Source organism: uncultured Aquimarina sp., assembly GCF_947495315.1.
In the GTDB taxonomy this organism is placed as follows: domain Bacteria; phylum Bacteroidota; class Bacteroidia; order Flavobacteriales; family Flavobacteriaceae; genus Aquimarina.
In genome coordinates this window covers 57,672-115,342 of the sequence record NZ_CANLYD010000019.1, presented here as the reverse complement: position 1 = coordinate 115,342, position 57,671 = coordinate 57,672, and the positions used below count along the sequence as shown (strand labels likewise).

At 33.9% G+C, this 57,671-nt stretch carries 53 protein-coding genes (1 of these 53 only partly in view); 36 read left to right on the top strand and 17 right to left on the bottom strand.

Annotated features, from left to right (window positions below; genetic code table 11):
* Positions 1-138 precede the first annotated feature (138 nt).
* The gene (locus Q0910_RS25075) at positions 139-582 is read left to right on the top strand and encodes a hypothetical protein (protein WP_299222797.1); all 444 of its coding nucleotides are present in this window, start codon (positions 139-141) and stop codon (positions 580-582) included.
* Positions 583-662: 80 nt separating this feature from the next.
* Here Q0910_RS25075 and Q0910_RS25070 read toward each other — a convergent pair whose 3' ends face one another.
* On the bottom strand, positions 663-1,856 hold the full coding sequence (locus tag Q0910_RS25070; RefSeq protein WP_299222795.1) for an MFS transporter: 1,194 nt from the start codon (positions 1,854-1,856) through the stop codon (positions 663-665).
* 677 nt (positions 1,857-2,533) lie between these two features.
* Here Q0910_RS25070 and Q0910_RS25065 point away from each other — a divergent pair.
* The 13 genes from Q0910_RS25065 (at position 2,534) to Q0910_RS25005 (ending at position 15,455) form a co-directional block, all read left to right on the top strand.
* Entirely contained in the window at positions 2,534-3,265 is a 732-nt protein-coding gene (locus Q0910_RS25065) for a Crp/Fnr family transcriptional regulator (protein ID WP_299222792.1), read from the top strand.
* 533 nt (positions 3,266-3,798) lie between these two features.
* Complete coding sequence (locus Q0910_RS25060) at positions 3,799-5,613, top strand: acyl-CoA dehydrogenase (RefSeq protein ID WP_299222789.1); 1,815 nt, start codon at positions 3,799-3,801, stop codon at positions 5,611-5,613.
* Positions 5,614-5,725: 112 nt separating this feature from the next.
* A complete protein-coding gene (locus tag Q0910_RS25055; protein ID WP_299222786.1) occupies positions 5,726-6,502 on the top strand; it encodes a glucose 1-dehydrogenase in 777 nt (258 codons plus the stop codon).
* 179 nt (positions 6,503-6,681) lie between these two features.
* Positions 6,682-7,896, top strand: a complete 1,215-nt coding sequence (locus Q0910_RS25050; RefSeq protein ID WP_299222784.1) for an acyl-CoA dehydrogenase family protein — start codon at positions 6,682-6,684, stop codon at positions 7,894-7,896.
* A 135-nt stretch (positions 7,897-8,031) separates the two neighbouring features.
* Positions 8,032-9,084, top strand: a complete 1,053-nt coding sequence (locus tag Q0910_RS25045; protein ID WP_299222781.1) for a phosphotransferase family protein — start codon at positions 8,032-8,034, stop codon at positions 9,082-9,084.
* Between the two features lie 12 nt (positions 9,085-9,096).
* Positions 9,097-9,732, top strand: a complete 636-nt coding sequence (locus tag Q0910_RS25040; RefSeq protein ID WP_299222778.1) for a transglutaminase-like domain-containing protein — start codon at positions 9,097-9,099, stop codon at positions 9,730-9,732.
* A 10-nt stretch (positions 9,733-9,742) separates the two neighbouring features.
* Positions 9,743-10,129, top strand: coding sequence for a hypothetical protein (locus Q0910_RS25035; protein ID WP_299222775.1), 387 nt, complete (start codon positions 9,743-9,745; stop codon positions 10,127-10,129).
* 165 nt (positions 10,130-10,294) lie between these two features.
* Positions 10,295-11,050, top strand: a complete 756-nt coding sequence (locus Q0910_RS25030; RefSeq protein WP_299222773.1) for an SDR family NAD(P)-dependent oxidoreductase — start codon at positions 10,295-10,297, stop codon at positions 11,048-11,050.
* Positions 11,051-11,088: 38 nt separating this feature from the next.
* Entirely contained in the window at positions 11,089-11,853 is a 765-nt protein-coding gene (locus Q0910_RS25025; RefSeq protein ID WP_299222770.1) for an enoyl-CoA hydratase/isomerase family protein, read from the top strand.
* 31 nt (positions 11,854-11,884) lie between these two features.
* Positions 11,885-12,889 carry an NADP-dependent oxidoreductase gene (locus Q0910_RS25020; protein ID WP_299222767.1) on the top strand — a complete coding sequence of 335 codons (1,005 nt, stop codon included), beginning with the start codon at positions 11,885-11,887 and terminating at the stop codon, positions 12,887-12,889.
* 94 nt (positions 12,890-12,983) lie between these two features.
* A complete protein-coding gene (locus tag Q0910_RS25015; protein ID WP_299222765.1) occupies positions 12,984-13,961 on the top strand; it encodes an NADPH:quinone oxidoreductase family protein in 978 nt (325 codons plus the stop codon).
* Positions 13,962-14,106: 145 nt separating this feature from the next.
* A complete protein-coding gene (gene fabG / locus Q0910_RS25010) occupies positions 14,107-14,844 on the top strand; it encodes a 3-oxoacyl-ACP reductase FabG (protein WP_299222762.1) in 738 nt (245 codons plus the stop codon).
* Between the two features lie 143 nt (positions 14,845-14,987).
* A complete protein-coding gene (locus Q0910_RS25005; RefSeq protein WP_299222760.1) occupies positions 14,988-15,455 on the top strand; it encodes a MaoC family dehydratase in 468 nt (155 codons plus the stop codon).
* 42 nt (positions 15,456-15,497) lie between these two features.
* Here Q0910_RS25005 and Q0910_RS25000 read toward each other — a convergent pair whose 3' ends face one another.
* Together Q0910_RS25000 and Q0910_RS24995 are read right to left on the bottom strand one after the other, a co-directional pair.
* Positions 15,498-16,493, bottom strand: coding sequence for a T9SS type A sorting domain-containing protein (locus Q0910_RS25000; RefSeq protein WP_299222757.1), 996 nt, complete (start codon positions 16,491-16,493; stop codon positions 15,498-15,500).
* A gap of 370 nt (positions 16,494-16,863) precedes the next feature.
* On the bottom strand, positions 16,864-18,387 hold the full coding sequence (locus tag Q0910_RS24995) for an FAD-binding oxidoreductase (protein WP_299222754.1): 1,524 nt from the start codon (positions 18,385-18,387) through the stop codon (positions 16,864-16,866).
* Positions 18,388-18,762: 375 nt separating this feature from the next.
* Between Q0910_RS24995 and Q0910_RS24990 the strand changes: the two genes are divergently transcribed.
* Positions 18,763-19,587 carry an alpha/beta hydrolase gene (locus tag Q0910_RS24990; RefSeq protein WP_299222751.1) on the top strand — a complete coding sequence of 275 codons (825 nt, stop codon included), beginning with the start codon at positions 18,763-18,765 and terminating at the stop codon, positions 19,585-19,587.
* Positions 19,588-19,741: 154 nt separating this feature from the next.
* On the top strand, positions 19,742-20,230 hold the full coding sequence (locus Q0910_RS24985) for a papain-like cysteine protease family protein (protein WP_299222748.1): 489 nt from the start codon (positions 19,742-19,744) through the stop codon (positions 20,228-20,230).
* Between the two features lie 48 nt (positions 20,231-20,278).
* Here Q0910_RS24985 and Q0910_RS24980 read toward each other — a convergent pair whose 3' ends face one another.
* The 6 genes from Q0910_RS24980 to hutH form a co-directional block, all read right to left on the bottom strand.
* The gene (locus Q0910_RS24980) at positions 20,279-22,159 is read right to left on the bottom strand and encodes a PAS domain-containing sensor histidine kinase (RefSeq protein WP_299222745.1); all 1,881 of its coding nucleotides are present in this window, start codon (positions 22,157-22,159) and stop codon (positions 20,279-20,281) included.
* Positions 22,160-22,375: 216 nt separating this feature from the next.
* Positions 22,376-23,011 carry a hypothetical protein gene (locus Q0910_RS24975; protein ID WP_299222742.1) on the bottom strand — a complete coding sequence of 212 codons (636 nt, stop codon included), beginning with the start codon at positions 23,009-23,011 and terminating at the stop codon, positions 22,376-22,378.
* A 60-nt stretch (positions 23,012-23,071) separates the two neighbouring features.
* Entirely contained in the window at positions 23,072-24,022 is a 951-nt protein-coding gene (gene hutG, locus Q0910_RS24970; RefSeq protein ID WP_299222740.1) for a formimidoylglutamase, read from the bottom strand.
* A gap of 49 nt (positions 24,023-24,071) precedes the next feature.
* Positions 24,072-26,072 carry a urocanate hydratase gene (locus Q0910_RS24965; protein WP_299222830.1) on the bottom strand — a complete coding sequence of 667 codons (2,001 nt, stop codon included), beginning with the start codon at positions 26,070-26,072 and terminating at the stop codon, positions 24,072-24,074.
* Between the two features lie 241 nt (positions 26,073-26,313).
* Positions 26,314-27,561, bottom strand: coding sequence for an imidazolonepropionase (hutI, locus tag Q0910_RS24960; protein ID WP_299222737.1), 1,248 nt, complete (start codon positions 27,559-27,561; stop codon positions 26,314-26,316).
* A 2-nt stretch (positions 27,562-27,563) separates the two neighbouring features.
* On the bottom strand, positions 27,564-29,144 hold the full coding sequence (gene hutH, locus Q0910_RS24955; protein WP_299222735.1) for a histidine ammonia-lyase: 1,581 nt from the start codon (positions 29,142-29,144) through the stop codon (positions 27,564-27,566).
* A gap of 84 nt (positions 29,145-29,228) precedes the next feature.
* On the opposite strand from hutH, the gene Q0910_RS24950 reads away from it, so the two are divergent.
* The gene (locus tag Q0910_RS24950) at positions 29,229-30,107 is read left to right on the top strand and encodes a LysR family transcriptional regulator (protein ID WP_299222733.1); all 879 of its coding nucleotides are present in this window, start codon (positions 29,229-29,231) and stop codon (positions 30,105-30,107) included.
* Between the two features lie 145 nt (positions 30,108-30,252).
* Positions 30,253-32,667 carry a T9SS type A sorting domain-containing protein gene (locus Q0910_RS24945; RefSeq protein WP_299222731.1) on the top strand — a complete coding sequence of 805 codons (2,415 nt, stop codon included), beginning with the start codon at positions 30,253-30,255 and terminating at the stop codon, positions 32,665-32,667.
* Between the two features lie 69 nt (positions 32,668-32,736).
* On the opposite strand, the gene Q0910_RS24940 is transcribed toward Q0910_RS24945, so the two are convergent.
* From Q0910_RS24940 to Q0910_RS24920, 5 genes are all read right to left on the bottom strand, one after another.
* On the bottom strand, positions 32,737-33,102 hold the full coding sequence (locus Q0910_RS24940) for a nuclear transport factor 2 family protein (protein WP_299222729.1): 366 nt from the start codon (positions 33,100-33,102) through the stop codon (positions 32,737-32,739).
* A gap of 93 nt (positions 33,103-33,195) precedes the next feature.
* The gene (locus Q0910_RS24935; RefSeq protein WP_299222728.1) at positions 33,196-34,506 is read right to left on the bottom strand and encodes a deoxyribodipyrimidine photo-lyase; all 1,311 of its coding nucleotides are present in this window, start codon (positions 34,504-34,506) and stop codon (positions 33,196-33,198) included.
* A 1-nt stretch (position 34,507) separates the two neighbouring features.
* On the bottom strand, positions 34,508-35,206 hold the full coding sequence (locus Q0910_RS24930) for an SDR family oxidoreductase (protein ID WP_299222726.1): 699 nt from the start codon (positions 35,204-35,206) through the stop codon (positions 34,508-34,510).
* A gap of 20 nt (positions 35,207-35,226) precedes the next feature.
* Positions 35,227-35,721, bottom strand: coding sequence for an SRPBCC family protein (locus Q0910_RS24925; protein ID WP_299222725.1), 495 nt, complete (start codon positions 35,719-35,721; stop codon positions 35,227-35,229).
* A 144-nt stretch (positions 35,722-35,865) separates the two neighbouring features.
* Positions 35,866-36,528, bottom strand: coding sequence for an MIP family channel protein (locus Q0910_RS24920; RefSeq protein ID WP_299222723.1), 663 nt, complete (start codon positions 36,526-36,528; stop codon positions 35,866-35,868).
* Positions 36,529-36,648: 120 nt separating this feature from the next.
* On the opposite strand from Q0910_RS24920, the gene Q0910_RS24915 reads away from it, so the two are divergent.
* Positions 36,649-37,488, top strand: coding sequence for a DUF2911 domain-containing protein (locus Q0910_RS24915; RefSeq protein WP_299222721.1), 840 nt, complete (start codon positions 36,649-36,651; stop codon positions 37,486-37,488).
* A 115-nt stretch (positions 37,489-37,603) separates the two neighbouring features.
* Here the strand turns inward: Q0910_RS24915 and Q0910_RS24910 are convergent, their stop codons facing one another.
* Complete coding sequence (locus Q0910_RS24910; RefSeq protein WP_299222720.1) at positions 37,604-38,584, bottom strand: Gfo/Idh/MocA family oxidoreductase; 981 nt, start codon at positions 38,582-38,584, stop codon at positions 37,604-37,606.
* A 236-nt stretch (positions 38,585-38,820) separates the two neighbouring features.
* On the opposite strand from Q0910_RS24910, the gene Q0910_RS24905 reads away from it, so the two are divergent.
* From Q0910_RS24905 to Q0910_RS24885, 5 genes are all read left to right on the top strand, one after another.
* A complete protein-coding gene (locus tag Q0910_RS24905) occupies positions 38,821-39,153 on the top strand; it encodes a hypothetical protein (protein ID WP_299222718.1) in 333 nt (110 codons plus the stop codon).
* A gap of 312 nt (positions 39,154-39,465) precedes the next feature.
* Entirely contained in the window at positions 39,466-40,212 is a 747-nt protein-coding gene (gene fabG, locus Q0910_RS24900) for a 3-oxoacyl-[acyl-carrier-protein] reductase (protein ID WP_299222716.1), read from the top strand.
* A 162-nt stretch (positions 40,213-40,374) separates the two neighbouring features.
* On the top strand, positions 40,375-42,405 hold the full coding sequence (locus Q0910_RS24895) for a VWA domain-containing protein (protein ID WP_299222714.1): 2,031 nt from the start codon (positions 40,375-40,377) through the stop codon (positions 42,403-42,405).
* A 23-nt stretch (positions 42,406-42,428) separates the two neighbouring features.
* Positions 42,429-43,244, top strand: coding sequence for a prohibitin family protein (locus tag Q0910_RS24890; RefSeq protein WP_299222713.1), 816 nt, complete (start codon positions 42,429-42,431; stop codon positions 43,242-43,244).
* A 132-nt stretch (positions 43,245-43,376) separates the two neighbouring features.
* Entirely contained in the window at positions 43,377-44,003 is a 627-nt protein-coding gene (locus Q0910_RS24885; protein WP_299222711.1) for a hypothetical protein, read from the top strand.
* Between the two features lie 34 nt (positions 44,004-44,037).
* On the opposite strand, the gene Q0910_RS24880 is transcribed toward Q0910_RS24885, so the two are convergent.
* Together Q0910_RS24880 and Q0910_RS24875 are read right to left on the bottom strand one after the other, a co-directional pair.
* Positions 44,038-44,556 carry a hypothetical protein gene (locus Q0910_RS24880; protein WP_299222709.1) on the bottom strand — a complete coding sequence of 173 codons (519 nt, stop codon included), beginning with the start codon at positions 44,554-44,556 and terminating at the stop codon, positions 44,038-44,040.
* Between the two features lie 12 nt (positions 44,557-44,568).
* Positions 44,569-45,483, bottom strand: coding sequence for an OmpA family protein (locus tag Q0910_RS24875; RefSeq protein WP_299222708.1), 915 nt, complete (start codon positions 45,481-45,483; stop codon positions 44,569-44,571).
* Positions 45,484-45,818: 335 nt separating this feature from the next.
* Here Q0910_RS24875 and hisG point away from each other — a divergent pair, with 335 nt between their 5' ends.
* The 12 genes from hisG to Q0910_RS24815 form a co-directional block, all read left to right on the top strand.
* Entirely contained in the window at positions 45,819-46,676 is an 858-nt protein-coding gene (hisG, locus tag Q0910_RS24870) for an ATP phosphoribosyltransferase (protein WP_299222707.1), read from the top strand.
* 88 nt (positions 46,677-46,764) lie between these two features.
* The gene (gene hisD, locus Q0910_RS24865; RefSeq protein ID WP_299222705.1) at positions 46,765-48,054 is read left to right on the top strand and encodes a histidinol dehydrogenase; all 1,290 of its coding nucleotides are present in this window, start codon (positions 46,765-46,767) and stop codon (positions 48,052-48,054) included.
* Between the two features lie 30 nt (positions 48,055-48,084).
* A complete protein-coding gene (locus Q0910_RS24860) occupies positions 48,085-48,942 on the top strand; it encodes a DUF3667 domain-containing protein (protein WP_299222703.1) in 858 nt (285 codons plus the stop codon).
* A 62-nt stretch (positions 48,943-49,004) separates the two neighbouring features.
* A complete protein-coding gene (gene hisC, locus Q0910_RS24855) occupies positions 49,005-50,054 on the top strand; it encodes a histidinol-phosphate transaminase (RefSeq protein WP_299222702.1) in 1,050 nt (349 codons plus the stop codon).
* A 49-nt stretch (positions 50,055-50,103) separates the two neighbouring features.
* Complete coding sequence (hisB, locus tag Q0910_RS24850) at positions 50,104-51,246, top strand: bifunctional histidinol-phosphatase/imidazoleglycerol-phosphate dehydratase HisB (RefSeq protein WP_299222700.1); 1,143 nt, start codon at positions 50,104-50,106, stop codon at positions 51,244-51,246.
* Positions 51,247-51,430: 184 nt separating this feature from the next.
* On the top strand, positions 51,431-52,012 hold the full coding sequence (gene hisH, locus Q0910_RS24845) for an imidazole glycerol phosphate synthase subunit HisH (RefSeq protein ID WP_299222697.1): 582 nt from the start codon (positions 51,431-51,433) through the stop codon (positions 52,010-52,012).
* A 49-nt stretch (positions 52,013-52,061) separates the two neighbouring features.
* A complete protein-coding gene (locus Q0910_RS24840; RefSeq protein WP_299222695.1) occupies positions 52,062-52,349 on the top strand; it encodes a GIY-YIG nuclease family protein in 288 nt (95 codons plus the stop codon).
* Between the two features lie 32 nt (positions 52,350-52,381).
* A complete protein-coding gene (gene hisA / locus Q0910_RS24835; RefSeq protein WP_299222693.1) occupies positions 52,382-53,113 on the top strand; it encodes a 1-(5-phosphoribosyl)-5-[(5-phosphoribosylamino)methylideneamino]imidazole-4-carboxamide isomerase in 732 nt (243 codons plus the stop codon).
* A gap of 74 nt (positions 53,114-53,187) precedes the next feature.
* The gene (locus tag Q0910_RS24830) at positions 53,188-53,697 is read left to right on the top strand and encodes a DinB family protein (protein WP_299222691.1); all 510 of its coding nucleotides are present in this window, start codon (positions 53,188-53,190) and stop codon (positions 53,695-53,697) included.
* Between the two features lie 94 nt (positions 53,698-53,791).
* Positions 53,792-54,547 carry an imidazole glycerol phosphate synthase subunit HisF gene (gene hisF, locus Q0910_RS24825; RefSeq protein WP_299222690.1) on the top strand — a complete coding sequence of 252 codons (756 nt, stop codon included), beginning with the start codon at positions 53,792-53,794 and terminating at the stop codon, positions 54,545-54,547.
* A 92-nt stretch (positions 54,548-54,639) separates the two neighbouring features.
* The gene (hisIE, locus tag Q0910_RS24820) at positions 54,640-55,236 is read left to right on the top strand and encodes a bifunctional phosphoribosyl-AMP cyclohydrolase/phosphoribosyl-ATP diphosphatase HisIE (protein ID WP_299222828.1); all 597 of its coding nucleotides are present in this window, start codon (positions 54,640-54,642) and stop codon (positions 55,234-55,236) included.
* 169 nt (positions 55,237-55,405) lie between these two features.
* A protein-coding gene (locus Q0910_RS24815; RefSeq protein WP_299222688.1) for a gliding motility-associated C-terminal domain-containing protein crosses the window boundary here: on the top strand, positions 55,406-57,671 show its 5' portion. The gene runs 515 nt beyond the window's last position; 2,266 of the gene's 2,781 nt are visible here — the first part of the coding sequence; the start codon lies at positions 55,406-55,408; its stop codon lies beyond the right edge, outside the window.

Genomic DNA, 57,671 nt, shown 5'->3' with positions numbered 1-57,671 from the left:
TACATGAGAAAATGTTTTCTGATTAAATTCAGTTCTAATTACATATATTTTTTAAACTCTCTTGTTGTAATAGATTAATCAGATTCTCTTAAGCACCTTAAATAGGTAACAAATAGCAATATACTTCGTCTTAGGTATATGAGATTATTTTTATGCTGTTTAATATTTCTAAATTGGGGACTTGCCCATTCTCAGATAACTAATTCTGAATTAATTGGAAAGTGGATTATTAAAGATGTTCAATACAGCGCTAAAATAATTTCGTGCGGACCTAATTCTGAATCCCCATCTGAAATTAAAATTAGACTAAAGCAAAATTATATCGGGGCTTCAATAGAATTTCTAAACACAAAAGAGTTAAAATATAGAGATAAAAACAATTATCTAGAATGTGAAAAGGGTTCAAAACCGTTTATTGGTTTATATGATTATAATTGGAGGGTCTTACATCAAAATAAAATTGAGTTTTTTGAATTATCTAGCAATGAAGACCCACTAAGATTGACTATTAACTATAACAGCGGAAAAATTCACATTTACCTTGATTTTATTGGAATATTATTCATAATGGAAAAAAAATAACTTACTAGAACACTTAGCTGTAGTTTTATTTATATATTCTAATTATCAAAACAGAAACCTACTATGCTTTTTCGTTTTAATCAATTTTCCTTTTTCATCATAGTATATATAACCAATCCAATACTAATCAGTATCATAAGAATCATTCCTAGCTTAAGTGAAAAAATTGAATTTTTGTATAAATAATCATTAAATAATCCGATAGCAAGAGAAAATAGCCTAGTAGGAATAAATGCTAGACTAATTATGATTGCTAAATATTTAGGGTTTGTATATCTTGTTAATATAGAATGAATTATTGGAGCAATATGAACTTCTGAAATACCTAAAAAAAGTAAGGAAATAAAATATAGTAAAAGATGCTGTTCTGTTGGTATTTCAGGAATTAAAAGGAGTAGCCCAAAAGAAATAGTTCCAAATATAAATCCAATAGTGACTTTAGTGGATTGTCTGTAATAGAAAAAGGTCCAAAGAAGAATTAGAATTATACTAATCACAATAATAAAGATAGAGTTCAATGATGACCATATACTTTTTAGGACTATGTTATCTGCTAGGATTGATTGTATTTCATAAGCTCTAATACTTGTCATTTCGTAAGTCGTCCAAAACAATCCAACAAGTAGAAAGGCTGCTAATATTTTGACAACCCTTTGATTTATACTTGGCATAGTTACTCGTTCTGATTCCAGAATATTGGAATCCTTTGAGAGCAATGGAAAAGCAATAGCAATTAACATAAGGATACCCGCTATTATAAACCCAATATTAAAACCATATGTTTCACCCATATATCCTATTATTACGACACCAATGGCAGCTCCCAGATTAACCATTAAATAAAATATTGTGAATGCTGAGTCTAAAAGCTTTGTTTTACCAAGGTACATTTTTCCAAAATGAGCAGTTATGTTAGGTGTAAATAGTCCTCCGCCAAGTAAAACCAATCCTAGACCAATATATAATCCAATTGAAGAAGGAATGCAAAAGACAAATGCACCTACTGCTTGAATAATTCCTCCAGCGATCATTGCTTTTTTATTACCAATCAATAGATCACCAATTAATGCTCCTGGTATTTGTGAAAAAACAAGATATAAAGTAAACATGCCATAAATACCCAAAGCTTCATCTCTGGGCATTTGTAAACTCTCTCCGATCATATAGAGAACCATTATTGCACGTAATCCATAATAAGAGGCTCTTTCTAATAACCTAGAAAACGCATAGATAAAAGTATATTTATTATGTTTTTGATGTAGAATTCTTTCCATTTAGCAGATCGGTTGTATGTTGTATTATACTAAGTAAGTGTCATTGATTGGTAAAATGTTACTATTCATAGACTAAATTGTTGCTTTTTTATTGTTGTTGTAAATATAGAGTCTTAGCTGGTTGTAGTTAGTTATCAACAATACAACTGTATATTAATGGGATTTTTCCCTCAAAGTTGTTGATAACCGTCAATATTCACAGGTTTTTGTTGATAAGACCGATGTTTTTAACAGTTTCATCTAAGTTATTAACAAATTCTGTAGGAAAATAACACTTATAAACAATTTTATAAACATTTTTTGTGTTTTTAATCGATTAAAATGAGTTTTATATATAATTATTAACAATAACTTGCTGATAATGTTGATTATATGTTAATAACTTCGTATATTTACTTCAGTTAAACCTTAAATCACACAGTTATGAATCATCTTTATTCTTCTATTGACCTTATTTTAAAGAATGTTTTAGATTTCTTAAGAGACCTTCCCGGCGCATCTAGTTATGCGATCCGTAAATAATAATAAATTGTTTAGTGTAGTTTATAAATAGTAGAAGAGGTTGTTTCCCATAAACAACCTCTTTTTGTTTTTATAAATCAGAACTGCAATTGTCAGTCTGAGCCTGTCGAAGACAAATAGAGCGATGTTTTAAATTGCACTTCGACAGGCTAAGTGTGACAGTAAAATTTCATAGTGAATCTATTAGTTATTCTGAATTTTACTACGTTTTATTTCACGAGTCGCTAGCATTTTCTTATAAATGGTGTGATTACTCTTTCCATACTTGCCCAATACCCAAATATTTTGTTCTTTCGCCATTACAGCCAGACACCTTGAAAGATTTAGAACAAAAAATACGCTCCTTTACTCCGGTTAGTGACTCTGATATGGAGTTTGGACTACAGTTTTATAAAAAGGAAACCTTTAAAAAAGGGGAGTTTCTGGTACAGCCTGGTCAGTATATTCAGGATTTTTATTTTATGAAGCAGGGATGCGTTACTTTTTATTCCATAGAAGAAGGAATTACCAGAGTTATGGAGTTTTACACAGATGGTTCTTTCTTTACAGATCTTTATCCTTATATAGAAGAAATCCCGTCAGAATCTTACTTAGAGGTTACAGAGGATACTGTAGTGTATACCATTACTAAATCAGACGCATTAAAAGTTTTTGATCATTCGCACGCTTTAGAGCGTTTTGGACGATTGTCTATGCAAAAAGCTTTTATCAATAATTTCCAGCGTATCAATCGGATGAAAAATTTATCCAACCAAGAACGTTATTTACAATTATTAGAAAAGCGACCATCACTTTTTCAGCGTGTTCCACAATACCTGATCGCTTCGTATCTGGGATTAACACCCGTAGGACTCTCTAAAATCCGCAAGCGATTAAGTAAGCAATAACTGCATTGATTTAATTACTGTTTCTAGTCTGTCACCTCGAGACATCCAATAAAAATTTTATCCATTGAAATTGACGTTCCAAAGCAGCGCTTTGTAAACCTTTTTTCACCAGTATAAGATTTGTTTTGCGTTAAAAAATCTTGAAGCCTTGGAAAGGTTTTAGTAAAACAAATCTGGTTTTATCTGCTTAGGCAGATAAAAATACCTTGAAAAAAGCGTCTTTTCTTTTGTTTCGTTTTCTTTGGACGAGCAAAGAAAATGAAAAAGGCTAAATCAAAGAAATAAAGTTAAAAACCAAAGCTAAGTTAAATTATTGAAAATCAATACATTGCAAAACATGTCAATGGTAGCTGAGTCGAGAGAGGTTATGTATACTTAAGGTTTTTTTAGAACCTATATTTGAGATGTTTTTTATATCTAAAACCAAAGAATATCTTAAAATTCATATTTATTAAACCAGTTTAATTAGAATCTACTAAATATTCACGAAATTTATTGTGTTGTCAATAATCAATTTCTTAAAACTTCACACAATGGCTAAAGAATATGTAGATGTAGATACGCTGAAATACCTTTTATATGATGTTCATCAATTAGAAGAGGTGTTACAGCAAGATCGTTTTGCAGATCACGATAAAGAATCCCTAAACTTATTTTTAAATTCGGTGAAAGAATTCTCAGATCGAGAATTATTCCCATATTTTAAAGAAATGGACGAAAAACCCGCTTATCACAAAGATGGAGGCGTGGTAGTTCATAAACAGGTAGAGGTAATGATGAAAAAAGGAGGTGAGATGGGACTCATTTCTGGTACTTTTGATTATGAGGCTGGAGGATTGCAATTGCCGATGATGATCTATACAGCATCCGCTTTTATTCAGGATGCGGCTAATAACCATTTGCCGGGATATGTAGGACTAACGCTCGGTGCTGCTGAACTAATTATCCATTTTGCAAATAAAGAATTAAACGACACCTATGTTCCAAATATGCTCTCGGGAAATTGGGGTGGAACTATGTGTTTAACGGAACCACAAGCCGGTAGTTCGTTATCAGATGTGGTAACCAAAGCAACACCTCAGGAAGATGGTTCTTATAAAATTTTAGGACAGAAAATTTTTATCTCTGGTGGTGATCATCAATATGCCGATAATTTTGTACACTTGGTTTTAGCTCGTATCGAAGGAGCACCGGCAGGAACCAAAGGGATCTCTTTATTTATTGTTCCTAAAAAACGTCCCGATGGAAATGGTGGTTTGGTAGCTAATGATGTAACGACAGTTGCTGATTTTCAAAAAATGGGACAGCGAGGATATTGTACTACGCATTTAGGTTTTGGAGATGCAGATGATTGTAAAGGTTGGTTAGTTGGAGAAGCACATCAAGGGCTGAAATATATGTTCTTAATGATGAATGGTGCTCGTATTGCTGTGGGACGAGGTGCTGCCGCGATTGCTACCGCTGCGTATCAAGCGTCATTACAATATGCAAAGGAACGTCCGCAAGGTAGAAAACTGGCCAGTACAGGTAAAAAAGATCCTGAGCAAGGACAAACATTGATCATTAATCATCCAGATGTGCGCAGAATGTTATTATTACAGAAAGTAATTGCAGAAGGCTCCTTAAGTCTGGTACTATTAGCCTCAAAATATTATGATCTGAAAGAAACATTAAAAGATGAAGCCGAAAAAGAGAAGTATAGCTTGTTATTGGAACTGATCATACCAATGGTAAAAACCTATCCATCAGATATGGGTGCCCATGCAGTTTCTAATGGATTGCAGGTACTGGGAGGTTATGGTTTCTGTTCGGATTTTATACTGCAACAATATCATAGAGATATTCGTATTTTCCCTATCTATGAAGGGACGACAGGTATACAATCTCAGGATTTATTAGGAAGAAAACTCCTAATGGAAAACGGAAAAGCGCTAGAATTACTAAATAACGAAATAATGCAAACGATCCGACAAGCATCAGAATATGATGATCTAAGAGGATACGCTAATTCATTAGGAGAAAAACTATTATTAACTCAAAAGGTAATAGGTTTCTTGGTTGGTTTTGCTAAAAATGGCGATTATGAACGTTTTCTGTCTGATGCAACACCGTTTATGGAATTCTTTAGTAATATAATGATGGCCTGGATCTGGTTAGATATGGCGGTAAACGCTAAAAATGCTATTATAACCGGAAAAAATACCTACTCTGAAGAGTTTTACGAAAGCAAGATTCACGCAATGAAATTCTATTTTAAATATGAATTACCTAAAACCAGTGGTCTGGCAGAGATTCTGATGGATGAAGAAGCATTAACAATTGCAGGAGAGAAAGAGGTTTTTAATTAGAAAAGAAAAAGAAAATAGACGTAAGAAAAGAGACTTCTTTTTTCTTTACTCTATTTTCTTTTTATATAAACAAACCATTTTATCATTAAAACATTAATTCATTAACTACCTAATGAACAGCATAAAACAATCATTTAATTTAGAAGGAAAAGTAGCCATAATAACGGGCTCAAGTAAAGGAATCGGAAAATCCATAGCACAAGGATTAGCAGAACATGGTGCAAAAGTAGTTATCAGTAGCCGAAATCAAGAAGCAGTAGATGAAGTGGCAGCCGAGTTTAAAGCAGCTGGATTAGAAGCTGTTGGTATTGCATGTCATATAGGGAAAGCTGATCAACGAGCACATCTTGTTAAAAAGACAATCGAGCATTATGGTGGAATTGATATTTTAGTAAATAATGCAGCAATTAATCCCATTTACGGCCCCATTGAAGATGCTGAGGAAGAAGTGTTTGATAAGATAATGGACGTTAATGTAAAAGCACCCTGGATGTTATCTAATCTAACCTTGTCTTCTATGAAAGAACGTGGAGGTGGGAGTATTATTAATATTGCCTCTGTAGAAGCTTTACATCCTGGAGCAGGATTAGGATTATATAGCACGAGCAAAGCGGCTTTATTAATGCTTACTAAAAACCAGGCGAAAGAATGGGGACAATACGGAATTCGTGCCAATGTATTATGTCCGGGATTGATCAAAACTAAATTTAGTGCGGCACTTTGGCAAAACGAAAAATTACTGAATAAAATAGAAAAGACACTACCAACAGCACGTATGGGAATGCCGGATGAAATGGCTGGCATGGTTTGTCTATTAGCTTCAGAAGCAGGAGCTTATATGACCGGAAGCGTGTACAATGCAGATGGAGGTTATATGATTGCAGGTTGATACATGTTTTTGGGCGTTCGAGCGGGCTATACATTGCAATTCCTCTCCGCCTGAGGCGGATGTGGGATTTCCATTACTATCCCTAACGCAAAAGAAGAATTAGATAAAAATAATTGCCTTTAACTTCAGTTTTTTTACTGTATTCATGTTGAAGGTCAGTGGCATTAAGATATTATAATATGAATTTTGAGTATTCAGAAAAAAATATAGAACTCCAACAAAGGCTTATCGCTTTTTTTGAAGAGCACATACTACCTGTAGAAGAAGAGGTAAATACCTTTCTCTACAATCCTGATAACCGATGGAAACCATGGCCAGGAATGGAGGACTTAAAGGCAAAAGCAAAAGCAGCTGGATTGTGGAACTTGTTTTTACCCAAAAGTTATGGAAATCTAAGTCCAGGGTTAACAAATCTAGAATATGCACCTTTAGCAGAAATTATGGGACGCATATTATGGTCTTCAGAAATATTTAATTGCAGTGCTCCCGATACTGGGAATATGGAGGTTTTGGCTAAGTATGGCTCTCCAGAGCATCAGAAACAATGGTTAGCCCCATTAATGAATGGAGAAATTCGTTCTGCTTTTTTAATGACAGAACCACAAGTGGCTTCTTCTGATGCTACTAATATTGAAACCTCTATTGTTAAGGATGGTGATGAGTATGTAATTAATGGCACAAAATGGTGGTCATCCGGTGGAATGAATCCAGATTGTAAGATTGCTATTGTGATGGGAAAAACAGATCCCGACGCTTCAAGACATCAACAGCAAAGTATGGTATTGGTGCCTATGGATACACCAGGATTAAAAATTATCAGACCTTTATCCGTATTCGGATTCTATGATTCTCCAGAAGGTCATGCTGAGATTGTTTTAGACAATGTAAGAGTGCCAAAAGAGAATTTGATATTAGGAGAAGGTAAAGGTTTCGAGATTGCACAAGGTAGATTAGGACCAGGACGTATTCATCATTGTATGCGTTTGATTGGAATGGCACAACGATCTTTAGAATTAATGTCCAAACGTGCAGCAGAACGCATTGCTTTTGGAAAAACGTTTAAAGATTACAGTAGTATTCGACAAGAGATAGCCCAATCACAATGCGAAATCGAACAAGCCAGATTACTAACACTTTCTGCAGCTGATAGAATGGATAAATTAGGCAATAAAGCATCCAAAGATTTAATCGCAATGATAAAGATAGTAGCGCCGAATATGGCATTAAAGGTAATCGATAGAGCTATGCAGATACACGGTGGAAAAGGAGTAGGCCCTGATACGCCATTGGCACACTTTTTTGTTGCTGCAAGGATGTTACGTCTAGCCGACGGACCAGATGAAGTACATATGTACCAGTTAGGGAAAAGTGTAATTAAAAAATACTCAGAATAAATAAAGATTTTAGTTTAAATGTTTAAAATAGTACTTGTAACTATTACACTGAGCTGTCACACTGAGCTGTCACACTGAGCTTGTCGAAGTGTTGTAGAAGTTTAATGCTAGGATATTCAAGATAAAAGATCAACAATGCAAAACGTACGCAAAGGCGAAGAACTAAACGAAAAAACTTTAAAGTCGTTCCTTCATAAGCAAGGACTGATAGATAATGACCAAAGCAGCTGGCATGTAGAACAATATACACATGGGTATTCTAATCTCACTTATTTATTGAAAATAGAAGATAAAGAATATGTATTGCGCCGTCCACCTTTTGGAGCCATTAAACGAGGTCACGATATGGGACGAGAATTCAAAGTGCAATCAGGTGTATATAAAGCATTTCCGAAAGTTCCTAAAATGTATGCTTTTACTGATGACGAAAGTATTCTAGGCTGTCCTTTTTATATCATGGAAAAGGTAGACGGTATTATTCTAAGTGCTCGAGAAGCTAAAAAAAGGAATGTTCCGGCTAGTGATTTTACAACCATTGCAGATTCCTGGTTGAATACGTTTGTAGAACTTCATAAGTTAGATTACAAAGCAGTGGGACTAGAAGATTTAGGGAGACCTGAAGGATATGTAGAAAGGCAAGTCTTAAATTGGGGAAAACAATACCTTAATGCAGCAACAGATGATGTTCCGGCTGCAGAGAAGGTAATGAAATGGATGGAAGAACATCAACCCAAAGACTATAGATATAGTTTGGTTCATAATGATTTTAAATATGACAATGTAGTTTTTAAAGATGATAGCTGGAAAGAAGTAATAGCAGTACTGGACTGGGAAATGGCAACATTGGGAGATCCTTTAATGGATTTGGGAACATCTCTCGGATATTGGACCATGAGCAGTGATCACGCATTCGTTCAACAAGGAATTCCATCACCAACAATAATGAAGGGAAATCCAAGCCGAAGCGAGATTGTAGAACTATATGCGCAGAAAAGTGGAAGAGATGTTGATCACCTTGTATTCTATTATGCATTCGGACTTTTTAAAATAGCTGTAATTGCTCAACAGATTTATTATCGATATGATAAAGGACTAACTACAGATCCTCGTTTTGCACAATTAAACAAAGCAGCAGAATTGCTTTGTAACTTAGCTTGGCAGGCTATTCAGACCAAGAAAATAGATTAAATTTAGAATATAATGGATTATTTAGAGGCAACATACTATTTTGATTATGAATCGGATGAGATCCAGAACATTATTAGAGAATTTAATACGGATACATTAACTCCTAAGGAAAAAGCTACACGGTTATATCTTAAAGTAAGAGATCACTGGTGGTATGATCCTTATCATATTAGTTTTTCTAAAGAAGGTTATAAAGCAAGTAGGACTGCAAAAAAGAATAGTGGTCATTGCCTGGATAAAGCAATTTTATTAATCGCTTGTTTAAGAGCTTTGGGAATACCGGCAAGAATTCACCTTGCTAAAGTAAAGAATCATATCGGAGTAGAAAGATTAATAGAAAAATTCGGAACCAATGAATTAACACCTCACGGAATGGTGAATGTCTATCTAGATGGAAAATGGTTAAAAGCATCTCCTGCTTTTAATAAGGCACTATGCGAAAAATGTAACGTGGCTCCTTTAGAATTTGATGGTGAACAAGATTCGATGTTTCAGGAATATGATAATAAAGGAGGAGTTTTTATGGAATACCTAGAGGATTATGGACATTTTGATGATGTGCCGTTTGATTTTATATTAAATAATATGAAGGAACATTATTCTGAAATCACCAAAATATACGAAGGACAAACCGAAATTAGATTATAAAACCACTTATATGCACAATACACATACAGGAATCACCAAAAAGCAGTTTCATGATTTTATGGAATTACCGGTTGATGGACCTTTTCAGATGATTAATCTGTTGAAATTTAAGGATAAAGTAGAAGAAACAGGAACGACGGGAGCAGAGGCTTATGCACAATATATGAATGCGATCCTTCCTTTTTTCCAGGACACCAGAGCCAAAGTGATATATCAAGGCAAACCTTTGTTTGGTCTAATTGGTCCGGAAGATACTATAGAATGGGATAAAGTACTTATTGTAGAATACGAGAGTAAGCAAGAATTTATAGGAATGATCACTAAAGAAGAGTATCCGGCAGATATGCGTAGTCGTGCTTTATCAGATTCCCGATTGATTTTGTGTACCTCAAAATAAATATGTAAAACAAGATATATTCGATTTTTTTTTGATCAGCATTCGTCAGTAGTGCTTCGACTTTAGGAGAAGTGTACTTCGACAGGCTCAGCAGAGCTATCGAGAACAAGATTGTTAGAGATAAGATTTATAAATTAAAATAAAACAACCAACTTAAATAAGTATATGCAAGTAAAAGATAAAATAGTCATAGTTACTGGAGCGGGCTCTGGAATAGGAGCAGCTACGGCAAGACATTTTGCAAAACATCAAGCTACAGTAGTGGTTTCGGATATTAAAGAAGAAAAAGCCAAAAGTATTGCTGATGAAATAAATGGTGACGGAGGAAAAGCATTAGTGATTGCTGCTAATGTTGCTCAGTTTGAAGAAGTAGAACAATTGATCAATAATACAGTAGAACAATTTGGACAGCTAGATGTTATTGTAAATAATGCTGGGATTGGTCCAAGAAATATGGCAAAAACAGGAGAATATACTCTGGAAGATTGGGATAGCGTCATTGCAGTAAATCAAACAGGAGTGTTCTATTGTATGAAACTGGCACTGCAACAAATGATGAAACAGGGACATGGTAATATTGTAAACTTAGCTTCATTAGCAGGTTTAAAAGCATCACTAAACAATCTTTCCTATAGCGCAAGTAAATTTGCTGTGGTCGGAATGACTAAATCCGCAGCTCTGGAATATGCTACTAAAAATATCCGTATTAATGCAGTATGTCCTGGATATACAGAATCTGCTTTATTGAGTAAACTGTTATCAGTACGACCAGATATGGATCAAATGCTAAAAAGTGTGATTCCCATGAAACGATATGGACTCGCAGAAGAAATAGCTGAAGCTGTTGTGTGGCTAGCCTCTGATAACACCAAGTTCATTACAGGACAAACGATTACTTTAGACGGTGGAACCTCTTTGTAGAATAAATAATTTAATATCAAATTAAGTCAAACTTGGGAATGCAGACAATTAAAATAGAAAAGAAACACAATTACGCTATTGTTCAGTTAAATAGAGGCAAAGTAAATGCGATTAACCATCAAATGACCAAAGAAATAAGACAGGTTTTTGCAGATTTAGAATCCGATGATGCCGTAAAGGGAGTCATTATTACTGGAACTCCTCATTTCTTTTCAGCAGGTTTGGATGTGATTGAATTGTATAGTTACGATAAGCCAAAGATGAATGAGTTTTTCAACGATTTTGGCGGAATGTATATTCAGTTGGCGAAGTTTACAAAACCGTTTGTCTGCGCGATTACAGGATATGCTCCAGCAGGAGGTTGTGTAATTGCGATTACCGCTGATCACAGAATTATGGCTGCAGGAGAGAAATACACGATTGGATTAAACGAAGTCGCAGTCAATATTCAGATTTCTAATAACCTGATTAGAGGATACTCATATTGGTTAGGAGAAGGAAAGGCGAACGAATGTATCTTAGGAGGGAAGTTATTGAATGTTGATGAAGCCTTGACCTCTGGATTGGTCAATGAAGTATGTGATTTAGAAGAAGTACTGCCCAAGGCGGAAGCCAAAATGAAACAATATTTGCAGGCTGATGAAGATATCTTCAAGAATACAAAATATAAACTCCGTAAAGACTGGTTAGAAGGCATGGAGGAAAATCCTAAAATTGATTTAGAGCAAGCAATTTCACTTTGGTGGAAACCAGAAATAAGAGCAAAAATGAGAGCTTTTGTAGAGAGTCTTCAGAAAAAATAATAAACCTATTTAATAAATAAAGTATTACACAATGAATAAACAAATTATCTTAAAAAACCGCCCTGAAGGATTGCCAGATGACAATACTTGGGAATTGCAAGACAATCCAATTCCTGAACCTGCAGAAGGAGAAGTACTGGTACAACATCATTATATATCATTAGATCCAGCTATGAGAGGTTGGATGCGAGAAGGTAAATCATACATAGAACCTGTAGAATTAGATGATGTTATGCGTGCCGGTTCTATAGGGAAAGTGATAAAATCGAATAACCACCCGAAATTTAAAGAAGGCGATTATGTAACAGGTTGGGGCGGTGTACAACAATATACTGTTACCAATGGTGATAATTGGTACGCTGTAGATCCGAATTTGGCACCCTTGCCAATGTATATAGGTACATTAGGGATGCCGGGAATGACGGCGTATTTCGGAATTTTAGAAGTAGGAAAGATTAAAGAAGGAGATACGGTCTTAGTTTCTGGAGCTGCCGGAGCCGTAGGAAGTGTTGTTGGACAAATTGCAAAAATCAAAGGTTGTCGTGTTGTTGGAATTGCAGGAGGAAAAGATAAATGTGATTATGTAGTAAATGAATTAGGTTTTGATGCTGCCATTGATTATAAATCCGAAGATATTTATGATGCGATCAAGCGAGAATGTCCAAAAGGAATTGATGTGTATTTTGATAATGTAGGAGGAGAAATTTTGGATGCTGCATTATCAAGATTACGCATGCACGCACGAATTGTTATTTGCGGAGCTATTTCTCAATATAACAATATGGAAGATATGAGAGGACCTAAAAATTATCTATCGTTGCTAGTAAGTCGTGCTACGATGCAAGGTATGGTGGTTATGGATTATGCAAAAGATTATGGCAAAGCAGCCAGAGAAATGGGTGGTTGGTTAGCTCAAGGAAAGCTAAAAAGCAGAGAAGATGTTTATGAAGGAATCGAAAACTTTCATGAAACATTCTTGCGTTTGTTCTCTGGTGATAAAAAAGGTAAATTAGTACTGAAGGTGATAGAAGAATAACACTTGGAGACCTGTCAGGTTTTAAAAACCTGACAGGTCTCTGTTAGGAATAATTAACTCAAATACTCAATCACTCAAAAACTAACCAACTATTATGAAAGCAATAGTCTGTAAACAATATGGATTACCATCTAACCTGGTATTAGAAGATATTGAAAGCCCAAAACCGAAAGAGAATGAAGTCTTAGTTGCTGTCAGGGCTTGTGGAGTCAATTTTCCAGATACCTTAATAATTCAGGGTTTATATCAGTTTAAACCAGAATTACCATTTATTCCAGGAAGTGACGTAGCAGGAGTAGTAAAAGCAATAGGATCCGAAGTAAAACATCTAAAAGAAGGTGATGAAGTTTTTGGATTTGTAATGCAGGGCGGATATGCCGAAGAAGTTGCTGTACCAGCTAATGTGTGTTTCAAAAAACCACCAAAAATGGACTTTCCTATCGCTGCATCTTTTATGATTGCCTATGGAACATCATATCACGCATTAAAAGATCGGGCAAAGCTTAGAGAAGGAGAAACCTTATTAGTGCTTGGTGCATCAGGAGGTGTAGGGCTGGCTGCTGTAGAATTAGGAAAGTTGATGGGAGCCAAAGTAATTGCTGCTGCATCCTCTGATGAAAAACTCAAGCTATGTAAAGAATATGGAGCCGATGAAGTCATTAATTATACTGGAGAAGATTTACGATCCAGAATTAAAGAGCTAACTAATGGTAAAGGAGCTGATGTGGTATATGATCCTGTAGGAGGTGATTATTCAGAATTTGCTTTGCGAGGAACTGCCTGGGAAGGCAGATATCTGGTGATAGGTTTTGCCGCTGGAAGTATCCCAAAGATTCCCTTGAACCTAACACTGTTAAAAGGCTGTTCGATAGTAGGAGTGTTTTGGGGTAATTTTGCAATGAAAACTCCTAAGAAAAATATGGATAACACCTTGCAATTAATGCAATGGTTAGGAGAAGGAAAACTAAAACCACATATTCATAAGATATATCCATTAGAAGAAACTCCTAGTGCTCTAGAAGAAATGATGGACCGAAAGGTAAGAGGCAAAGTTGTAATCCAGTGTTCTTGAAATATTATGTCAGATCGAGTAACTTGACGATAGGAGAGTTGTATCGAGATGTATAGCATAGTGAGCACTTTTTTAATACCTACCTGACAATGAGGTAGACTCTTACTCAAGAGAACGGAAATCGTAAAACAATAATAAAATATACATGAGATTAAAAGATAAAGTAGCTGTTATTACAGGTGGTGCCAGAGGAATTGGTAAGGCGATTTCAGAATTGTTCGCTCAAGAAGGCGCAACAGTGATTATATGGGATTTATTAACTGAGGGCGAAACTGTTGCCGAAGGGATTGTGGCAAAAGGTCAAGTGTCAGAATTCACGAATATTTCTGTAACGGATAAAACAGCTATCGAATCTGAAGCTGAAAGAATCCATAAAAAATATGGTAAAATAGATATCTTGATTAATAATGCCGGTATTACTAAGGATCGCACCCTCCATAAAATGAGTGAAGCTGAGTGGGATGTCGTAATTGATGTAAACCTGAAAGGTGTTTTTTTATGTACGCAAGTAGTTTCTCAATATATGAAAGAAGCCGGATATGGTCGTATCGTTTCTGCAGCATCTAATGTAGGGTTACGAGGTAATTTTGGGCAAACAAACTATGCAGCAACAAAAGCAGGAGTAATTGCTATGTCTAAAACCTGGACGATGGAATTAGGTAAATACGGTATTACGGCAAATGCATTAGCACCAGGCTTTACACTTACTGAAATGACTGAACAAATTCCGAAAGAGCATTTGGATGGAATAAAATCTCAAATTCCACTTAGAAAAGCGGCTACACCCGTAGATATAGCTTATGGATACTTATATCTGGCATCAGATGAAGCTTCTTATGTTTCGGGTATATGTCTTACGATTGATGGTGGAATCTCAAGGTAGAAGTGATAAGTTTTGAATTTTAGGTGTTGAGATTTAAGTTGTTAATTATAGGATTAGAATGCTATTGTCACACTGAGCCTCCTCCATAGGCGGACAGGTATCGAAGTGTAATGGTAAATGAAGAGTTTACTAAAGAAAAAACTATGAATAAATTAATTTGTAAAAACTTTGCGGAATTTAAAACGTATGAAGGTAAATCATTACCAGTAGGTGAGTGGCTTACTGTTACACAAGAGATGATCAATGCTTTTGCAGAAGCTACACAAGATTTTCAATGGGTTCATGTAGATCTGGAACGTATCAAAAAAGAATCTCCTTTTAAAAAACCAATCGCACATGGATTTCTATCGGTTTCTTTATTATCGAAGATGCTGATGGATCTTATTCAGATAGAAAGTTTTGCGATGGGAGTCAATTATGGATTGAATAAAGTGCGTTTTCCACATCCGGTTTTGGTGGACAGCAGATTAAGATTGCATAGCAGTGTCCAGGTGATCGAAGCCTATGCTGAAAACGGGCTAAAAATCACCTGGGATTGCTCTGTAGAAATAGAAGGTCTTGATAAACCCGCTTGTGTTGCAGAATTTGTGTCTCTGATGTTTGAGAAATAAAGTGTACATCAAACATTCATTCTTTCTTTTGCCTTCTGTATACTAACTTTTAATAAATTTAAGCGTTTGATTATTATCAAATTTAATTAGATATACTCCTTTTGAATAATTTTGAATATTAATTCTTTCATTCTTATTAATGATGCCTTCTTCTATTTTATTTCCCAGCAGATTATAAATTTCATACTTTTCGTCAGTTGTTATACCAGAAAGAGATATTGCATCTTTGGAAGGATTAGGGAATAGTTCTAATTTCGTCGTAGCGGATTGAAATTCTTCCGTACTAAGTGTAGATCTTGTAAACTTATAAATAGTTCCATTTGGAATTACGCCATTCAAAAAAGTATTGTCATCTACTGTTGAAAGAACAATCGTTGGGTTAGAAGGATTACCAGATAAAAAAGTGGCATTCTCTTCAAGAACGTCTGTTCCAAAGTTATAAGCTGGAATTAAAGCAATTAAAGAACCAGTTTCTCCATCAAAGGCCTCATCTGGATCGGATATAGAATTAGGACCAAAATGAATTTCTATATCATTGGATCCTTCAAATAACCACAACTGAAAATTTGTAAAATCAGTAGAGATACCATCTGCTATTATATCCGAGAGGAAGCCTACATTGTTCCACTCAATTTTTAATATTCTATTTCCTGCAGCGCCTTCAACCAAATAGGAGATATTTGATAAAGCACCAGTAGTTGCATTCTGGTTGTTATCGTCATAGGCTCTATCAGCAATATCTGCTCCGTATGCAATCAATGCAGGTAGAGTCCCTGTCTCATTAGGGTTAGATGTTAATCCAGCTCCGAAGCCCCAGTCATCGATGTAAATTTGATTTATTGTAATGTCAAAATATTCAAAATCAAATCCCATAGGAATTGCGAACTCAGGATCATCCCAAGGTGCTGTGTTGTTTAAAGAAGTGCTATTAATTAAGTTAATATATGCACCTGTAGATGTGCTTAATTCATAAGATTGAGAATTTGCATAGAATGATAACCCGCAAAGAATTAATGTAAGTAGTTTTTGTGTGCTCATAATCGAATAATTAATGATTTGTATTCAAAAATAAGATCACTATTTTACTAAACCATTCAGTTGTGCTTGAATGGCAGGATATTGTGGATGAATACTAGCTAATTTAGGGAATTAGGTACATCGATATAATTCTTGTATAAACAAAAAATGTTAATTATACTGCCCTATTCTTCTTGTATATGACAGTGGAATATATATGGATATCCTTCTTTGGTTTTTACTTTATGAATTAAGTTCTGTAATATTTGCGTTATTATTAATTACTTATAACAATTGTATATATTCATTAAAGGTAACTCTATATTCTTTTATAAGTTTTAGGTTTTATTCATTATTGACATATATGCTATAGTAGCAAGAATACGATATTTTAGATTTCTGTAGGGATGCTCATTCCAAAAGAAAATAGATTCTCTGGATCGACTTGTTTTTTAATCTCAATCAATTTAGGTAAGTTGTCGCCATAATAATATTGTAATAGCTCAATTCTACCTTTTGTAGTATCTGATTGATTTACAAGACTTGCATCAGGAAAATTAATAAATGCTCCTTCTACATGTGGTTGTAAGGCTGTTCTGAAATCCTCAATCCATTTTATGTATTTTTCAGTATTAGAATCCTTAGGATCAGACCACCACGCCTGGAATTGCAGTAAGAAATCTTTTGCTCTATATGGGAAAGGACCTTCAGTAAAATCCTGGATAGCTCCACCCATCCCGTGCAGACTTAGGTATAGATTAACCACTTCAGAGGCTTTTGTATCGTCAAGATAGGTAACAATTTTGTCTACTAACGCATCATCATATATCGGAAATGCTGAAGAGATTTTATGTGGATGTGGTCCATCACAAGTCTGCGTTGGCGCTTCTTCATCTTTTACTACGGACGCTATTGGCTGTAAAAGACTACCTAGGCGAGTTTGTCGTTTAGCTAAAAGACTTGGCAATGGTTCACTTTGCTTTTTAGAATGAAGTAGTGCGTTAACTATCTCTATATAGGTTTGTGATTCATATAATTCATATGTTGGCTTAGAAATATCATAAAACGGCTTCAAAATCTTTTGTAAATCCGAGATCTCTCCATAGAATTGCCCTACTAATAATACAGCTGTTCTAGAAGGAGTGTTTTGATCAGTAACAGAAAGACGACAAGCAGTAGTTAGATTATAGGTATGTGTGGGGAGTTCTTGCATCCATTTTTTAGCAATCTTTAGCATTTTGTCTTTAGGCCAATGTAGCTCAAACGTAGTGATATTACCTCTAAGTGGACTTAACTTAAATAAAAAGTTCGTGATTACTCCAAAATTACCACCACCGCCACCTCTGATTGCCCAAAACAGTTCTGAGTGATTATCTTTATTGGCTTTTACGATCTTTCCGTTTGCCAACACAATTTCTGCTTCAATGATATTGTCAGCGGTCAGCCCAAATTTTCTGGCTGATAATCCCCATCCACCACCTTGTGTCAATCCTCCGACATTAACAGAACCACAACCACCTCCAGGAATTATTCGATTTTTAGATTCTAGCTCTTTATATACCTCTCGTAACTTTTTTCCCGGTGGAATCCAAGCGTAATCATTGGTTTTATCTGTATATCGAATGGTGTGTATTTTAGATAAATCGATAATAAAAACATCATTATCAGAACACATTCCTTCATGTTGGTGACCTCCTGATCGTATACGAAGATGCAATCCAGCTTCTTTGCAAATTTTGATAGTAGAAGATACATCCTTTGCGTTTTCGCAATATCCAATAGCCAGTGGATAATAATTGAACCTAGAATTGGCAATGATACGACTCTTAGCATAATTAGGATCAGTAGGACATACGATTGTAAAAGTACAGCCTTGCTCTTTGAATTTATTCCTTAATTCTTTACAGTTGATCATAATGATTTACTTCTATTAATTAATATTTGGATTATTGTATTCCTTTGAGACGAACAATTGTCGTCATAAACATGATTGACATAGACGTTAAAGCTACGAACAATCGTTGGAATTTATAACCCGTAAAAACCCTTAATCTTTTTTATGATTGATATACTTAGAGATGTTTTTGGAAACAAGTTTTAGATGTGTCGGATTACTTTATTTAGGGTTCTTATCTATTCTAAATGATATGTCTGTGAGCCTTTTCTTGTTATTCCATCACTACGGCGATATACATTGTACATTTTGGCTGTAATCGAATTAATAATAAAAATCTAAATTCAATAAGGATTATAATTCTAATTAATAAAATAGTAATGGTATATTTAAACCATGCAGCATCAAGAATTCTTTTTTGACTATAAAAAATATAAACTCTTTGGGCAATATTGGTTGCCTAAAGATTGTAAAGCCATAATTTTGTTGGTACACGGTATGGGAGAGCATTCTTCACGATACGCTGATTATGTAATACCCGAGTTCTTGGCAAAACATATAGGTGTGATTACCTATGATAATTTTGGACACGGTAAGAGTAGTGGTAAAAGGGGGCATTGTCCAAGCTATAATGACTTAATGGAGGTTATAGATATTGTGTATATTAAAGCTAATGGGATTGTAAGCGATCTTCCTGTTTTTCTGTATGGACATAGTATGGGGGGAAACCTGGTAATTAATTATGTATTGAGAAGCAATCATAAGATTGCGGGAGCAATTTTAACTAGTCCGTTTTTACGTTTAGCATTTCAGCCGCCTTCTTGGAAAATGATAATGGGTAAATTATTCCAAAAAATAGCACCTTCGATAACACTGCCTTCGGGGCTAGATGTACAAGCAATCTCTCGAGTAACAGAAGAAGTAGAGAAATACAGAAATGACCCTTTGGTTCATGATAGAGTAAGTCCTAATTTTTCTTTACCTATAATAGAAGCGGGCAAGTGGGCGATAGGTATGGCTTCTAAATTAGAAACTCCCGTTTTGTTAATGCACGGAACTGGGGATCAAATAACTGATTATACTGCGAGTCATGAGTTTGCGGAAAAAACAGACCATATTGATTTTGTCTCTTTTGATGGTGGATATCATGAGCTCCATATTGATCTGGAAAAAGAAAAACTTGTTTCTATTATTACTAGCTGGATCCAAGAAAGGTATTAATATATTGATTTTGTGTTGTTTATATTTGAGTATTGTAGGTGCTTTCATACCATACTATTATTGTTATGATGTTAATATTGTTTACTTTTAGCACCGACAGGAATATGTTTTGCCAAATACTACCAACTTTTAGATAAACAAAAAAAACAGCATTATGAGCGAAGTAACAGACACTAAAAGAAAAAAGACATCAGTACTTAATATTATACCAGAGGAACAAAAAGGGATGAATAATTGCTGGGCAGCAGCTTTATCTATGGCATTACAGAGTTATGGAGTGTATATGTCTGAAAAAAAGCTGGATGAAATGTTCGAAGCTAATAGCCAGGGCTTGGATTTATTTACCTTACAACCGCAAATATCTTCGCATTTTTTACATATTCATACAGAATATAGGAGCCTGATTTTTGGAAATGATCCTAAATTAACTTTTGCAGAGCTACAAGGTCAAATCGATGGTAATCAACCTATTCTTATTGGGACACAAAATTATAGTGGTTTTGCTGCACATGCCTTATTGATTATTGGGTATACTAGTGATGACACGGTTTTAATAATAGATCCTTGGGTAGGGGCAATGAAAGAAATGAAATATGAAGAATTAGGAAACTATTGGGTAGAGACCATTGTTTTTGATAAGTAGTCGATCATTTTTATTAAGTAAACTTATTATTTGACGAACCTATTTTATCTAAGCTTTAGTGTATGGAATGGTGAAGTAGAAAATCGTACCTAAATCTTTTTTGCTTTCTAACCAAATTTTACCGCCTAACATTTCACTATAGGCTTTGGCAATGGATAACCCTATACCAGCTCCTTCTATAGCGTAGTTATTTTCAATATCGGCTTGTACAAAACGTTCGAAAATAGCTTTTTGTCGATCTTTGGCAATACCCATACCTGTATCTTTTACATAAAATTGTAAAAACTCATCTTTTACTTCATAACCAAACGAAATAGAGCCTTCAGGAGTGTATTTAAGAGCATTCTTTACCAGATTAGTAAGTATAGCATTAAATTTCTCTTTATCGGTTTTAATAAGCGCACTATCATCTGGTAGGCTATTGCTGAAAGATAACTGTAGCTCTTTTCGATCTGCTTCCGGTTTAAAGAATTGATATAGATAGGTTACTTGTTCGTTAATATCTACTTCGGACAGAAAGACTTTTACCTGTCCAGACTCAATTTTGGAAATATCAATAATATCTCTGATGATATTTAACATACGTGCACCGCTTTCTTCGATCAAACTGATATATAGTTGTTGTTCGTCTCCTGTGAGTACAGGCTCTTTAAGAAGCTCCGCAAAACCCAATATACCATTCATAGGAGTGCGGATTTCATGACTCATGTTTGCTAAAAAGGCAGACTTAAGCCGATCGCTTTCTTCGGCTTTATCTTTCATTTTATTTAACTCTATTTCGTAGAGCTTTAATTCGGTAATATCTGTAGTAGTGCCTACATAACCAATCACTTCTTTTTTCTCATTATATTCCGGAATCGCCTGTCCTAATACCCATTTTATTGTGCCGTCAGGACGGAGAAATCTATATTCTGCATGAGAGGAGTCTCTTCTTCCAGCATCGTCATACCAACCCGATTTTAACTTCTTTTTATCTTCAGGATGTACTGCTTTAAGCCAGCCGTCGTCCATTGCTTCTTGCTGTGATAAACCAGCAATTTTACACCACTTGTCATTTACAAAAGTAGTTTTGCCATTAGCTTTGGTCATAAATATACCAACTGGTGATATATCCGTAAGTGTTTGATATCGACTTTCACTAAGCTGTATAACCTTTTCTGCCTCTTCAAATTTTTGTCGGTAGGTGAGGGAGTGATACACGTCTTTAAATGTTGAATAGCTGTTTTCAGATACTTCTTTTTGAAAATATTTTATATAAATAGTAAATAATATTCCGTAGTAGAAACTCATTACTATTTTGGATGATAATCCAGAAATTAAAACACTGGATATGTTACCTGTATTCCAAAATCCTATCACACTAAACAATATAGCATCAAAGGAAAGAATGATAAGCATTGTTATAAATATCCTTAAAAATAAAGACTGGATGTGTTTTGAAATGTATTCAAAGATAAAAATGATGAAAATCGAATCAATGAATAGGAGCGTAGTACCATATACTAAAAGAATGACATTTGTATTAAAAAAGTCTGATAACATCGTAAATGATACTTGATGCATATTAGAGTCTTCTAAATTAATCCCAAAAAGTAGTAAAAGAATTACAATCATTAGATTGGCAATTACTAACGCGTAAATAAGCCTTCGTGTTAATAAAGCATCTTCTTTAATATAAAATATTAGTACTGAGAAAAGCGTTACGGAGAACAGAACAGATGAGCCAGGAGATACCGTAATACCATCATATACTTCAAAGTACATTGTAGTAGCTGTAAATACCTGAATAAACTGAAACATACCCAATGTAGTAAATAACAGCCCGTTACCAGTAACTTTTCGAAAATGAAATAGAATTAAGACTAAAAAGGAAACAACGAATCCTTGTAAAAGAAAAATTGATATTTGATAAAAATTAATTGCCTCCATAAAACATAATTAATCACCTTTATTTTTCAATAGATAAGGAAATAGTCTTTTTTAATAATAAAAGCCCGAAAGATGATCAATGTGAATAATTCCCTAAGGGAAAATTGATTGTATACGTATTTTTCGAAGATACAAAAGTAATTAGATTTTAGTTACTGAAAAAGTGTATGTTTTTTAGCGGTAAAATTGTTCTATTGTTAGAGTACTTATTTGGTTCTATGTTTTTGCAATTTTTCGTCTCCAAAAAATAACAAATAACAAAGTAATAACAGAAGGAGCAAGCCAAATCCATAGTGTGCTGGAATCCAATGCCGCTAACAAGAAGGCTGTTACAGCGGCTCCATAAGCACCAGACATTTTGCCAATATGATTAGATAAATAGGCAGTAGGATTTATTTTAAAGGTTTTATAGAGTTTTATATCTCTTACTGTAGCCATAATGCCAAATCCTCCAAAAAAGAAGAATAGAGTGCTTTTTGGGATTTCCTGTATACGATGGTGGATGCCTACACCAATCATTCCTAAGAAGACTAAACCCATAATACTAGTAATAGCTATATCTAATGCGCCTAAACTATAGTCTTTTTTAAACCGAAGTACTCGGTTTCCTGAAATTACAAGATATATTGTGAAAATCGAAAGTAGATGTAGTAACAAATTTTCGTGATTAGGAAGTAGTGTTATGGGGATAGCTATAAGAGCACTAATAAACATTGCGATAGAAAACACTATTCCAGCTTTGCGATGATAAAACCTTCCTTTTTTTCCGAAAATACTGACTAAACCAGACAATAATCCAATACCGCCAAAGAAAGCATGGATGTAAATAAGTGTTAAAGCAATTTGTTCCATTATAGCTATAGAGAATTAGCTTATCAAAGATAGATAAATACTGTCATAGCAATGAAATCATTAAGAAGAAATAAATTTCATGATGTAATAAGCTAGTCTAGCGGCTAATCTAGAAGTGCAATTATCTATGTCATATTTTGGATTTAGTTCTACGATATCTGTACTAATTAATTTACCTGATTTACAGATTTGCTCAATAACAGTCATGGCAATATCTAAAGAGAAGCCAAATGGAGAAGGGGCGCTAACTCCAGGAGCATATGCAGAGGAGAAACCGTCCAAGTCAATAGTTAGATACACATGATCTACAGAAGAAATGAAGTTATTAATAACGGTAATGACATGGTCTTTATTTTCGAATGTGAAATCTGTATTCTTGATATATTGTACTTCAAGTTCGTTGGCAATTTCGAATAATTCTCTGTTGTTGGATTCTTCTTGAATTCCCAGGCAAATATATTTGAAACGATCGTTCTCTTTTGCTATTTGGTAAAATGGAGTACCCGAATTCCCTTCGTTTTTTGCTTTTCTTAAATCAAAATGTGCATCCAGATTGATAATTCCGATAGTGGTATTTGGCTTATGCTTTTTTATTCCATTGTAATGTGCATATGCTAGATCGTGACCTCCTCCAAATAAAATTGTAAAGTATTTTTTATCAAGTAATTGTGATATTTTACCTGAAGTATAACTTTGAGTGTATTCTAAATCATTTTTATTACAGATAATGTTTCCAGTGTCTATAATCTGAACTTCATTATCAAAATGATTCGATAGTGATCCCATCATTTTCCTAATGGTATCCGGAGCTAATGCTGCACCAATTCTTCCTGAGTTTCTTCGAACTCCTTCATCACAGACATATCCTAAAATAGCAAAATCTGTATTCTGATTTTCAGGTAGTTCATCATTTTCTAAATCAATACAAGTTACTTTTTCATGAAGATATAATTGATCATCAGAGGTCCGTCCTGTCCAAATATTTGTGTCTGTTTTTTTATAAATGTTCATATGCTAAAATAATACTTATGTATAAAATATTGTACAGGTATGTTTGTTGTTAAAATAAAGATTCTAAAATATTATAATCTAAGATGTTAGGTATGGTTACTTTAAGTTCTGGTGTACGTTCCATTTCTCTCTTAATAGCGAATAAAGCCTCTTCATTTCTTGCCCAACTTCTTCGAGATATACCGTTATTTACATCATAAAATAACATGTTTTTTAAACGTCTAGAAGCTTCATCAGATCCATCGAGTAACAATCCAAATCCGCCATTTATTACTTCACCCCATCCAACACCTCCTCCGTTATGGATGGATACCCATGTTGCTCCTCTGAAACTATCACCAATCACATTATGGATCGCCATATCTGCTGTAAATTTACTGCCATCATAAATATTGCTTGTTTCACGATAAGGAGAATCTGTTCCGCTTACATCGTGATGATCTCTACCTAAGACAACAGGAGCTGATATATCACTTGATTTAATAGCTTTATTAAACGCTTCAGCAATCTTTGCTCTTCCTTCGGCATCAGCGTATAGAATTCTTGCTTGAGAGCCTACAACAAGCTTATTTTGCTTCGCTTCGTTAATCCATGTGATATTATCCTGCATTTGCTGCTGAATTTCTTCTGGAGCGGTTGCTTTGATTTCTTGCATCACCTTTACTGCGATTTGGTCAGTTTTATCTAAGTCTTCGGGACTACCAGAAGTGCATACCCATCTAAACGGTCCAAAACCATAATCAAAGCACATAGGTCCCAGAATATCTTGTACGTATGATGGATATCTAAAATCAATTCCGTTTTCTGCCATAACATCTGCTCCTGCTCGCGATGCTTCTAAAAGAAACGCATTTCCGTAGTCAAAGAAGTATGTGCCTTTTGCTGTATGTTTATTGATGGCGGCAGCGTGTCTTCTTAGAGATTCCTGAACCTTTGTTTTAAAAGTGTCAGGATCGTGGGCTATCATTTTGTTTGATTCCTCATAGTTCATGCCTGCCGGATAATATCCACCGGACCAGGGATTGTGCAAAGATGTTTGATCAGATCCGAGATGTATATAAATATTTTCATTATAAAAACGTTCCCAAACGTCTACAATATTTCCTTTAAAAGCTATGGAAACGACTTCCGTATTCTGAATTGCTTCTTGAACTCTATTAACTAAGCTGTCTAAGTTGTCAATAATTTCGTCTACCCATCCTTGTTCATAACGCTTTTGTGCGGCATCTGGGTTTACTTCTGCACATACAGTGATGCATTTAGCGATATTGCCTGCTTTGGGCTGTGCGCCACTCATTCCTCCTAAACCAGCGGTTAGAAATATTTTACCAGCACTGTCTTCTCCCGGTTTTAATGTTTTTCTAAAAGCATTCATTACGGTGATAGTGGTTCCGTGCACAATACCTTGTGGACCAATATACATATAACTTCCTGCTGTCATTTGCCCGTATTGAGTAACGCCCAATGCGTTATATTTTTCCCAATCGTCAGGTTTTGAGTAATTTGGAATCATCATTCCATTTGTCACAACTACTCTAGGAGCTTCTTTTGATGAAGGAAACAATCCCATAGGATGACCAGAATACATATGTAGTGTTTGTTCCTCTGTCATAGTAGCGAGGTAATGCATCGTAAGGAGATATTGGGCCCAGTTCTGAAACACTGCTCCATTTCCGCCATAGGTGATTAACTCGTATGGATGTTGTGCAACAGCTGGATCTAAGTTGTTTTGTATCATCAACATAATACCTGCTGCTTGTGATGTGTTAGCTGGATACTCATGAATGGATCTAGCATGTATTTCGTAATCAGGTATAAACCGATACATGTAAATCCGACCATATTCATTAAGTTCTTCAAGAAATTCTTTCGCTAGTTCTTCATGCCAATCTGTTGGAAAATATCTTAAAGCGTTTCTAAGCGCCAGTTTCTTTTCATCAATAGATAATATTTGTTTACGTTTTGGGGCTCTGCTTATCTTTGAACTAAGATCTTTTTTAGCAGGAAGTGTTTTGGGAATACCTGTTATGATTTGTTCTTTGAAAGTCATCTTTGTTTTTGGGTTTCTGGTTTTGGGTTTCTGGTTTTGGGTTTCTGGTTTTGGGTTTCTGGTTTTGGGTTTCAAAGTTTCTACAGCGTCTTGTTTTGTATCCTTACTCTTTACTTTGTACTCAATACTTTGTACTTTTTTAACTTTTCATTGTTCGTTTTTGACTTTTTATTTCAGATTTTTAACTTTTAACTTTTAACTATTAACTATTAACTATTAACTATTAACTATTAACTATTAACTATTCCGTGTACACTGCATCTCCACGTTTCCATACTTGTGCAGGATTTAGTTTTCCTTGATGATACAGTATTTCGTTAAAATGATCCGTAGAAAAAAGGCAAAAATCTGCAAGCATTCTTGGAGCCAGTTTACCACGGTCCTCTAATTTCAAGGCAGCTGCGGCTCTTGATGTAATTCCGGTTAATACTTCTGCATTACTGAGTTTCTGAAAAGTTCCTAAAATACAAGCTTGAGTCAATAAATCTCCCATTGGAGCAGATCCTGGATTCCAGTCACTAGCTATTGCCAGAGCACCTCCTGCATCTAGAATCTTTCTTGCTGGAGTAAAATCACATCCTAAACCTATAGAGGCTCCTGGTAGTGCAACAGATATGACATCACTTTCTGCAAGCATCTTAATTTCTGTATCTGTGCTGGCTTCCAGATGGTCCGCACTTACTGCATTTACTTTTACCGCTATCTCACTACCACCTGCAGTAAACTGATCTGCGTGTACGGTAATATCAAATCCCATTTCTATGGCTTTCTTGAAATAAGGTGCTATGTCTTCTTTAGAAAATGCGCTTTGTTCGACAAAAGCATCAATTCTATTTGTTAGATTTTCTATTTTAAGTGTTGGAAAAAGTTTTGAAGCAATTTCATCTAAGTATTCCTGACGACTCCCATCATAATCTTTTGGTAACATATGAGCTGCTAAACAAGTAGAGACCAGATCAGATTCTAAATGTAAGTTAGCTTCTTTTATGGCTCGCAACATTTTAAGTTCTTCCTCAATAGACAGTCCGTAACCGCTTTTGATTTCAATTGTGGTGATTCCGTTTTTAAGAAGATAATTGGCTCTTTTAATCACTCCATGACATAGTTCTTCCTGACTTGCTGCTCTGGTGTTGGTTACTGTATCCCAAATTCCACCACCTGCCTTTGCGATTTCCAGATATGTTTTTCCTGAATTGCGCATTGCATAATCATTAGCTCTGGAGCCAGAGAAACAGATGTGAGTATGTGCGTCAATAAATCCAGGTAGACATACGTACTCCGATTGTAGTTCTATAATTTCAGCTTCAAGACTATTGGCAACTTCTTTTAAATCTGTATAATTTCCAATAGAGTGAATATGTTCGCCTTCGGTTAGAATTCCTGCATTAAGAAGTATAGTAAGTTGTTCATCTTTTAAAGCACCTTTTAGTGGTAATCCATCCATGGATATGAGTTGTGTGATAGGACCAATAAGCTTGTACTTTGTCATAATTAATAAGTTTCAAATTGAGTGGAGAATTTAGTTTCTAAAGACAAATTCTCCCTGTTGGCTACATTATTCGCTAATGTTATGATCGTTTTCTTTTTAATAATATCAATTCCCTTTTTTATATCATCTGCAAAAACGCGATCTTTTTCTGCAAAAGGAACCTCTTTGCGTATAGTTTTATGAATTTCATCCAGAATAATACCGGATTTCATAGGTTTTCTAAACTCAAAGGCTTGTGCCGCTGTCAAAAGTTCTATCGCTAATATTTTTTCTACATTTTCAATCACTCTTAAAGCTTTTCTACCACCTATAGATCCCATACTTACGTGGTCTTCTTGTCCTAATGATGTTGGAATACTGTCTGCACTAGAAGGGAAACACAATCCTTTGTTCTCGCTCGCTAATGCAGCGGTCGTGTATTGTAAAATCATATAACCGGAATTAATACCGGTGTCTTCCATTAATAATTTAGGAACTCCTGGAGAGTTGCCTTCTAACGCCAGGTATATTCTTCTATCCGAAATATTACCAACTTCAGAAGCTGCAAGACAAGCGTAGTCTATTGCCATGGCTAATGGCTGCCCATGAAAACTTCCGCCACTTATAGTGAGTTCTTCATCAATGATAATCGGATTGTCAGTAACAGAATTTAATTCGGTTTCTACTAATTCTTTAAGATGAAGCCAAGCGTTTCTGGAAGCTCCGTGTACTTGAGGAATACATCGCAGTGAATACGGATCCTGAACACGATCACAATCAATATGATCTTCCATGATTTCAGATCCTTTTAGTAAAGATTTTACTCTGGAAGCTACATGAACATTTCCTTTGAAAGGGCGTAATTCGTGTAATTCATTATAAAAAGGTTTTACAGAGCCTTGTAGTCCTTCTATCATCATGGCTCCGATGATATCTGCTTGCGAAAGACAACTATGTAGTTTTTCTACGACTTTTACAGCGTGCGCCGCTATAAATTGTGTTCCATTGATCAGAGCAAGGCCTTCTTTTGGGCCAAGATCTAAAGAAGTTAGTCCTGTTTCTATAAATAAAGTTGAAGTGGCTATCTCATTATCATTGTATATAACTTTCCCTAAACCAATTAAAGGTAGGAAGAGATGGGAGAGTGGTGCTAAATCACCCGAAGCACCTACTGATCCTTGAGAAGGAACCAAAGGAATCACATCATTGTCAATATGCCAAAGTATGCGATCCAACGTACTCTCTGCAATACCGGAATATCCTTTGGAAAGTGATTGTAGCTTTAGAATCAACATGAGTTTTGCTATTTCCGAATCAATGGAATCACCCACGCCAACGCTATGACTTTTTAAAATATTCGATTGAAGTATTTTAGTCTCTTCTTTAGAAATCATAGTGGTACACAAAGGACCAAAGCCAGTATTGATTCCGTAAACTGGATGACCTTTGTTTACAATGTTTTCAACTACCTGGCGGCTCTTTCTGATTTTTTCCCTGGAGGTTTCAGAAATAGTTCCCTTGATTTCTCCTGAAGCTATTTTTATGGCTTTTCCGGCGGTTAAATAATCTTCTCCAAACCGAAAATATGATGATATTTTAGACATTATTGGTTATTCATATTTGTATACACTAAGATAATTAGTATTTTTAATACTTATAAATACTAATTTTGTCAATAATTAATAACTATGGGTTATCAATTAGAATTACGTCACTTTACTTATTTTTTGGCTGTAGCCGAAGAATTACATTTTAGAAAAGCTGCAGAACGATTGTTTATTTCACAACCTGGTTTAAGTAGACAAATCAAGCAAATGGAAGAAATTATAGGAGCAGAACTATTTATTAGAAATAAAAGAAATGTTAGCTTAACAGTAGCAGGAGAGTATCTCAAGAATGAAATTGCTTATATTTTTAATCATATTGACTTTACTGTAAAACAAACCGCATTAATTGACAAAGGAAGCGAAGGGGAAATTAGAATTGGTTTTTTAGGCTCAGCAATACAGACGGTGATACCGGAGCTTTTGGTGAAAGTGGATAAAGAGAATCCTAAAATACAATTTAGCCTCGAAGAAATGTCTAATTACGATCAGGTAAAGGCGATTGTAAGTGATCAACTTGATTTTGGGTTTGTTCGATTAGCAAGAGTGCCTGATGGAGTTTGTATAAAAGCGGTGCAAACGGATACGTTTTCATTAGTTCTGCCAAAGGATCACCAATTAGATGAGTATAACTTTAAAAATGTAGCCCAAGTTTCCTCAGAACATTTCGTTTTATTCTCTTCTGATTATAGTTCGATATATTATGATAAAATCATGAGTATTTGTGAAGATCAAGGTTTTACCCCAATCGTTTCTCATAAATCAGTACATGCTCAAACAATTTTCAAATTAGTAGAGAGTGGATTAGGAGTAGCAATTGTGCCAACCTCATTGCAATATGGTTTTGACCTGAATGTAAAATTTTTAGAAATCCCAAATATACCACAAAGAGCTGAGCTTTCTGTAATCTGGAAAGAAGACAATCGTAATCCTGCTTTAGAGAAAGTGAGGAGGTTTTTGTAAGCTTTTTAGTGTTCTATTTGGTATTTAGATTGTTTATATATTAGTTGTATTATCTGAAAAATAAACTATTATGATGGTAACAAAACGATTAGTTTGGTAACTAATTATTAGTTATTAATATATTCGCAACCTAAAAACCCAAAATATGAAAAAAATACTACTTACAACTTTATTGACTTGTTCATTTTTCTATTCTTTCTCACAAGAGCTAAGTCATTATTATAATCCAAATAAAGCTAATGATGTTTATATTGATTATGAAGATAACTTAATGGTTTCTATACATAATGATAGGATCTTTAAATTTAACCTAGATAATTATCCAAATGATCACACAATCTATTCTAACAAAGATATAGGTGCCATGCTGCCTTTTGAAAAAGTATTGTTAGATTTGGATAATGATATTTGGTTTATTGATGGTGATGATAATGTATATAAACAATCCAATAGTGAGTTTGTTAAAATAAATCAAGAGGGAGAATATTGTAGAGATTTTGTTTTAGCAAAAGACGGAAGTGTTTGGTTAACATACTCAGATAAAATAGTTATACACTATAGGGGTAACAGTGGTCAGAGTTTTATCTATGATTACAATAAGGTTGTAACAAAAGATAACGAGATGTTTGTTATTTATCAATCCGATAATGATAAAATGGCTATATACAATGCTAATTCTTGGTTTGTTGTTTCAGAATCAGATTTTATAATAAAAAGTATTTATATAAATGAAGCTAACTCAGTATTTTTCGTAAAAGAAAATTCAACTCAATGCTGTTCTGAGAATTATAAAGTAGGTTCGTATTATTTTGAAAATGGTCTACAAACCATTTCATATGATTATACGGATTCTCCTGTGAAAATTACTAATATTGTTGCGGATAGTAATTCTAATGTTTATTGTCAGTTTGAAAGTAAAGACTCTCCAGATGCAGATGATTCATTAATTGATGGAGTTCTGGCATTTCCAATTAATGAAGGAATTACATCTGCTCAGTTTTTCTATCTTAATAATCAAACTAGCTCGATTACTGGTAAGATGAAAATTGGTTCAAATGATAAGCTGTGGTTTATAAATAATGATTCTTCGGATAGTTTAGAATATATTGAAGAGAATAATGGAATGTTTTCTAGGACAGTACTATCTAGTTCTTATTATAGTATTATTGATTTTACTCCTGGAAATAGTGAATTACATTTCATCCATAAATCAGAAAAGTTCGCAGAGTATAATGTTAGCCGTATTAATGAAACAAATGAGGTGTCTTTTTTAGCTTCAACAGAGAGCATTGTTTTTGAAATAATAAACAAAAATGGAGACTTGTTCTTTAGGACAATTGAAGGCATGGGATATTATGATGGAACCGGAATATCAGAATTTGGAATACTTCAGGAAATCCCTACGCGAGTAACGGTTATAGAAAAAGATTCTCAAGATAATGTATGGGCAGGCGGATATAACGGATTAGCAAAGTTTGATGGGGTTAATTGGGATAAAGTTACGTTGCCAGAACATTTTGATTTCAAAACAATTACGGCAATGTACATGACACAGAACAATGTTTTGTGGGTTATAACAAATGATAGATACTTATCAAAATTTGAAAATGAAATATGGTCGTTTTTTGAGATACCAGAAAATTTGTTATACAACTACTCCAGGCATTTGACTTTTGACGGAACTGATATATTTATGGGAGATAATCCAGGTTTTTTGAAGTTCAATGTAGAGACTGAAACTTTTACTCAGATGGATGTTTCATCACTATCTTTTATTATTAGAGATATGGTTACTGATAATAATGGAGTTACCTATGTTGCCAACAGGGATAATTGGGGAGTAAATAGAGGGGGGTTGTTTAGAATAGAAAATAATGGTTTTGTTAGAATAGACAATCCTAATATAGATGAAGCTAGTACTACAGAATATTTAAGGTATATCAGTATTGATGAGAACGATATTATGTGGTTGGGGTATACTGAAGAACTAGCTCTTTTTGATGGGACAGATTTTGTTGCTCATTACCCTAAACCTTCAAATAATTTACCTGATCAAAATTGGAATCGAAAAATAGCCTTTTATAATGAAGTTCCTTTTCTAGGGTTTACTTGGGACGGATACTATAAATTTGAGGAAGAAGCTTATGAAAAAGTATATGATCTTAAAGAGGACTTTTATACAACCTTTATCGATGAGAATATAGTAGTTGGAGATGATACTTGGATAACTTTTGGTAGTGGGAGTAATTATTTTTCAGGAATAATATCGATTCCGGTATCTAATTTTGTCAGCGCTCTTGGTATAGAAGAAAATGAACTAGGAGTTAATGAATTAAATGTATTTCCGAATCCCGTTTCTGAGAATAAGATAATTAATTTTAATAAGAATCTTGATAAAGCAGAAATAAACGTGTATTCGCTGTTTGGACAAAAAATATACGGTATAAAGAGTTTTTCAGGCGATAATTTAAAATTATCTACAGAATTGTCCACAGGATATTATTTTCTGCATATTGATTCTGGAGATTCAATTACTAAATTTAAGATCCTAATTCAGTAAATTAGAGATATATGATATAAATAATATAAAAGGATTACTTGATTGCTAAGTAATCCTTTTGTTTTAACTTTAATTAGGCATAGAGTAAAAGAACTGCTCTTCTACTATTTTACCATTATTCACATTATAGATGGCTAGTTCTTCCATCTGCATGCGTCCTTGTCCTTTAAATGTGCAATCCATTTTCATCTTACAAGTAAAATGATTTTCTGCAACAACAGGATCAGAAATTTCTCCTCCATGGAATTCCTCTACACTAGCATACCAATCTTGACTTTTTTTGGTAACAGCTTCTTTTCCGGTAACTATAGCATTTGGAGCTCCAGGCATTTCTTTACTAACTACATTGTCAGCATACAGTTCTTTTAAAGCTTGCATATTTTCACCCTTACGGCAAAGTTCTACTAAACGATTGGCTACTTCTTGTGTATTCATTGGTTTGAAGTTTGTTAGTTTATAATTGATTTGTAATGCTATTAAATTACAAAAAACTTCAATTCATATTTTTAAAGAAATGTTATAATTTGGTTATTCGGCCACCGCTTCTTTATAGACTTTAAGACAACGTTCTCTTGCTTCTTTATGATCTACAATAGGATGCGGATACGTTAGTTCATTAATATCCTTAATCCAGGCCTTGATATATTCGTGGTTTTTATCAAATTTAGTTACTTGTGTTGTAGGGTTAAAGATTCTAAAATAAGGAGCTGCATCAACACCAGAACCGGCTGCCCATTGCCAATTGCCTACATTGGCAGACATATCATAGTCCAACAGTTTTTCGGCAAAATATGCTTCTCCCCAACGCCAATCAATCAATAAGTGTTTGCATAAAAAACTAGCAACTAACATTCTAACTCTATTATGCATATATCCTGTTTCATTGAGTTGGCGCATTCCTGCATCCACTAGTGGGTATCCAGTTTTGCCATTTCTCCAAGCTTCAAACTCTTTTTCGTTATTGCGCCATTCTATACGATCATATTTTGGTCTAAATGCTTTGTCCTTAGTATGAGGAAAGTGCCAAAGAATTTGCATAAAGAACTCGCGCCATATTAATTCTGACCAAAAAACTTCATTTTTTTCTGCAATTGCTTTTTTTATCATTTTACGAACACTTACGGTACCAAAACGTAAATGTGTGCCAAGTTTGGATGTTCCATTTTCTTTTGCAGGGAAATTACGAGTAGCCTCATAATTGTCAATAAGAGTAGGAGTAACCAGATAATCTGGCACTTCAATTGAGGATTTTTTAAATCCTATGTTGGATAACGAAAGATTTGGTAGTTCGGTGTTTTGGATTAAATTGTTTAAATACGGATTGGTATCGTGAATTTTTAATTTTGATCTATCAAATTCTTCTTTCCATTTATTTTTATACGGAGTATAAACAACATAAGGATTTCCGTCAGATTTTACGATTTCGCTTTTCTCGAAAATCACTTGGTCTTTGTAGGTTTTAAATTCTATAGAATTATCCAGGAGGAGTTTTGCTATGGATTTATCTCTTTCTTTTGCATAAGGCTCATAATCGTGATTAGCATATACTTTCTCAATATCATAACCCTTTATTAGGTGCTTAAAAACTTCAGCAGGCTTACCATTAAAAAAGGCAATGGAACTATTATGATCGTTCTGTAATTCTTTGCGAATCTTTTGTAATGTATGGTGTATAAAAGATAATCTAGCATCATCTTTAGGAAGTTTATCCAATATATCAGTATCAAAAATAAAAATCGGTAAAATAGGTAAGTCATCTTTAAGAGCTTCGAGAAATCCTATACTGTCATCAAGTCTAAGATCTCTCCTGAACCAGAAGATATTTACTTTTTGCGACATATTAATTTACATTTAATGTAGACATTCCTCCATCAACACCTAATACTTGTCCTGTAATCCAACTACTATCATCACTTAGTAAAAATTTTGCAATATTGGCAATATCCTCTGCTTCGCCAACACGTTTAAGAGGGTGACGTTCATCCATTTTTTCTCGTTTTTTTTCATTACCTAAAAGTCTTTGAGCTAATGGTGTGTCGGTTAATGAAGGTGCGATTACATTTACTCTAAATTTAGGAGCATATTCTGCGGCCAATGCTTTTGCGAAACCTTCTATAGCGCCTTTTGCAGCAGCAACACTAGTATGGAAAGGCATACCAACTTTCACAGCAACAGTGCTGAAGAATATTAGGCTAGCTTGGTCTGACTTTTTTAATTGAGGAAGAATGGAATGCATGATTTTTACTAAGAACATAAAATTGATTTGCATATCTTCCTGAAAGACTTCCGGACTTAACATTTTAAATGGTTTCAGATTTATACTTCCAGGACAGTATACAAAACCATCTAATTGCTCAGGTAGTTTTGAAGCGTCAATTTCATCTGTTGATGCATCATATGGAATGTGTGTGACTTCCAGGTTTCCTAAATTCTCCGAGGTACGAGAAGCTATAAAGATGTTATGTTTGTCGTATAATTTTAATGCTATTTCAAATCCTATACCGTGGCTACCACCAATAAGTAAAATATTTTTTCTCATTTCGTATAATTTCTAAATAATTAAACTAGTTCGACTTGCTTTTCTGTTGGATGATTGAAAGCTCCGAACATTTCGATTAGCTTTTTTTCTCTATAATCAAAGATCTCTTTTAGCTTTGGTTTAATCAAAAATGGATGTATCAGCTGTCCTAAAATTCCAAACGGTACTTTGTAATCAATAATATCTTCCATTTCGACGCCTCCGGGAATTTCTTTTATAAAATGTTTATGATGCCAGAGTGCGTAAGGACCAAATCGTTGCTCGTCTACAAAATATTCTTTGTCTACAGTATGAGTAATTTCGGTAACCCATTTAGTTTTTATACCAGCTACAGGAGTAACGATGTATTGGATGATTTGTCCAGCATACATTTTTCTATCTGCACCGGATAAAATCTTAAACCCCATATAATCCGGAGTAATAACCTTTAGGTTTCTTGGATCTGATAAAAAATCCCAAGCTTCCTGAAGAGAAATTGGTAGGTTTTGTTTTGCTTTTAGCGTATATATTTTCATTTTGTACCTCTTTTTCAGGCTAAAGGTACAATCATTTTGTTTAATCTTTTAGTGATAAATGTTAAACAAAAAATAAAATTAGAATTTATCTAGTTTCGATATTTTGTTTATTAATAGCATAAGATAAAAGATCTTACTTAATGATTAGCATTCTTTACAGCAGTTATCTGCTTTGATAAGTTTGCAGGTCATCACAGCTAATATTGCTCCAATTATTGGAGCAATCATATATAGCCATTGATGTTCCCAATGACCAGATAATAATGCTGGCCCCAGAGATCTTGCAGGATTCATAGAAGCGTTGGTCATAGGTCCGGCAAACATAGCTTCCAGAAGTACAACACCTCCAATTGCTATTCCAGCCATCATACCTACTTCTTTTGATCCGGTTGATACATTAATAATGACTAACATTAAAAAATAAGTAAGAAGTAATTCTAAAATAAACGCCCTGAGATCATCGAATGAAGGCAGTGTTCCGCCTAGAAATTCACTTTCAGGAAATAGGAAAAGTAAAACACTACTGGCAGCAATTGCGCCGACACATTGTGCAATAATATATTTAGGTACCTCTTTCCATTCGAATTTTTTAGCATATGCAAAAGCTATTGTAACGGCAGGGTTAAAGTGTGCTCCCGAAATATCACCAAAGGCATAAATCATCGCCATAACTATCAGTCCCCAAGTAGCTGCAATACCCACATGAGTAACATCACCTCCTGTTACTTCATTAATGGTCATAGCTCCGGTACCACAAAAAACCATGGAAAATGTGCCTATAATCTCTGATATATATTTACGTCTCATACAATTAGAAATGATGGCAAATATAGCATTCCTTATTTTAAGTTTTTGTTAACTCTTAATGTATGTGTAATTGTTAATTTCGTTATTAGTAAACTAATTAATAGACTAAATATAAACACAATGAAAAAGATCATCTTATTTGTATCTGCTGCCTTGTTATCTTTTGGGATAGAAGCTCAGATAAAAACACCTCAACCTAGTCCTTCTTCCAAAATAGAACAAGTGGTAGGATTAACAGATGTTACTGTTGAATATTCGCGTCCAAGTATGAAAGGACGTACCATTTTTGGAAACCTGGTTCCTTACGATAAATTATGGAGAACAGGAGCTAATAAAAATACTCAGATTACTTTTAGTGATGATGTTAAAATAGGAGATGCGGAACTTAAAAAAGGAACGTATGCTATTTTTACAAATCCAGGAAAAGAAAGTTGGGAAGTTATATTTTATAGTGATGCAAATAACTGGGGAACACCAAGAGAGTGGGATGATAGCAAAGTGGCTGGAAAAGTTAAGGTAAAAGCTACCAAGATTCCAATGAATGTGGAGACTTTTACGATTATGTTTAGTGATTTTACTATGGATAGTGCTCATTTGAACTTTATTTGGGAAAGTACAGAAGCTGCTATTAAATTAGAAGTTCCTTCTAAAAAGAAAGCAATGGAGAGTATCGAAACTGTAATGGCTGGACCATCTGCTAATGATCACTATCAAGCAGCAGTGTTTTATAAAGACACTGAGGACTATGCTAAGGCTAAACAGCACATTGAAAAGGCTGTTGCGGGTAGAGCAGATGCATTCTGGTACCACAGACAACATTCTTTAATTCTTGCTAAAACTGGAGATAAAGATGGAGCAATAAAAGCGGCTAAAACATCTTTAGAGCTTGCAGAAAAGGCTAAAAATGCTGATTATGTAAAGCTAAACAAAGACTCCCTTGCAGAGTGGGGAGCTAAATAAATACTCTTTTTTTTCACACAAATTGAAAGCGTTTGATTAATTAGTCAAACGCTTTTTTTTATTGCTGTCTAATTATTATTTAAAACGAATAGATTTTCTAAAAAAATGTTTTAAGCTATTCGTAATACAGGTTAATTTTGTCTCTTACAGTATCCAGTAAACGAATCAGTTGTAGACTTTTATCGAAGTTCATAATTGTACTTTCTGTATTTCCTTGCTCTAGCATTTCTTGAACATGAATTGCCTCAAAACTGTAACCATTTGTGTCCACAGTAAATTCGTGTAATTTCGAAATTCCATCTCGTGTGATGGTAACAGAAGAAGGTTCGTGAAAACGACTATTAATAGTAATGGTTCCTTTTTCTAATTCGATAATAGCTTCGGTATTTGTTTTTTCTGTAATGGAACAATATAAAGATGCTTGGGTATTGTTTTTGTAAGTGAGTAACATAGTACAATTTTCATCTATTCCATTGTCATTGAATTTGGCGTTCGCCTCAATTTCTTTAGGATATCCCAGTATACTTAATGCTGCAAATAATGGATAGATTCCTACGTCTAATAAGCTTCCTCCACCAAGTTTTTTGTTGAACACTCTATTTTCAGGATCATAGTTGCTAGCAAAACCAAAATCAGCTTTTAAACTTTTTACTTCGCCCAGCTCATTAGATTGTATAACATTTAAAACATACTCATAATGAGGTAAGAAATAGGTCCATAGGGCTTCCATTAAAAACGTATCACTATTTTTTGCCGCAGTAATCATTTCTTCTACCTGTTTTATATTCATAGCAAAGGGTTTCTCACATAACACTGCTTTTTTATGAGTAAGACACATTAGTGTGTTTTCGTAATGAAAAACATGAGGAGTTGCAATGTAGATAATATCTATTTCGGGGTTTGTTGCAAGTTCTTTGTAACTTCCATAACAGCTATAGGCATCATATGTTTTTCCAAAATCTTTAGCTTTTTTTAAATCTCTACTCGCTACTGCATATAATGTAGCAGTTGGGATAGTCATTAAATCCTCGGCAAACTTATGCGCAATTTTACCACAGCCAATGATTCCCCACTTAAATTTTTTTTTCTGATTCATTGGTTTTTATGAAATAGTTAGGTTATGATTATAAATTTTAAAGGGTATTTTCCCTTATTTTTTGAATTATGTGATTGAGATTTATGAAATTTTAGTCATCATTTAATGATAATTTTTTTATAAATCGTTTAATTATTTAACATAAATATAAAACATGTACGTATACCAGCAGTTTTTTTTGAGGTCTTATTAATTCTTGGTAAATTTAATACACTCACCTTTAAAACCAAACCATTATGAAAAATCAAACTACCCCAAAAGAATCTCCAAACCGTCAGACACATACGCTTAGATTAAGCCGAATGAAAGAAGAACTCTCCGGAATGCTTACTGAGCTACATTCTTATCGCTGTGAACCGTGCACTCCTGATATGCATAAACAATTTTTGGAGTTGGATGATAGTGGGCGTAGACTAAAGCAAACTATTAATAAGGCAGCAGATTTATTAAAAGATTCTGTAAAGTTTTCAAAAGAAATAGGTGATGAAGTTTTTATGGCAATGAAAAAGTATCATAGTTTCCAAAAGAACATGTATACATACAGATCAGAAGCTGTCGTGCATCATTAGTATTAATGACTTAAACATTATATAAAAACCTCGATGTACTCAATCGAGGTTTTTTTAATATAATTAGCCAGTAAGCCAGCAGTTTTTATGGGATTTCAATTTTAATAACTATCATATATTCAGCTTTCTAATGAAATAAAAATACTTACTATTATTCGTAGCAATACATTTAATAAGGTTCTCGTATATAAAACCTAATATAAATCAAAGAGTTTATTGTTGGTGACCTCTTAGTAATTCTTATATTTGAAAACACAAAATCATACATATCATATATAAATGGTATGTAACCAAAAAAATATTATAGAGCGAATGAATCTCTTACAAGGTAAAACTGCCATTATCACGGGTGCTACTCGTGGTATCGGAAAAGGAATAGCACAAGTTTTTGCAAAACAAGGTGCAAATGTTGCATTTACATATAGTTCTTCAGTAGATGCTGCAAAAGATTTAGAAAAAGAATTAAATGATTTAGGTATTCAAGCCAAAGCATATCAAAGTAATGCTGCCAGTTTCGCAGAATCTGAAAGTTTAATAAAGGATGTTCTGGAGACTTTCGGAAGTATAGATATTCTGGTCAATAATGCGGGTATCACTAAAGATAATTTACTTATGAGAATGAGTGAAGAAGATTTTGATAAAGTTATCGAAGTTAATCTAAAAAGTGTGTTTAATATGACCAAAGCAGTACAGCGAACAATGCTGAAACAACGTAGTGGAAGTATAATTAATATGAGTTCCGTAGTTGGAGTAAAAGGAAATGCTGGTCAAGCTAATTATGCAGCTTCAAAAGCTGGTATTATTGGTTTCTCTAAGTCGGTAGCTTTAGAATTAGGTTCCAGAAATATACGTAGCAATGTAATTGCTCCTGGTTTTATCGAGACAGAAATGACAGGTAAACTAGATGAAAAAGTTGTTGATGAATGGAGAAAAGCAATACCATTGAAGCGAGGAGGATCTCCAGAAGATATAGCTAATGCTTGTCTGTTTTTGGCTAGTGATCTAAGTGGATATGTTACTGGACAGGTCCTTAATGTAGACGGCGGAATGCTAACTTAAATCAAACTCTAGAATTACGATTAACGATTTTCGAATAGTTTTTTAATAAGTTTAAGACCTTTTTAATTAAATGTTTTTATTTTCAGGTTTGTAATCGACTATCTTAAAAATGTGGAAAGTGAAAAATTGTAAAACTGAACGTTTACATCGTAATTAATAAGAATGCAGACACAAAATATAGGATTGATCATAGCGGCAGGAATAATTGCATTAGTTATAGCGCTATTCCAATATATGTACAAAGCAAAGAATAGAACCAAAAGGAACTTGTTCTTTGCTTTTTTACGTTTTCTAAGCGTATTTGCATTACTGGTTTTATTAATTAATCCAACATTTCGAAAAAACACATATTATACAGAAAAGCCAACATTAGTAGTTGCAGTTGATAATTCTTCTTCAATAAAACATCTTAATCAAGATCAGCAAGTATCACAGTTTGTAAATCAGATCCAAACGAATGAGGAGCTTAAGGAACGATTTGACATAAAGTACTATTCGTTTTCTGATGATTTAAAGGATACCTTAAGTCTTACGTTTAATCAGAAACAAACCAATATTTCTAAAGCGTTAGATAATTTAGATCAGATTTATAAAAACTCTAATGCTCCAACAATACTAGTTACAGATGGTAATCAAACTTATGGTAGAGATTATCAATTTAGAAGTAATGCTTATAAACAGCAGATTTACCCAGTAATTGCTGGAGATACTATAAAGGTAACCGATACTAAAATCCAACAGCTTAATGTAAATCGGTATGCATATCTTAAAAACAAGTTTCCGGTAGAGGTCATTCTTACGTATTCCGGAACCGAAAATATAAACACCAGGTTTGAAGTAAAATCGGGTAGAAATATGATTTACTCACAACCGGTTTCTTTTTCTAAAGAGAATAATTCTAAAGTAATCAATTTTACTTTAGCCGCTAGTAATGCGGGTGTATTACAGTATAATGCTACGCTTATTCCTGTCGACAATGAAAAGAATAAAGTTAATAATAGTAAAGACTTTGCAGTAGAAGTTATTGATCAGAAAACAAATATATTGTTGGTTAGTGATATGACTCATCCTGATTTAGGCACGATCAAAAAAAGTATAGAAAGTAATGAACGCAGAAGCCTTACTATTGTCAAACCTTCTGAGGTAAAAGATGTTGATGAATATCAATTGATCATTTTGTATCAACCTAATGCCAGATTTAGAGGGGTATATGAAAAAATAGAGAATGTTAGAAAAAATCGTTTTACGATTACTGGTGCTAAAACTGATTGGGTATTTCTTAATAAGATTCAGAATAAATACAGACAAGAAATCACGAGGCAAACGGAGTATTATTTACCAAAATTTAATGTAAACTATGGAACATTTCTGGCAGAAAATATCGGTTTTGATGGATATCCACCATTGATTGGAACCTTTGGCGAAATAAATATTAATTTTTCTCACGATGTGCTGTTGCAGAGAAATGTTGGTAATATTACTACCGATGAACCTATGTTAGCTACCATAGAAGATAATGGAATAAGAGAAGCAGTGTTATTAGGTGAGGGTATATGGCGATGGAGAGCTCAGAATTATCTGGATAATAAGAATTTTGAAAGTTTCGATGATTTTTTTGGAAAGATAATACAGTATCTAGCTTCTAATAAACGAAAAAGTAGATTAAATACTATTTCAGAATCTTTCTATTATGGTAATGCCAGCATTAAGATCAAAGCAGAATATTTTACTAAAAATTATGAATTTGATCGTAGAGGAAGTCTGAATATTGTAGTTAAAAATAAAGATAAAGAAACATCTCAGACAATTCCGATGTTATTGAAAAACAATTCGTATGAAGCTGATCTCAGTAGTTTGTCTTCTGGTAATTATGATTATACTGTAATAGTTACAGGCGAAAATATATCACGCTCCGGAAGTTTTAGCATTTTGGATTATGATGTAGAGCAACAATTATTGAATGCGGATGTAACGAAACTAAGACAAGTAGCGACTAATACTGAAGGAAAGGCTTATTTTATGAGTCAAAATAATATTTTGATTCGTGATCTGATTGAGGATCAGAGGTATCAGGCAATCCAGAAGAGCAAAGAAAATATCGTATCTTTAATAGATTGGAAATATCTTTTAGCAATTATAATATTTTTACTAGCTGTAGAGTGGTTTATGCGAAAATATAATGGGCTTATTTAAAATTTAAAAACTAAACATTTATCATGGAAAAATTACCTAAAATAGGATTACCTATTCTTATTATTGTAGTACTTTTAATTGTCTTTATTTCAAAGTCTACAGTTACTATCGGCTCTGGAGAAGCTGGAGTGCTTTATAAAACTTTTGCAGGAGGAGTTGTTACTGATGAACCACCACTGGGAGAAGGATTTCATTTAGTCGCTCCTTGGAACAAAGTAATTGTATATGAAGTAAGACAACAAGAAGTGTTTGAGAAAATGCAAGTACTTTCTTCTAATGGTCTGGAAATAAAACTAGATGCATCTGCTTGGTTTCAACCTCAATATGAAAAATTGGGATTATTACACCAACAAAAAGGAGAAAATTATGTGCAAAGAATATTATTGCCAACAATAAGATCTGCGGCGCGTAGTGTGGTAGGTAGGTATACTCCAGAGCAATTGTATTCTAGTAAAAGAGATGTCATTCAGAAAGAGATTTATGAAGAGACTAAAAAGATTGTAGGAGATCAATACGTACAACTTAATGAAGTATTGGTGCGTGATGTAACTTTACCGCCAACAATCAAGGAAGCTATTGAACGTAAATTAAGACAAGAGCAAGAATCGTTAGAGTATGAGTTTAAATTAACAAAAGCTCAAAAAGAAGCAGAAAGACAAAAAATTGATGCGGAAGGTAAAGCTATTGCTAACCAAATTCTAAGTGCTTCGTTAACGGATAAGATTCTTACAGAAAAAGGAATTGAAGCTACTTTAGAATTAGCAAAATCTCCTAATGCTAAAGTGATAGTAATAGGTTCGGGTGAAAGTGGAATGCCTATAATCTTAGGAAATCAATAGAACGACATTTTATTATAATAGATATCTTTTAATGATAAACCATCATATAGTATGCGAATATTATATGATGGTTTTTTTATAGAAATCCATAAAATAGATAGACTCTTTGATATTGTTGAAAATTTATAGAATATGAAAAAGATAGAACCGTTTAAAAATATAGATGAAGCCATAGCAACATTAGATAATGGTGGTAGATTTTACAATATACTTACTAAAGCTGATGATGGTGTAATTTCACCAGCGGAGCTAGGCAAAGTAGCTGGGCTTTTTAGTGATAAGCAAAAGATGATTCTTTTTTTAGACGTATCAATCTCTGAATTGGATACTCTGGCAAGAAATCAAATAATTTCTTCACTATCAAAAGATTTTCAATCTATATACGCTAAATATAATGTCATCGAGTTATTACCTTCTGAAGTTAATCATAAAGGAAAATTATCCTTAAATACTATTATTACCGGTATTCCTAAAAAAGTAGCGTCACAATCTGATTTTAATGGCTTTATCATGGTGCCTATTGTTGCAGGAAAAGTAACTACGTTTTCAATGATTCCTATAGTAGAAACCTATGATGTGTATGAAATAGCAGAGGAGGAGTCATCAGAAACTTTTCTTATTGCTCATGCTAAAGGTTATCATAAACTTCCTGAAAAAAAGATAAAAATAGCTGGAGTACTAAAGGAGCTCAAGTCTAAAAAAGATGAAAAAACAGCTTCAAAAAAGTATTTAGAAGCTGTTTATTATATAGAGATATGATTTTTCGATTAGTTATAATCGGATCAATACTATATTATTTGTTTTTTAGTTTTTCAGCTTGATCGGACCAGTTGTCCCGTTCAATACGACCGGGAAAAAACTGTATCAAATCCGTCACCGTATCTATATCTTCTTTTGTAAACTTACTTATTTGGTCAAAAGTGTATATTCCTATACTGTTTAACTTCTTTTCTATAAAAGGGCCTACTCCGCTAATTAGTTTTAGATCATCTTTTTCTGATTCATCCGCTTTTCCAAAACTGTCAAAATTTAATTTAGGTTTTTCACCATCTTCAAGTTTTGTTTCTGTTTCGCCAGAGGTAATTGCTTTTGCACTATCATTAGCTTCAACGGAAATAGGTTTTGAAAATGTAGTATTCGCCTTTTTGAAATTTCCATTTCTTAGTTTTTCCTTTTCTCTAAGGCATTGGTCTAATTTTTCTTGATATTTATTTTTGAGCGCCCATTTAGATAAAAACCATCCTAGTAAGAATGCAATTAATAACAATATTAGTAGGCACCACCAGTTTGCTTCGTTTAAAAAATCTAACATATTTGTAGTTATTTAGTTTACAATTATTTCTATTCTTCTGTTTTTTGCCCTGTTTTCTTCGGTATCATTTGGAGCAACCGGACTTGATTCTCCTTTAGACTCTGAGGTTAGTTTTTCTAAAGGAATACCTTGAGAAGCTAAATAATTTTTGACATTTCCAGCTCTTTTTAGACCAATCGACTGATTAGCTGCATCGTCCCCAACGTCATCTGTATGCCCTGTAATCAGTACATTTTTGTTCGGATATTTGTTTAGATAATTTTTGAGTTCCAATGCGTAATTTGATAGTGTAGCATCTGGTTTGAATTCTTTAGACCCAAAATCCGAGTATAAGGTTTTATTGGCGATTCCTTTTTCGACTTCTTTTAGTCTGGATTCATCTATTTCAGTAAAATTTAGAAGAATACCACCTTTGTAATATCCATCTGCATCATAATTGTATGTATGTAATTTCGCTTTAGTAACAATTCGATCTCCATTTATGCCTGCGTTAACCAAAATATCTTTAATAAAATTAGCTCTTGAAACTCCGGTTAATGTATCTGTTTTTTGTTCTTCAGAAGTTTCATAACCATAAATGACTAATTCTTGATTTTGATTTTGCCCAAGATAATCGGCTATCTTATTTTCAAAACCTTGAACACGATCAGGTATATTTACTGTAAAGTTGGAGTTGTTAATTTGAAGATTTTCAGGATATCTAAAAACATCTGTATTTTGGTTGTTCTTAGCATATAGGCCGTGAGCTAGTGCTAAACTATCTTCATAAGCCTTTTTAGCCTTTGTCTCAGCTTCAGAGTCAATAGTTTCTTCTACAATAGAAGATCCTTTATTCCTATCTCCAAGACACCAATTACAGGAGTAGTACCACCACATTCCCAGTAAGGCGAATAGGATAAAAATAAGGAACGAAATTAAATTTTTCATATATTGATGATTAGTGTTAGTCTTTTAAAGTTATAAAAATGTTTTAATTAATTGATTATGATTGAGCGATTTATATCTTGAAAAAAGATGAATAGCAAAAATTTAGGCTGAAATGCATTTCAGAAAAAAATATTTTTTATACATTCGCAGAGTATTACAGAAAACATGAAAAATATTCTTGTACATCATCATCATTCTTACATCTCCGCACAGGCGTGGTAAGTTGATATGTGTATAAGTTAATCATATATAATAACCCGTTTGAGCATTTTCAAACGGGTTTTTTCATTTTAAAGCTTGTTTTGAACTGATCAAACACAACAACAAAAAAGACAATGTCAAAAATTAAAATTGCTATTCAAAAGAGCGGTAGACTTAATCAGGATTCTGTTCAGATTTTAAAAGATTGTGGAATTTCTATAGATAACGGAAAAGACCAACTAAAAGCAGCCACCAGAAATTTCCCGATGGAAGTGATGTTCCTTCGTAATGGTGATATTCCTCAATACCTAAGAGATGGTGTTGTAGATATTGCTATTATTGGAGAAAATGTCCTAGTCGAAAAAGGTAAGGATATCACTATAGCCGAAAGACTAAATTTTTCTAAGTGTAAAGTATCTCTCGCTGTTCCGAAAGATGTGGAATATAATTCGATCAAAGATCTTGATGGGAAAAGAATAGCCACTTCATATCCGAATACAGTAAACGAATATCTGAAAGAAAAAGGAATTTCTGCTGACCTACACCAGATTTCCGGATCTGTAGAAATTGCTCCAAACATCGGTTTAGCTGATGCTATTTGCGACATTGTATCTAGTGGAAGTACATTGTTTAAAAACAATCTTAAAGAAGTAGAGGTTATGCTCACGTCTGAAGCTGTATTAGCAGTTTCTCCTGGTATAAGTAATGAGAATACAGAAATTCTAAAAAAGTTACAATTTAGAATACAAGCAGTGCTAAAAGCGAGAGCTTCTAAGTATGTATTATTGAATGCTCCCAATGATAAAATTGATCGTATTGTAGATATCTTACCGGGAATGCGCAGTCCAACGGTTTTGCCACTTGCAGAAAAAGGGTGGAGTTCAATTCATACAGTAGTAGAAAAAAACAAGTTTTGGGATATTCTGGATGAATTAAAAGCAGAAGGGGCAGAAGGTATTTTGGTATGTCCAATTGAGAAAATGGTATTATGATTTTTGAAATACGAATTACGATCTAATGAATAATTAAATTATATACCTAAGTTCCCTCTCCTTAGGGAGAGGGTTAGGGTGAGGGGTTATGAAAAAAATATACAATCCAGAGAGAAATACCTGGTCAGAAATTCTAAAAAGACCAACACAAACTTTAGCAGATATTGAAAGTATTGTTTTGGATGTTTTTAGTGAAGTTAAAACTGATGGAGATATTGCTATTGATAAATATACCGAGAAATTCGATAAGGTGTCCTTAGATTCAATATTGGTTCCTAAAGAAGAAATAGAAAATGCAAAGCAATTGGTTAGTCAAGAACTCAAAGAAGCTATTGTACTTGCTAAATCAAATATAGAGGCTTTTCATGCCGCCCAGAAAACTGAAAAGGTATCTGTAGAAACTAAGGATGGAGTTAGCTGTTGGCAGGAGAAAAGACCTATACAGAAGGTAGGATTGTATATTCCCGGAGGGACAGCACCTTTGTTTTCTACAATTTTGATGCTTGCTGTTCCAGCTAATATCGCTAGTTGTAAAGAAATAGTACTATGTTCACCTCCTGATAAAGAAGGGAAAATCAATCCAGCTATTTTATTCACTGCGAATCTTTGTGGTGTAACCAAAATTTTTAAGGTTGGTGGAATTCAAGCGATTGCAGGAATGACTTTTGGAACAGAAACTATCCCACAAGTATATAAAATTTTTGGTCCAGGAAATCAGTTTGTTACCGTGGCTAAACAATTAGCAACAAAATTTGGAGTTGCGATTGATATGCCAGCTGGTCCAAGTGAGTTACTAGTAGTGGCAGATGATACGGCTAATGCATCTTTTGTAGCTTCAGACCTGTTAAGTCAGGCAGAACACGGTACCGATAGTCAAGTGATTTTAGTGTCTACTTCAAAAGAGCTTATTTCAGCAGTAGAAAAAGAAGTTACTAGTCAATGTGATGTGTTACCGAGAAAAGAAATTGCAGAGGCGGCTATTTCGAATTCTAAACTGATTTATGTAGAAAGTGATGTAGAAGCATTAGAGTTAATCAACGAGTACGGTCCTGAACATTTTATCGTGTGTGTAGCAGATCAGGATTTCTATGTGGATAATATTATCAATGCAGGTTCTGTTTTTATAGGTAATTATACTCCCGAAAGTGCTGGGGACTATGCTTCGGGTACGAACCATACCTTGCCAACTAATGGATATGCAAAACAATATAGCGGAGTGAATCTAGATAGTTTTATGAAATCTATGACATTTCAGAAAATATCGGAAAAAGGAATAAAAAGTATAGGGAATGCTATAGAGATCATGGCAGAAGCAGAAGGTTTGCAAGCCCATAAAAACGCTGTCACTCTTAGATTGAATAGTCTGGAAGATTATTAGATAAGTTTATGGTCAATTGAATGTTAAAAGATGAGTTGTAAAAATTGCGAATATAATCTAACAGAAACTGCACAGTTTTGTCAAAGTTGTGGAGCAAAAGTTGTTACAGAAAGACTTACCGTGAAGAGAATGTTTCTGGAATTCCTTGATAAGGTTTTTGGTTGGGATAACACGTATCTAAGAACTTTTAGAATAATGTTGGTGGCACCAGATAAAGTTGCTAAGGATTACATTGATGGAGTTCGGAAAAAATTTATGCCACCGTTTACATTTCTTTTAATCGGTCTTACTATTGCAACGCTCGTTTTTAATTCTTTTTCAGATAAGTATACTGAGTTTTCATCTGGTATGTTTGGTGAAGGTTTTTACCGAATACAATTTGATAGTGCTAAAGAAAAAAACGATTCCCTCAAAAATTTAGAAAATGAAAAAGAGCAGGAAGCATTTGAAGACTTTATGAAGGAGCAAATAGAGAGTCAAAAAAAGACGCAAGGTATGCTGCTAAAATATTTTAACCTTTCTGCTTTTCTATTAATGCCGGTTTATACTTTTATTTCATATCTGGTTTTTGGAAGAAAGAAGTACAATTATGCAGAGCATTTGGTGATTAATTGCTATATACAAGGCTTTTCCATGATTACATCCACTTTTTTGTTTTTGATGGCATTAGTTATTCATCCATACATCTTTACATCAACTGTGTTAATTGCAATTTTTTATTATTCATTTACCTATAAAAGATTATGTGACCTTACTTTGGCAAGGGTGTTATGGAAATTTATAAAATTCCTACTAATCTTAATGATTTCATTTATAACAATAACTCTGTTAATAGCAATTGTAGGGGTTTTATTAACCAAGATTTTTGGATTAAACTTTTTTAACTAAGGTTAGAAAATTAAAATAATTAAATTATGAGATCCTGAAGCAAATTCAGGACGACAATAGAAATGAACAAAACACAATTCAATATAAATAAAATAATACGAGAAAACGTAAAAGGATTAAAACCATATTCCTCTGCACGAGATGAATATGTTTCTGATGGCTCCAAAATGATTTTTCTGGATGCTAATGAAAATCCTTATGAGAATGGTGTAAATCGATATCCAGATCCTCAACAACGTGGTTTAAAGACTGTATTGGCAGATCAAAAAGGAGTTTCTTCTCAAAATATATTATTAGGAAACGGAAGTGATGAAGTTTTAGATCTTTTGTTTAGAGCGTTTTGCGAACCTAAAAGAGATAACATTATAACATTACCTCCAACATATGGAATGTATAAAGTGTTGGCAAATATCAATGATGTTAGTGAACGGGAAGTTTTATTAACGAAAAGTTTTGAACCAAATGTATCTGAAATTCTAGAGGCAATTGACGACGCAACAAAAATTATTTTCTTATGTTCTCCAAATAACCCAACTGGTAATTCTTTTTTAGAAGAAAATATCATTAAAATTTTAGAAAGTTTTGAAGGTTTAGTGGTTATCGATGAAGCATATATCGATTTTTCGTCAGAAGAAAGTTGGATCAACAAAATAGATATGTATCCTAATCTCATTATCACACAGACATTGTCCAAAGCATATGGTATGGCTGGAATTAGACTAGGATTGTGTTATGCTTCAGAAGAAATTATCAGTGTGCTTAATAAAATCAAACCACCTTACAATGTAAATGAACTTACACAGAAAAGAGCATTAGAGCGAGTGATGGATGTAGCAACCGTAAAAGAAGAAGTTACTAATATTCTAGAACAAAGAGAGAAAATGATTATTTCTTTAAAAGATGTTTCTTTTATAAAAGAAGTATATAAAACAGATGCTAATTTTGTTTTAGTAAGAGTGGATAATGCAAATAAAAGATATGATCAATTGCTTAAAGAAGGTATTGTAATTCGTAATAGAACAACGCAACCTCTTTGTGAAAATACACTACGATTAACCGTGGGTACACAAATTGAAAATGAGAAGTTAATAAAAGTATTAAAACAATTATAAAAAATCCTTAGTTCCCTCTCCTTATGGGAGAGGGTTAGGGTGAGGGCATATGAAAAAGAAAGTATTATTTATAGATCGCGACGGTACCTTAGTTTTAGAACCGCCTGTGGATTATCAATTAGATAGTTTAGAGAAATTAGAGTTTTATCCAAAGGTCTTTCAGTATATGGCTAAAATCGCTAATGAATTGGATTATGAATTAGTGATGGTAACCAATCAAGATGGATTAGGAACGGATTCCTTTCCAGAAGATACTTTTTGGCCAGCTCATAATAAAGTGATGACTGCATTCGAAAAAGAAGGCGTGGTATTTAATGCAGTTCATATTGATAAAACGTTTCCCCATGAAAATGCAGATACCAGAAAACCTAGAACAGGTCTGTTAGCTCAGTATTTTGATAAAGAAAAGTATGATCTAGAGAATTCATTTGTTTTAGGAGATCGGATTACAGATATGGAATTGGCAAAAAACCTTGGAGCTAAAGGAATTTTTCTATCCGAAGATCCGGAACTTGGAGCAGATGAAATAGAAACTGATACAAGAGCCATTAATAATAGTATTGCGTTAACTTCTACAGATTGGAAAGATATTTATGAATTTTTAAAGTTAGAAGATCGAGTAGCTGAAATTACAAGAAATACAAACGAAACTAAGATTTATATTAAGCTTAATTTAGATGGTTCTGGTAAAAACAATATCTCTACAGGCTTACATTTCTTTGATCATATGTTAGATCAGATTGGGCGTCATGGTGCGATGGATTTAACTGTTCAGGTAGATGGAGATTTACAAGTGGACGAACATCATACTATAGAGGATACAATGATCGCTTTAGGAGAATTGTTTCATAAAACCTTAGGTGCTAAATTGGGAATCGAACGCTATGGGTTTTGTTTACCGATGGACGATTGCTTAGCACAGGCTGCAGTTGATTTTGGAGGACGTCCTTGGTTAGTTTGGGATGCTGATTTTAAACGTGAGAAAATAGGCGATATGCCGACAGAAATGTTTTTTCACCTTTTTAAATCATTTACAGATGGTGCTAAGTGTAATTTAAATATTAAAGCAGAAGGAGATAATGAGCACCATAAAATAGAAGGCATATTTAAAGCATTTGCCAAAGCTATGAAGATGGCAGTGAAAAGAGATGCTAATAAAATGTTTTTACCAAGTACCAAAGGAATGTTATAATAAATAGTATAGAGTAGTTAGTATTGAGTATAGAGTTTTTAAAACGAGAAAAATATACTTAATGGCGAACTCAGTAGTTTATACTAATAATAAATAAAGTAATTAATATTGAGCACAAAGTTTTTTGGTGACAAAGAAAATATACTTAATACTTTGTACTTAGTACTTAATACTAATTGTAAAAATGAAAATAGTAATCATAAATTACGGAGCAGGAAATATCCAATCAATCAAATTTGCAATTCAACGATTAGGATATAAAGCGATTTTAAGTGATGATCCTGATGAAATTAGAGCCGCGGATAAAGTTATCTTTCCGGGAGTTGGTGAGGCAAGTAGCGCTATGAAAAAATTAAGAGAATCTGGTTTGGATACTTTGGTGCCACAGTTAAAACAACCTGTATTAGGTATTTGTTTAGGAATGCAGTTAATGTGTAACTATACGGAAGAAGGTGATACTGAAGGATTAGGGATTTTTCATACGGATGTAGTGAGGTTTAATCACGGTGTAAAAGTTCCACAAATAGGGTGGAACCAAATAGAATCTTTAAAATCTAAATTGTTTGATGGAGTAGCAGAAAAAGAGTATATCTATTTAGTGCATAGTTATTATGCTCCGGTAATGGAAGAAACCATAGCACAGTCAAGCTATGGAATAACCTATAGTACAGCATTGCAAAAAGATAACTTCTATGGAACTCAGTTTCATCCTGAAAAGAGTAGTGTTACAGGTTCAAAAATTCTAGAGAATTTTTTGAACCTGTAACATTCTGAACTTGTTTCAGAATCCTTACTAATTAGATAATAACTTATAGTTGAAGTATTATTGTTACATATTGTCAAATAAAAATAGAACAGTTATTTACGTTGGTTTTACTAATGATATCATTAGGAGACTTAAGGAACATAAGTCTGGAAATGGAGCGTATTTCACAAAACGATATGGTGCATTTGACTTAGTTTATTTTGAAGAATACGAAGAAGGTAATTTGGCAAGGGCTAGAGAAAAACAATTAAAAAATTGGCATAAAGAATGGAAATGGAATTTGGTAAAGAAATCAAATCCAAAATTAAAGACACTAATAATACAAAATAGACCCTGAAACAAGTTCAGGGTTGATTAATAAGTTAATCAATGAGAATAATACCAGCAATAGATATCATAGACGGAAAATGCGTTAGACTCTCGAAAGGAGATTATGATACTAAGAAAATATATAACGAAAACCCATTAGAAGTTGCTAAGGAGTTTGAAGCACACGGAATTCAATATTTACATTTAGTAGATCTCGATGGGGCTAAGTCTAAACATATTGTAAATCATAAGGTGTTAGAGCAAATAGCTTCTAAAACAAGCTTAAAAATTGATTTTGGAGGCGGTTTAAAAACCGATGAAGATCTAAAAATTGCTTTCAATAGTGGTGCAAATCAAATTACTGGTGGCAGTATTGCTGTAAAGAATGCAGACATTTTTAAATCTTGGTTATCAAAGTTTGGTAAGGATAAGATTATTTTGGGTGCAGATGCACAAAATGAAAAGATTGCTGTTAGCGGTTGGTTAGAAGAAAGTGATAAAGAGTTAATACCTTTTGTTAAAAAATACCAGAAAGAAGGGATCTCATATGTGATCTGTACTGATATAAGTAAAGATGGGATGTTAGAAGGACCTTCTTTTGATTTGTATAAAAAGATGTTGACAGAAATAAATGATATAAAACTAATTGCTTCCGGCGGCATTTCAACTTTTGATGAATTACCAAAATTGGCTGAATTAGGATGCGAAGGAACTATTATTGGAAAAGCTATTTACGAAAACCGAATTAGCTTGAAACAACTAGAGAATTATATTAGTGGAACTCAATTTTAAGAAGTTTAAGAACGAACTCAAAATTGTAAGTTGGACTAATCTTGCTGCAGAGCAGGATCTAATACTTTAAAATAATGAACGAGGAGATAGCTAAAGAGTTTAAAGAACAAATCATTTATAGGTTAGATGAAAGTATCAGGATGGTCTCTAGCAGTTTTGATCAACTTGCAGAGGATGATATTTGGAAACGATTTAACGAATCTTCTAATAGTATAGGGAATTTGATTTTGCATTTATGTGGTAATATTACTCAGTATGCTATCGCTTCTTTAGGAAACTTAGAAGATAAACGTGATCGTTATGCAGAGTTTGAAGCTACTGAAGGTTTCTCTAAAGCACAGTTGTTATCAAAACTTAATAACACAGTTAAACAAGCAAAAACAACATTGTTAGACTGTTCTTTTTCTGAATTAATGAGAAAAAGAGAAGTACAAGGGTTTACTTTTTCCGGAATTGGTATCGCAATTCATGTTACAGAACACTTGTCGTATCATACAGGACAGATAGCTTTTTGGACAAAACAATTAAAAAATAAAGATTTAGGTTTTTATGATGGTATGGATCTAAATATTAAAAATAAATAAGTAATTAGTAGTTAGTAAATAGTATAGAGTATTAAGTAAAGAGTCCATCAACTAACAACTAACAACTAATAACCATAAACTATTAACAAAGGAGATGCTTACAAAAAGAATTGTACCATGTTTGGATATTAAGAATGGCCGAACCGTAAAAGGAGTTAATTTTGTTGATTTAAGAGATGCCGGAGATCCTGTAGAGTTAGCTGATGCCTATTCTAAAGCTGGAGCAGATGAATTGGTCTTTTTAGATATTTCAGCTACAGAGGAAAGGAGAAAAACATTAGCAAATCTAGTGCTGCGAGTTGCAGAAAAAGTGAATATACCTTTTACCGTAGGTGGTGGAATTTCATCAATAGAAGATGTAGATATATTACTTCAGAACGGAGCAGACAAAGTTTCTGTAAATTCATCTGCTGTAAAAAATCCGCAACTTATCAATGATTTAGCTGGTAAATTCGGAAGTCAATGCATTACTGTTGCGATAGATGCTAAACAGATTGACGGAAAGTGGATAGTACATTTAGTAGGAGGGAAAGTGCCGACTGAGCTTGATCTATTTGATTGGGCAAAAGAAGTAGAAGAAAGAGGTGCCGGAGAAATATTATTTACCTCAATGGATAATGATGGGACCAAAGATGGTTTTGCAAATAAAGCATTAGCTAAGTTATCAAATGAGTTGAATATTCCGATAATAGCTTCTGGTGGAGCAGGAAATATGCAGCATTTTGTGGATACTTTTAAAGAGGGAAAGGCAGACGCAGCTTTGGCAGCGAGTGTTTTTCATTTTAAAGAAATAGAGATTAAAGATTTAAAAGAGGAATTAAAAGCAAACAAAATTCCGGTAAGATTATGATTAAATGTCATTCCAGACTTGATCTGGAATCCATAAGAAATTAAGTATAAATTAAAAGATTCCGAATCAAGTCCGGAATGACAACTATAACAATGGAAATAAATTTCAATAAAAATAACGACGGACTAGTTCCTGCAATTATCCAAGATGCAACTACTAAGAATGTACTAATGCTGGGATATATGAATGAGGCGGCATATCAAAAAACCTTAGACTCAAAAAAAGTTACTTTTTTTAGTAGAACAAAGGATCGATTATGGACCAAAGGAGAAGAGAGTGGCAACTTTTTAAACCTAGTGGATATTAAGAATGATTGTGATCAAGATAGCTTATTGATTACTGTTAATCCAGTAGGACCGACTTGTCATAGAGGATCGGATACGTGCTGGAATGAAAGTAACGATCAATCTTTTGGGTTTTTAACGGATTTAGAGGATATCATACAAAATAGAAAAGAGAATCAAGACAATGATGAATCATATGTAGCTTCTCTATTTAGAAAAGGAATTAATAAAGTAGCCCAAAAAGTTGGAGAGGAAGCTGTAGAAGTAGTGATAGAAGCTAAAGATGATAATGATGATTTATTTCTAAGCGAAAGTGCTGACTTGCTTTTTCATTATCTGATTTTACTACAAGCCAAAGGATATAAAATGAATGATATTGTAGAGGTTTTAAAATCAAGAGCTTAGTTAATATGATTCGATAATCAATGAAGCTCTTTTTTGTCTGTTAATAGTTGATTTTTAACATAATTTTATATTTTTGCCTGGCTTTTTTGAGACCCAGTCAATTAATTTATTTCATTTTGATAGGTAACAAATAGGAGAATTATGACACTTACATATAAACTAATAAACTTTGAAAGAATATAGAACAGAATTACTATTCATTTTATTGATATTATTTGGAAGCTTTGGGAAAATTATATCTCAATGCAATCAAACTCAGGTGATATCAATATGTGATATGACTACCATCGATTTTGATATCGATGGTGTACCTGATGGTATCATTAATTTGTATACTGAAACAGGTACTACTACCGCCGATGGTGTTTGGTCAACTACACCTAATATTTCTGTTGTTTTAGACGAAACTACTGGAAGTTTACCAACTTGGGAATTACGAGATGCTTCAGAGAGTATAACGGACTATCAATTTATATTATCAAGTCCCGATTGTGGTGATGATCCTGTTTTAGTTGTAAGTCTTATTTTGGGTCCTTATTCTGGCACGGCACTACCACCGGATGATGATGATATCAATTATTATATCTGTGAAACTACTGGGCAATTAGATCTTAATACAGTTTTAGTAACTAATAGCGTAACACCTGGAGCTCATATAAATGGATTTTGGACTTTTACTGGAAACAATCCAGATGGAGGATCTGTATCAGGTAATGTTTTTACTGGAGGGCCTGTAGAATATCAACCAGGACTTCCAAGAGTGGATCAAAACGTATATGAGATAAGCTATGTTGTTCCTGGAATAACACCTTGTAGCCAAAGTACTCAAACAACAATAAGAGTGTCTGTGGTAAGACAAGTAGATGCTGGTATACCAGATAATCAATCAATTTGTGAAAGTAGTATTCTTGCTGGAGAATGGGATAATGATATTAATGTTAGAGATTTTTTAGATGGAGAGGATATAGAAGGTTTTTGGATTGAAGAACAAAATGGAAATCCGGAAAACTTAACTATAAACATAAAAGATTTATATGAAGAATTAATTGATAATGGTAACAATCTAAGATTTGGTTGTGAAACATATAGTTTTAGTTATAAAGTAGAAAAACGATCGGTCGTTTGTAGTGATGAAACATCTACAGTGAGTTTTAGTCTATATGAACAACTTAGACCTTTTCAGCAATCAGAATTTCCAGTAGTTTGTCCAGGTAAAATAGAGGAACCTCCTGTAATTATAAATCTTTTTGATTTATTAGAGTTTACCCCAGGTTTTGAGTACAAGAACAATGTCGCTACTCATTGGGAGTTTGTTTCAGGGCCAAGTGACCTAGGATTAGTGTCTAAAAGAAGAACTGGATTAACAGATCCTACGCTACTGAGATGTATAGCGGATCCAGCAATCACTGATGATGATTTACTACCACCTTATTACGATGCTAATGGTCCGGTAAGAACCAATGGAGCGAGACCTGGAGAATATAGGTTTAGATATTATGTATGTTCCAGCATTGTGGGGTGTGGTGGAAATGCATGTCCGGATTTAGAAGCAGAAGTAGTTTTACAAATTTTAGCAGAAGATCATGCGGGAGAAGATACTTCGGGGTTAAGTTTCTGTATTGACCAAGGATCAGTTGACCTAAGAAGTTTATTAATTACTAATGGAATTGATGATATTGTAGAAACCGGTATTTGGACCAACCAAAATGGTGATCAAATTGATAATCTTTTTGTATTTCCAGATACATTAATACAATCGCCGCAGGAGTTTGCATTTACATATAGTACCGTAAGTGCAGATAATTGTTCGGATAGTGCGGATCTAACTTTTACAATTTATGAGAACGCTAATGCGGGAGCAGGAAGTGGGACTCCAATAACATTATGCTCTGATGATTTAACCGTTACTCTTTTTGATTTATTAGAAGGTGATCCTGATACAACAGGTATTTGGACAGGTCCTTTTGGATATACTTCTCCTGATCATCTAGGTGTTTTTGATGCTTCGGACCTGACTTTACCGATTTTAGGACCTGGAGATTATGTATATAGCGTAATGGGAAATGAAAGTTGTGTTGGTTCGGATCAGGCAACAGTAACTATTGAAATTGTTGAACCCGTGGAAATAGGTAACGATAGAAGCGATTCTTTTTGTGAAATTGATGGACGCGTAAATTTATTTACAATTTTAGATAATGATACACCAAGAATAGGAAGTTTTGAGGATATAGAAAATACAGGCGCATTAACGCCAGAAGGAGTTGTAGAGTTTGATTTATTGCCTAATCCCGATAACGAAATCAACAAAATATATAATTTTAGATATGTAATACCTAATACTGCTCCTTGTGATGAATCGGCTCTCAATGTAGAAGTGCAAATTATAGATTTGCCAGAACCCAATGTACCGGATCAGGAGTTTTGTATTTTGGATG

What these genes read in the sequence shown, in the direction of transcription:
- Q0910_RS25075 (WP_299222797.1), top strand. Translation starts at nt 139, where the DNA reads ATGAGATTATTTTTATGCTGTTTAATATTTCTAAATTGGGGACTTGCC.
- Q0910_RS25070 (WP_299222795.1), bottom strand. Translation starts at nt 1,856, where the DNA reads ATGGAAAGAATTCTACATCAAAAACATAATAAATATACTTTTATCTAT.
- Q0910_RS25060 (WP_299222789.1), top strand. Translation starts at nt 3,799, where the DNA reads ATGGCTAAAGAATATGTAGATGTAGATACGCTGAAATACCTTTTATAT.
- Q0910_RS25055 (WP_299222786.1), top strand. Translation starts at nt 5,726, where the DNA reads ATGAACAGCATAAAACAATCATTTAATTTAGAAGGAAAAGTAGCCATA.
- Q0910_RS25050 (WP_299222784.1), top strand. Translation starts at nt 6,682, where the DNA reads ATGAATTTTGAGTATTCAGAAAAAAATATAGAACTCCAACAAAGGCTT.
- Q0910_RS25045 (WP_299222781.1), top strand. Translation starts at nt 8,032, where the DNA reads ATGCAAAACGTACGCAAAGGCGAAGAACTAAACGAAAAAACTTTAAAG.
- Q0910_RS25040 (WP_299222778.1), top strand. Translation starts at nt 9,097, where the DNA reads ATGGATTATTTAGAGGCAACATACTATTTTGATTATGAATCGGATGAG.
- Q0910_RS25035 (WP_299222775.1), top strand. Translation starts at nt 9,743, where the DNA reads ATGCACAATACACATACAGGAATCACCAAAAAGCAGTTTCATGATTTT.
- Q0910_RS25030 (WP_299222773.1), top strand. Translation starts at nt 10,295, where the DNA reads ATGCAAGTAAAAGATAAAATAGTCATAGTTACTGGAGCGGGCTCTGGA.
- Q0910_RS25025 (WP_299222770.1), top strand. Translation starts at nt 11,089, where the DNA reads ATGCAGACAATTAAAATAGAAAAGAAACACAATTACGCTATTGTTCAG.
- Q0910_RS25020 (WP_299222767.1), top strand. Translation starts at nt 11,885, where the DNA reads ATGAATAAACAAATTATCTTAAAAAACCGCCCTGAAGGATTGCCAGAT.
- Q0910_RS25015 (WP_299222765.1), top strand. Translation starts at nt 12,984, where the DNA reads ATGAAAGCAATAGTCTGTAAACAATATGGATTACCATCTAACCTGGTA.
- fabG (WP_299222762.1), top strand. Translation starts at nt 14,107, where the DNA reads ATGAGATTAAAAGATAAAGTAGCTGTTATTACAGGTGGTGCCAGAGGA.
- Q0910_RS25005 (WP_299222760.1), top strand. Translation starts at nt 14,988, where the DNA reads ATGAATAAATTAATTTGTAAAAACTTTGCGGAATTTAAAACGTATGAA.
- Q0910_RS25000 (WP_299222757.1), bottom strand. Translation starts at nt 16,493, where the DNA reads ATGAGCACACAAAAACTACTTACATTAATTCTTTGCGGGTTATCATTC.
- Q0910_RS24995 (WP_299222754.1), bottom strand. Translation starts at nt 18,387, where the DNA reads ATGATCAACTGTAAAGAATTAAGGAATAAATTCAAAGAGCAAGGCTGT.
- Q0910_RS24990 (WP_299222751.1), top strand. Translation starts at nt 18,763, where the DNA reads ATGCAGCATCAAGAATTCTTTTTTGACTATAAAAAATATAAACTCTTT.
- Q0910_RS24985 (WP_299222748.1), top strand. Translation starts at nt 19,742, where the DNA reads ATGAGCGAAGTAACAGACACTAAAAGAAAAAAGACATCAGTACTTAAT.
- Q0910_RS24980 (WP_299222745.1), bottom strand. Translation starts at nt 22,159, where the DNA reads ATGGAGGCAATTAATTTTTATCAAATATCAATTTTTCTTTTACAAGGA.
- Q0910_RS24975 (WP_299222742.1), bottom strand. Translation starts at nt 23,011, where the DNA reads ATGGAACAAATTGCTTTAACACTTATTTACATCCATGCTTTCTTTGGC.
- hutG (WP_299222740.1), bottom strand. Translation starts at nt 24,022, where the DNA reads ATGAACATTTATAAAAAAACAGACACAAATATTTGGACAGGACGGACC.
- Q0910_RS24965 (WP_299222830.1), bottom strand. Translation starts at nt 26,072, where the DNA reads ATGACTTTCAAAGAACAAATCATAACAGGTATTCCCAAAACACTTCCT.
- hutI (WP_299222737.1), bottom strand. Translation starts at nt 27,561, where the DNA reads ATGACAAAGTACAAGCTTATTGGTCCTATCACACAACTCATATCCATG.
- hutH (WP_299222735.1), bottom strand. Translation starts at nt 29,144, where the DNA reads ATGTCTAAAATATCATCATATTTTCGGTTTGGAGAAGATTATTTAACC.
- Q0910_RS24950 (WP_299222733.1), top strand. Translation starts at nt 29,229, where the DNA reads ATGGGTTATCAATTAGAATTACGTCACTTTACTTATTTTTTGGCTGTA.
- Q0910_RS24945 (WP_299222731.1), top strand. Translation starts at nt 30,253, where the DNA reads ATGAAAAAAATACTACTTACAACTTTATTGACTTGTTCATTTTTCTAT.
- Q0910_RS24940 (WP_299222729.1), bottom strand. Translation starts at nt 33,102, where the DNA reads ATGAATACACAAGAAGTAGCCAATCGTTTAGTAGAACTTTGCCGTAAG.
- Q0910_RS24935 (WP_299222728.1), bottom strand. Translation starts at nt 34,506, where the DNA reads ATGTCGCAAAAAGTAAATATCTTCTGGTTCAGGAGAGATCTTAGACTT.
- Q0910_RS24930 (WP_299222726.1), bottom strand. Translation starts at nt 35,206, where the DNA reads ATGAGAAAAAATATTTTACTTATTGGTGGTAGCCACGGTATAGGATTT.
- Q0910_RS24925 (WP_299222725.1), bottom strand. Translation starts at nt 35,721, where the DNA reads ATGAAAATATATACGCTAAAAGCAAAACAAAACCTACCAATTTCTCTT.
- Q0910_RS24920 (WP_299222723.1), bottom strand. Translation starts at nt 36,528, where the DNA reads ATGAGACGTAAATATATATCAGAGATTATAGGCACATTTTCCATGGTT.
- Q0910_RS24915 (WP_299222721.1), top strand. Translation starts at nt 36,649, where the DNA reads ATGAAAAAGATCATCTTATTTGTATCTGCTGCCTTGTTATCTTTTGGG.
- Q0910_RS24910 (WP_299222720.1), bottom strand. Translation starts at nt 38,584, where the DNA reads ATGAATCAGAAAAAAAAATTTAAGTGGGGAATCATTGGCTGTGGTAAA.
- Q0910_RS24905 (WP_299222718.1), top strand. Translation starts at nt 38,821, where the DNA reads ATGAAAAATCAAACTACCCCAAAAGAATCTCCAAACCGTCAGACACAT.
- fabG (WP_299222716.1), top strand. Translation starts at nt 39,466, where the DNA reads ATGAATCTCTTACAAGGTAAAACTGCCATTATCACGGGTGCTACTCGT.
- Q0910_RS24895 (WP_299222714.1), top strand. Translation starts at nt 40,375, where the DNA reads ATGCAGACACAAAATATAGGATTGATCATAGCGGCAGGAATAATTGCA.
- Q0910_RS24890 (WP_299222713.1), top strand. Translation starts at nt 42,429, where the DNA reads ATGGAAAAATTACCTAAAATAGGATTACCTATTCTTATTATTGTAGTA.
- Q0910_RS24885 (WP_299222711.1), top strand. Translation starts at nt 43,377, where the DNA reads ATGAAAAAGATAGAACCGTTTAAAAATATAGATGAAGCCATAGCAACA.
- Q0910_RS24880 (WP_299222709.1), bottom strand. Translation starts at nt 44,556, where the DNA reads ATGTTAGATTTTTTAAACGAAGCAAACTGGTGGTGCCTACTAATATTG.
- Q0910_RS24875 (WP_299222708.1), bottom strand. Translation starts at nt 45,483, where the DNA reads ATGAAAAATTTAATTTCGTTCCTTATTTTTATCCTATTCGCCTTACTG.
- hisG (WP_299222707.1), top strand. Translation starts at nt 45,819, where the DNA reads ATGTCAAAAATTAAAATTGCTATTCAAAAGAGCGGTAGACTTAATCAG.
- hisD (WP_299222705.1), top strand. Translation starts at nt 46,765, where the DNA reads ATGAAAAAAATATACAATCCAGAGAGAAATACCTGGTCAGAAATTCTA.
- Q0910_RS24860 (WP_299222703.1), top strand. Translation starts at nt 48,085, where the DNA reads ATGAGTTGTAAAAATTGCGAATATAATCTAACAGAAACTGCACAGTTT.
- hisC (WP_299222702.1), top strand. Translation starts at nt 49,005, where the DNA reads ATGAACAAAACACAATTCAATATAAATAAAATAATACGAGAAAACGTA.
- hisB (WP_299222700.1), top strand. Translation starts at nt 50,104, where the DNA reads ATGAAAAAGAAAGTATTATTTATAGATCGCGACGGTACCTTAGTTTTA.
- hisH (WP_299222697.1), top strand. Translation starts at nt 51,431, where the DNA reads ATGAAAATAGTAATCATAAATTACGGAGCAGGAAATATCCAATCAATC.
- hisA (WP_299222693.1), top strand. Translation starts at nt 52,382, where the DNA reads ATGAGAATAATACCAGCAATAGATATCATAGACGGAAAATGCGTTAGA.
- Q0910_RS24830 (WP_299222691.1), top strand. Translation starts at nt 53,188, where the DNA reads ATGAACGAGGAGATAGCTAAAGAGTTTAAAGAACAAATCATTTATAGG.
- hisF (WP_299222690.1), top strand. Translation starts at nt 53,792, where the DNA reads ATGCTTACAAAAAGAATTGTACCATGTTTGGATATTAAGAATGGCCGA.
- hisIE (WP_299222828.1), top strand. Translation starts at nt 54,640, where the DNA reads ATGGAAATAAATTTCAATAAAAATAACGACGGACTAGTTCCTGCAATT.